The organism is Curvibacter microcysteis (assembly GCF_028649455.1).
GTDB classification, from domain to species: Bacteria; Pseudomonadota; Gammaproteobacteria; order Burkholderiales; family Burkholderiaceae_C; genus Curvibacter; species Curvibacter microcysteis.
The window spans coordinates 1-57049 of record NZ_JAQSIO010000007.1 but is presented as its reverse complement, the minus strand read 5'-3'; the positions used below and the strand labels follow the sequence as shown (position 1 = coordinate 57049).

The following is a 57049-nucleotide window of genomic DNA, read 5'->3' as shown; positions in this document are numbered from 1 at the left end:
CGTGCAAGGCGTCTTGACCGGCATGGCCGAACGGGGTGTGGCCCAGGTCATGGGCCAGGGCGATGGCCTCGACCAGGTCCTCATTGAGGCGCAGCGAACGCGCGATGGAACGCCCCAGTTGGGCCACCTCCAGCGAGTGCGTCATGCGGGTGCGAAACAGATCACCTTCGTGGTTCAAAAAAACCTGGGTCTTGTAGACCAAGCGGCGAAACGCGGTGCTGTGCACGATGCGGTCGCGGTCACGCTGGAACTCGCTGCGCGTCGGAGCAGCGGCCTCGGGGTGGCGCCGGCCACGGCTCTGGTCGGGGTCACAGGCGTAGGGCGCCAAGGCCCGGGTGCTCACAGCGTCGGGCAGCGCGCTCATGCTCAGGCCACCACAGTGCAGGCGTCGATGACCTCGCGCACCAACGCGTCGGGCGCGCCACGCACCACGGCACGGCCGGGGGCGTCGATCAGCACGAACTTGATCTCACCCGCCTCGGCCTTTTTGTCCACCCGCATCAGGCTCAGGTAGCGGCCTGCATTGTCCTGCGCGTCCAACACGGGCGCCTGAATGGGCAGGCCGGCAGCGGCGATCAGGCGGGTCAGGCGGGCCACCCAGGCGGCATCCACCAAACCCAGACGCCAGGACAACTGCGCGGCCATCACCATGCCGCAGCCCACGGCCTCGCCATGCAGCCACTGGCCGTAGCCCAGACCTGCCTCGATGGCGTGGCCAAAGGTGTGGCCGAAGTTGAGGATGGCGCGCAGACCGGACTCGCGCTCGTCCACGCCCACGACCTCGGCCTTGATTTCGCAGCTGCGCTGCACCGCGTGGGCCATCAAAGCCTGGTCACAGACGCGCAGGCCGTCAATGTGGGTCTCAATCCAGTCCAGGAAAGCGGTGTCGGCAATTGGGCCGTACTTGATGACTTCGGCCAGACCCGCGCTCAGCTCACGCGCTGGCAGGGTGCGCAGCACGTTCAAATCGCACAGCACTTTTTGCGGCTGGTAGAAGGCGCCAATCATGTTCTTGCCCAGCGGGTGGTTGATGGCGGTCTTGCCCCCCACCGAGGAGTCCACCTGGGCCAGCAAGGTCGTGGGCACCTGCACAAAGGGCACGCCACGCATGTAGGCCGCGGCGGCAAAACCCGTCATGTCGCCCACCACGCCGCCACCCAATGCGTAAAGCACGGTTTTGCGGTCGCAACCCTGGCCCAGCAAGGCATCAAACACAAGGTTCAGCGTGTCCCAGGTTTTGTAGGCTTCGCCGTCGGGCAGGATGACTTCGTGCAGCACTGCGTGACGCGTGGCCAAGGCCGCCTTGAGGCGCGCCAGGTAGAGCGGTGCCACCGTGGTGTTGGTGACGATGAGGGCGGATCGGCTGGCGGGCACGCCGTCAAAGGCCTGTGCCTGGTCCAGCAGGTCGGGGCCGATCAGGATGTCGTAACTGCGCTCCCCCAGGTCAATGGCAACTCGGGCGGCAGTGGAAAGCGAAGACATGGTGGCAGAGCTCGCAAGAAATCGTGGAACAAGAAGAGACAGCTCCCGCTCACGGCAGCCGGCCTCAGAGTTTAGGCGCTTCGCTGGTCGGGCTGCCGAGCCGGTTGGGCATGGCCAGGTCCAGTTGCATGGAAATCACATTGACCAGGGCCGCCACGGTGGGACGGCCCGTCTCCACCACATAGCCTGACGCTTCGCGGTACAACGGGTCGCGGTCGGCGTACAGCTCTTTGAGCTTGCGCAACGGGTCGGCCACTTGGAGCAGCGGTCGGCTGGTGTCGTGGCGCAGACGGCGGTAAATGTCCTCGGGGCTGGCCCGCAAGTAGATGACGCAGGGCGCAGCGCGCAAGCGCTCCCGGTTACCGGGGCGCAGCACGATGCCGCCCCCCGTCGAGATCACACCTTGCCCTTGGGCCAGGCAATCCGCCAGGGTCTGCTCTTCGTGGTCGCGAAAAGCCGACTCGCCCTGGGCCTCAAAAAACTCGCGGATCGAGCAGCCCAGGCGGCTTTCCAGGACCTGATCGGTGTCGGAAAAGGAAAGCCCCAGACGGCGCGCAAGCTGCCGCCCAACGGTCGATTTGCCGGAGCCAGGCATTCCGATCAGGACACAAAGCATGGAATTCGAAGTTTTGTCACGCCCCCGGGGGACGCCACCGCCAAAGTAAAACCGCCTGGCAACCGAGGTTGCCAGGCGGTTGGAGAGCCCCCGAGTTTAGGGCACCAAGAAGGATTGACGAGTCACAGAACCGGCCGGGGTGGTGACTGACATGGTCATGGTGCAGCCAGTGGCCGTGTCCGAGAACGTCACCGTCACGTCCACCGGTGTGATTGCATTCGGGGTCTTGGTGCGCGACTGGCCCGAGATGGTTGGCGGCGAAGACATGGTGGCAGGGCACACCAGCGTCGCCAGCAAGTCACTGTTACTGGGCATGGCGTTGCCCAAGTCATCGGTGATCCGCATGCTGATGGCCTTGGAACTGGCCCCCAAAGACGTGATGGTGGCAAAAGAACTGGCCCAGTTCATCGTGACCCCCAAACGGACCCGGATGGTACTGCTCCAGACCCCGTCACAGGATGTGGGCATCTGATAAGGGATGGAGGCAAAACTGTTGCAGGACAGTGCGCCCGTCATGCCACCCGCAATCGGTTGGTCAGTGACCGAGTTGAAGGCGGAAGCCTTGGCATCCTTGGGCAAAAAGGCTTGGCCCACGTCGTAAAAGGTTTCACCACCGTCGTACTGGTTGTTGCCGTTGGCATCAACAAAGTCTTCTTCCCCATCGAGGTAGGCCAGCACCGTGAACCAGCCATTGGTGGGTCGAGCCGAGACCGATGTCCAGACAGCAGAGCACTGTGAGGCACTGCTCACAATCGCCACCACGCAAGAGCCCGCAATCTGACCATGGGAGGTGATCAAGTTGACCACGGTCCCCGCAGGGATCGGGTTGCCCAATCGGTCGGACAAAAGCACGGTCAGCGTGGACTGAACGCCCTGGATGATGCTGGTACCGCCAGGTGAAGCTTCAACACTTAAGATGCTGGCGGCGATCGAAGAGCGCAGTTGGGTGGGGCGGCCATTGGTCACGGCCAGGCCGACGGACGTGGCGCTGATACTGCTGTTGGAGACCGCCGTGGCCGTCACCAGCACCGGTGTGGGCAAAGTACCCGAGGCCACACTGATGCTCACCAGGCCGTCTTGATCGGTCGTGAAGGTCTGGGTCGCCGAGGTGTTCACCCCGTTCACCAAGAAGGTGACGCCCGCGCTGATGGACTGGGCATTCAAGCTCAGAGACACCGGCTGGCCCGACACGCCGACGCCTTGGCTGTTGGCCAGCTTGAAGGACGCCGTGGCCAGCTTGTTGCCGGAGCTCGCGTTGCTGACGACCAAGGACACCGGGGTGCTGGGCTGCACGTAATTCATCGTGGCCGCCACACTGGTTGACGCGATTTGGTAAGACACACCTGCAGAGCTGTAGGTGGTGCCATTGACCACGCCCGACACCTTCACGCTGCCGGCACCTGTGGTGGTGCCCGGCACGATTTGGACCGTGGCGACACCATTGGCATCGGTCAGCGCGCTCGAAGGCGAAATCGTCGCCGCCACGCCTTCCGAGCTGAACTGCACCACCAGATTGGACACGGGTGCACTGGTGGCATCCAGCACGGTGACACGGGCTTTGTAAATCGAGCCGGTCAAAAAGGTGCGCGGCGTGCTCAGGGCAACGCCGGACGAATCCGTCAATGCCAAGGCCAGCGTGGGCGTCCCAGTCGCCGCAGCCGGCGTGACTTGGTAAGAGGCCGCTGTGCCCGTGATGGTGGTGGTGTTGTAGGTCATCACCGCGGCGACGGAACCCGCCCCAGCCGCAGACAAGGGCGTCATCTTCACCGAGGCAACGCCGTTGGCGTCGGTCAGTGCCGTCGGCGCCGCCAAGGTCACCAAGGTGCTGTCCGTGCTGAAAGTCACGACTTGGTTGGCAATGGGGTTGGCTGAGCCATCCAAAGCCTTGGCCTGGGCCAGGTAGAACAGGCCAGACTTGAGGGTGCGCGGGGTGCTCAGGGCCACACCCGAGGAATCCGCCAGCGACACCACCAGGGTGGGGGTGCTGACCACAGTGGTAGAGCCACTTCCGCTGCTGCTGCTACTGCTGCCGCCTGAGGTGGTTCCAGCACTGCCGCCGCCACCGCCGCAGGCCGTCAACAAGGCCGCCATCAACAAAACAAAAACGTATTTCAAATAATTCACAAACAAACCCTCCAGCCCCATTAACGATTGGTCGCGCGGTCAGACACCATCTTCGGCGTGATGAACACCAGCATTTCTTGCTTGTTGGTCGACTTGCTCTTGGTCTTGAACAGGTTACCCATGACCGGGATGTCACCCAGCAAAGGCACCTTGGCTTCGCTGTCAGACTCCGTCAGCTCAAAAATCCCGCCGATGACGACCGTGCCGCCATTCTCAACCAAGACTTGGGTCTTGATGTGCTTGGTATTGATTGCAATGCCTTGCGCGGTGGTCTCGCCCTTGCTGTCCTTGTTGATGTCCAATTCCAGAATGATGTTGCCCTCGGGCGTGATCTGTGGCGTCACCTCCAATTTGAGGTTGGCCTTGCGGAAGGCCACCGAGGTGGCGCCGCTGGACGTGGCCTGCTGGTAGGGGAACTCAGTGCCCTGCTCGATCAAGGCTTTGGTCTGGTCGGCCGTGATGACCCGGGGACTGGACACCACTTTGCCCTTGCCATCGGCTTCCAGCGCCGAAATTTCCAGATTCAAGAACCGATTGGCCGCCGAGTTGAAGATCGACAAAGCAAAAGACGACGCGGCATACCCGCCCTGCCCGGCTGCCGGCAGGTTGACAAAGCTGGTGTTGGTCGTGGTCATGACGTTGGCAGACTCTCCGGTGGTGGAAGACACCGCGTCATACGACCCACCAAACGCGACCCGATTACCGCCGCCGACGGAATAGCCAGCATTGCCACCATTGACTCCGCGCAGGTCACTGCCGCCCAAGCGCACGCCCAAGGAACGGCCAAAGGTGTCCGAAGCCTCGACGATGCGCGCCTCAATCAGCACCTGACGAACAGGGATGTCCAGTTTGGTCAACAGTTCTTGTACTTCGACCAATTTTTTAGCGGTGTCTGTCACAAACAACTGATTGGTGCGGGGCTCGGCAATCACACTGCCACGCTCGGACAGGAAGCGGGTCACGCCTGCGGTCGAACCGCCGGCAACGCCACCAGCGCCTCGCAGTTGGATCACCATTTCCGAGGCCTTGGCGTAGTTCAACTGGAAGGACTGGGTGCGCAAGGTTTCCAGTCGCTCAATGGCCTGCAAAGCCTCCAAGTCCTTCTTGGTGCGGGCGTCGAGTTCGTCGCGCGGAGCGATCCACAGCACATTGCCCGCCTTGCGCATGCCCAAACCCTTGGAGTCCATGATGATCTGCAAGGCTTGGTCCCAAGGCACGTCCTTGAGGCGCAAAGTCAAATTGCCCGACACCGTGTCCGAGGTCACGATGTTGAAGTTGGTGAAGTCAGCGATCACCTGCAGCAGCGATCGCACATCAATGCTCTGGAAGTTCAGCGAGAGCTTTTCCCCCACGTAACTGGGGGCTTGCAACAGCTTGCTGGTATCCACCTTCTTGGGCCGCACCTCGACCACAAATTGGTCGTCACTTTGGTAGGCCGAATGCTCCCATTCGCCCGTGGGCTCGATCAGCACCCGCACGCGGTCCCCCACTTGGTTGGAGGTGATGGTCTTCACCGGCGTGCCAAAGTCCGTCACATCGAGTCGACGACGCAAGCCCTCGGGCAAAGAGGTCTTGAGAAACTCGACGACCAAGCCTTGGCCCTGCGCCTTGAGGTCCACACCGGTCTGATTGTTGGGCAAACTCACCACCACGCGCCCCGAATTGTCGGAACCCCGGCGGAAATCCACATCCTTCAGGGGCAGCACATCCGAATTGCGCGACTCGGCGAAAGCACTTTGCAAAGAGGCCGCCACGGGGGTCCCACGGGCCTCCGGCTCGAAGGTGACCAAGAGCGACTTGCCGTCCACCTGGGTGGTGTACGCCGCGTATTTCTTCAGATTCAAGACCAAACGGGTGCGATCCGGGGCCTGAATCACATTCACCGACCGCGTGTTGCCCTGAGCAAACTCCACCGTATTCTTGGCCAAGGCGCTGGCCACCGTAGGCAAATCAATGGCAACCCGGGCAGGAGACTGGATCCCGAAACCCGTGGGTTTGAAATCCACGGCGCTTGAAAACTCAAAACGCACGATCTCAGCCCCCGACTGCGAGGCGATCGACACCGCTTGCAGGGTCTGAGGGCTCTGACCCCAGGCCAACGAAGCGCTCAGCGCCAGCAGCCCCCCCACGGATAGCCATTTGGTCATTGCAGTTCTCATCAGCTTCAACATATTTATTTACCCCGCTCCTGCAACTGCAGAGAAGCCGGCCGCTCAATCCAATCGCCCGACGAGTCCTGCACAACTTCTCGCAACTGGACCTCAGTTTCCGTGATCTTCAAGACACGCCCATAGTTTTGGCCCAGGTGGTTACCGGTTCTCACTTGGTACAACAGGTTGTCCACCCGTACCAAGGCCACCGGCTCATTGTTCTTCTGCAGGCTGCCCACCATGGCCATCGAGTCCAGCGGCATCATTTCCAGGGCTTCTTTGCGCCGAGCCATCTCGGGCGCAATGATCGCCATGTTGCCGGGCGAAGCCGAATCCCGCTTCAAAGCCTGCGTCAGCTTTTGGATGTTGAACGGGTCGGTGGCGGTGGCGCCTTCGTATTCTTGGGGCAGGAATTTCTTGGGCTCGACCAAGGGAGTCACCTTGGGCCGGCTTTGCGCCTTCTGGTCGGCAATCCAGGCGTGAATTTCATCACCTTCTGAAAAGCAGGCACTCAGCAACAAGGCCAATGAACAAGGCACCCACCAGAGCTGTCTTGTCATTTTGCGCCTCCGGCTTTGCGCTGGCTCGCAATTTCATCCGTGTCCAAATAACGGAAAGTGCGCGCCGTGGCATCCATGCTGAGCAAGCCTTCGCGCACTGGGGTAAGGGTCAAGTTATTCAGGGTCACGATGCGCGACAGGTGGGCGACATCCGAGGCGAAATACCCGATATCGTGGTACTTGCCCGTCACCCGAATCGATATAGGCAGCTCGGCATAGTATTCCTTCACCACCATTTGGCCAGGACGGAACAACTCAAACTGCAGACTGCGCCCCAAGCCAGCCTGGTTGATGTCCGACAGCAGCGCCGACATTTCCGCCTTGCCAGGCAGTTGCTTTTCCAACTGCGTCACATACTGTTGAATCTGTTCGCGCTGCTTTTTCAAGGCATCGAGGTTGACCGCCTTGGTGAGCTTTTTGCCAAAGTCTTCTTTGAGTGCCTGCTCGTTGACCACTTCAGCGTCCAGTTGAGTCTGAAAATCAGTCAACCAAGCAAACCAGGCCACGGCCACCACCCCGGCCATCACCACGACACACAAGAGGTGACGCGGAAAAGCGGGCCAGAGCGAAGGATCGCGCGGGTCGAGATCAGAGAACTGACGCTGGGCCTGTTGAAACAGCGCCTCAAAGTCAATGGACATGTTTTTGTTGATCGCCATCGGGAGACTCACTTCTTCGCAGCGGCCTCAGCCGCTTTACCCACCTCGGAGGCGCGCAAAAGCTGGAAGCGCATGCCGAAATTCGCCACTCGGCGCTGATCACGGGAACTCAAACTGACCGAACCTGCCTGAATTTCCAGCAACTCGGGCTTGGCAAACCACTGCGAGCCAGACGAAAAATTCTTCAGCACCTCGGACACCCGCTGATTGGATTGGGCCACGCCTTGAACCAAGACCGTGGCGCCGTCTTGTTTCATGCTGGTGATGTACACCCCATCAGGCAGTTGCCGCACCAACTCATTCATCAGGAATGTCTGTGCATTGCGGTCTGACTGTAAATCTTCCACGGCCTTTTGGCGGGCTTTCAAGGCCGCAATTTCCATCTCGATGTTGGAAATCTCTTTGATTTGGATTTCAAGAGTCCGAATCTCGGACTTCAACACCTCATTGCGCCCTTGCTGGTCTGCAATCCAAGATTGATAGGTCAGATAAACCATGGCCACCACCGCGCCACCCAACACGGCAGAACCCACCAGGGCCACCTGGAACGCTTCCTTGCGTTTGAGCCGAGCTGCCTCGCGGTGAGGCAAGAGGTTGATCAAAATCATGACAAGAACCTCCGCATGGCCAAGCCGCAGGAGGTCAAATAGGCCGGCGCTTCTCGCGCCATCTTCTTCAAACGCACCGAATCATTGATCACCATCCCCTCAAAGGGATTGACGATGCTGCAGGCAAAAGACGTTTGCTGGGTCACCGCCTCGGCCAGCCCCGGCAGCGCCGAAGAGCCGCCAGCCAGGAAAATGTGATCGACCCGGTTGAATGGGGTGCTGGTGAAAAAGAATTGCAAGGCCCGCCCGATTTCTTGGGAAACGCTTTCCACAAAGGGCCGCAGAACCGAGGCCGCGTAATCGTCAGGCAACTCACCGGAGCGCTTCTTGGTTTCTGCCTCTTCGGGTGAAAAGCCATATTGACGAACAATCAGCTGACTCAGTTGAGCCCCGCCAAAGGCCTGGTCACGTTCGTAAAGGACTTCTTGGTCCTTGATCACTTGCAAGCTGGTGGTCATGGACCCCACCTCGAACAGCGCCACCATCAAACCACCGCCCTGGCCTGGCAGGCTCTCGATCAAGCGCCCGGCCGCCAAGCGAGAAGCAAAGGACTCCACATCCAACACCACCGGCTTGAGGCCTGCGGCTTCGGCCAGACCTTGCCGGTCTTGGACTTTTTCTTTGCGCGACGCAGCGATCAGCACGTCCACATCGCCCGTCGAACTGAGGCTGGGGCCCACGACGCAAAAGTCCAGGCTCACTTCATCCAGCGAAAAAGGAATGTATTGATTGGCCTCGGACTCCACCTGAACTTCCAACTCTTGGTCGGACAAGCCCCCAGGCAGCACGATGCGCTTGGTGATCACGGCAGAGGCCGGCAAGGCCATGGCCACGTTCTTGGTGCGCGAACCGCTCTTTTTGACGACCCGTTTGACCGCCTCGGCGACCTCATCAAATTTCTCGATGTTGCCGTCAACGATCCAACCTTTTTCGAGCTGCTCCATGGCGCAGCGTTCGAGAACGTACCCTCCGGATTTATCGCGACCCAGCTCCACCAGCTTGACGCTGGACGAACTGATGTCGATGCCGAGCAGGGGCGCCACCTGCCGGCTGAACAATGATCCTAAAGAGATCAAGATGGTCCCCCGTAACACGCCCGGACGGACGCTTCAACTTCATGCTTTGCTTGAATGCTAGCAGCAAGGGTGTTGACCGGCAAAGAATTTCGGCCTAGGCACGGGCACCTCTCGTTGTCAAAAGCATACGATTTGGCGGTATTCTGCAACAAGTTTCATCCGTCTCAAGCCGGCCACTTGACGGCAAAAGATTGCACTTCGATCCGATTTCTATAATCCGCCATTCACTTCACATCGCAACATGGCAAGCCCCCCCTCCCCCACCTCATCGGCCCAGACTGCCGCCCCCCGCAGCGGCCTGAGCCGCTGGCTGCTTCGGGCGGCCGCCTGGTTGTTGGGTTTGGCGGTCGCCGGGGCGCTCTGCGTGGTGATGGTGGTGGCCGTTGCCATGGCGATGGCCTACCCCAACCTGCCGGACATTTCCGAGCTCTCTGACTACCAGCCCAAGCTGCCCTTGAGGGTGTATTCGGCCGAGGGCGCCTTGCTGGGCGAGTTCGGCGAAGAGCGACGCAACCTGACCCCCATCAAGGACGTGCCCCAGGTCATGAAAGACGCGGTGCTGGCGGTCGAAGACGCCCGCTTCTACCAGCACGGTGGCGTGGACTACATCGGCGTGTTCCGCGCCGGTCTGGCCAACCTGGGTCGGGCCAAGAGCCAGGGCGCGTCCACCATCACCATGCAGGTGGCGCGCAACGTTTATTTATCCTCGGAAAAGACATTCACCCGCAAAATCTATGAGATTTTGCTGACATTCAAACTCGAGCATTTACTCAGCAAAGATCAGATTCTCGAGATTTACATGAATCAGATTTTCCTGGGCAACCGTGCCTATGGATTTTCTGCAGCGGCCGATACTTATTTTGGCAAGCCTTTGAAAGACGTCACCGTGGCCGAAGCCGCCATGCTGGCGGGTCTGCCCAAAGCCCCATCGGCCTACAACCCGATCAGCAACCCCAAGCGGGCCCGGATCCGGCAGCTCTACATCATCGACCGCATGGAAGACAACGGCTTCATCACCGAAGCCCAGGCCGAGCAGGCGCGCAAAGAGCCCTTGAAGGTCAAGTTCGGCCCTGACAGCTCCCGCGTGCACGCCGAGTACGTGGCTGAAACCGTGCGCCAATTGGTCGTGGCCCAATATGGCACGGCGGCCTACACCCGTGGCCTGAACGTCTACACCACCATCGCGGCAGTCGATCAAGACGTGGCCTACAAAGCACTGCGCAAAGGCATCATGGACTTTGAGCGGCGCCAGGTGTACCGAGGCCCGGAGAAGTTCATCACCCTGCCCAGCACCCCCAAAGAGCAGGATGACGCACTCGATGACGTCTTTGGCGACCACCCCGACAACGGCGACGTGATGGCCGCCGTGGTGCTGGAGGCCACGCCCAAGAAGATCCACGCCATCCGCCCCAATGGCGACACCCTGGAAATCACCGGCGACGGCCTGAAGCCGGCCCAGTCCGGCCTGTCCGACAAGGCGCCCCCACACATCAAGCTGCGCCGGGGCGCCTTGATCCGCGTGGTCAAGACACCCAAAGACAGCTGGGAAATCACCCAACTGCCCGAAGTCGAAGGCGCTTTTGTGGCCCTGGACCCGCGCACCGGCGCCATCAAGGCCTTGGTGGGTGGCTTTGACTTCGAGAAAAACAAGTTCAACCATGTGACCCAGGCTTGGCGCCAGCCGGGCTCGAGCTTCAAGCCCTTCATCTACTCAGCGGCACTGGAAAAAGGCTTCGGACCGGCCACCGTGGTCAACGACGCGCCCCTGTTCTTTGACGCTGGCACCACCGGCGGCCAACCCTGGGAGCCCAAGAACTACGACGGCACGTTTGATGGCCCCATGTCCTTGCGCCGCGGCCTGGCCAAGTCCAAGAACATGATTTCGATCCGGGTGCTGCAATCCATTGGCGCACGCTATGCGCAGGACTGGGTCACGCACTTCGGCTTCGAAGCCGAAAAGCACCCGGCCTACCTGACCATGGCCTTGGGCGCGGGTTCGGTCACCCCCATGCAAATGGCCACCGGCTACTCGGTGTTCGCCAACGGGGGTTACCGCGTCAACCCCTGGGTGATTGACCGCATCACCGACCAAAAGGGCAAGCTGCTGGTGCAAAGCAAAGCCACCCCGCTGGACGACAGCACGCGCGCGATCTCGCCGCGCAATGCCTTCATGATGCAAAGCCTGTTGCAAGAAGTAGCCCGCTCCGGCACCGCCGCCAAGGCACAGGCCACGCTGAAGCGGCCGGACATCTACGGCAAGACCGGCACCACCAACGACTCCATGGACGCCTGGTTCGCAGGCTTCCAACCCACCTTGGCGGCCGTGACCTGGATCGGCTACGACACGCCACGCAAGCTGGGCGACCGCGAAACCGGGGGCGGCCTGAGCCTGCCGGTGTGGATCACCTTCATGGAACGCGCCCTCAAGGGCGTGCCCGTGATGGAGCCCAGCGTGCCCGAAGGCGTGGTCAATGTCGGTGGCGAGTGGTACTACGACGAGTTCTCCCGCAACAATGGCGTGAGCCACCTGGGCAATGACGAGCGCGGCGGCAGCGCCGGCACGGCGCCCCCCATGACGGCGCCGGCAACGGCCCCGGCCAGCGACGAACGCTCCAAGATCCTGGACCTGTTCCGCAACTGAGCCCCTACCAGCGGGTGGCTTCGCTGCCGGGCCGCCTGCTTCAGCGGGCCGCGAAACGCAGGGCCTGACCGGCTTGGGCGCTGGCGTCTTGGGTCAACTGTTCAAAAAACAGGGTGGGGCTCTTGGTGTCGCGCCAAGCGCCATCCACCCAGCGGTAGTGGTAGCCACCAGAGCGCGTCGCCAGCCAGACCTCGTGCAGCGGCTTTTGCAGGTTGATGACGATCTGGCTGCGGCTTGGAAAGCTCATCGTGATCATGCCGCCACTGCGCTGGGCGTCGATGTCGGCCTCGGTCGTGTCATTGATGGCATCGCAGGTCAATTCAACCGCTTTGAGCAGGGCTTCTGCGTGGTCCATGAATTCGAGGTCGGTCATTACTACAATTCGTTGATGTTGAGTCGAATCCAAATTCTAGTCAGGCCGATTGCCCTTACCGTGCTGACGGGTGCTCTGGGCCTGGTTCTGAGCGCCTGCGGGCAACGCGGCCCGCTGGTGTTTCCGCAAGAGCCTGCGGCCCAAGGGCGCGCCACCCTGCCCCAGACCCTGACGCCTGATTCACTGCGGCCGCAACGCAGTGCGCCCAACCCGGCCGCCAAGAACACCCCACCCGCGCCAACGACGCCGACCACCAACAGCCCCGCCTCGTATCCCGCCGACATCGCGCCGGCCCCATCCTCCCCCGCTGCCTCCACCCCATGACCCAAGCCCTGCTGCCCGGCCACCCTCACGTCCTGTACCGCGACGACCAACTGTTTGTCGATCAGGTGCCCGCTGCCCAACTGGCCGAGCAATTCGGCACGCCTTTGTTCGTCTACTCCAAGGCGGCCATGCTGGACGCGCTGGCCGCTTACCAGCGTGGCTTTGCCGGTCGCCGGGCCCAGATTTGCTACGCCATGAAGGCCAACTCCTCTTTGGCCATCCTGCAGGTCTTTGCCCAGGCCGGCTGTGGCTTTGACATTGTTTCGGCTGGCGAGCTGGCCCGCGTGCAGGCCGCTGGTGGCGACCTCAGCAAGGTGATCTTCTCCGGAGTGGGCAAGACCCGCGCAGAGATGCGCCAGGCGCTGCAGCTCGGCATTGGCTGCTTCAACGTCGAGAGCGAGTCCGAACTCGAGGTGCTCAACGAAGTGGCCCTGAGCCTGCAGGTCCAGGCCCCGGTCAGCATCCGCGTCAACCCCAACGTGGACCCCAAGACCCACCCCTACATCTCCACGGGCCTCAAGGGCAACAAGTTCGGCGTGGCTCATGACCGCGCAGTCCAGACCTACCAGCGTGCGGCTGGCCTGCCGGGCCTGCGCGTGGTGGGCATTGATTGCCACATCGGCTCGCAAATCACCCAGGTCGACCCCTACCTGGATGCCATGGACCGCATCCTGGACCTGGTCGAGGCGATCGAACAGGCCGGCGTGCCCATCCACCACATCGATTTTGGCGGTGGCCTGGGCATCAACTACAACGGCGACACGCCGCCCGAAGCCGATGCGCTGTGGGCACGCCTGCTGGCCAAGCTGGATGCGCGCGGCTTTGGCCAGCGCCAACTGATGATCGAGCCCGGCCGCTCCCTGGTGGGCAATGCCGGCATCTGCCTGACCGAGGTGCTCTACCTCAAGCCAGGCGAGCAAAAGAACTTCTGCATCGTCGACGCCGCCATGAACGACCTGCCCCGCCCCGCCATGTACGAAGCCTTCCATGGCATCGTGCCGGTGCAGGCCAGCCGCGCGCAAGCCACGCTGTACGACGTGGTGGGCCCGGTGTGTGAAAGCGGTGACTGGATCGGCCGGGAGCGCGCCCTGGCGGTGCAGCCTGGCGATCAACTGGCCGTGCTCTCGGCCGGCGCCTACTGCATGAGCATGTCCAGCAACTACAACACCCGGGGTCGCCTGGCAGAGGTGCTGGTCGACGAGGCCGGCGCCCACCTGATTCGCCGCCGCGAAACCGCGCAGGACACGTTCGCCCTGGAAAACCTGCTGCCCGCCTGAGGGTTGTTGACCTGAATCAAGGCCCTGCGCGCCAGGGCCTCTAGAGTGCCGGCTTTGCCATGGCTTTTTCAAGCTGGGAGGGCACATGCCGATCGAACTCTACCGTGATGCAGACCATGCCTGCTTCATGTTCACCGACCTCATTGAAGAAGGCGGCCAGGCCGTCCAGGCCAACCAATTCCTGATCGTGGACGATGGCACGGGGGCCATCATCGACCCGGGGGGCAACTTGGCTTTCAACGAGCTGTTCCTGGGCATGTCCAAGCACTTTCCGCCCAGCAAGCTCAGCTACTTGCTGGCCTCCCATGCCGACCCCGACATCATCGCCTCGCTGGACCGCTGGATGACCTCCACCCGGGCCAAGCTGGTGATCTCCCGCATCTGGGAGCGCTTTGCGCCGCATTTCGCCAAGGTCGGCAAGACCGAGGACCGCGTGATTGGCGTGCCCGACGCGGGCGGCAAATTGCGCGTGGGCCGCCACGACCTGTGGCTGCTGCCCGCGCACTTCATGCACTCCGAGGGGAATTTCCAGTTCTACGACCCGGTCAGCCGCATTCTGTTCACTGGGGATTTGGGCGTGTCCATGACCACCGGTGCGCAGGCACAAAAGCAGGTCACGGATCTCACCCCCCACATCCCGCTGATGGAGGGCTTTCACCGGCGCTACATGGTGTCCAACAAGGTCTTGCGCCTGTGGGTGCGCATGGCGCGCCAGCTCGACATCGCCATGTTGGTGCCCCAGCACGGCGCCCCGATCGTGGGGGACAAGGCCATCCAGCAGTTCTTTGACTGGCTGGACTCGCTGATGTGCGGCATCGACTTGTTTGACGACCGCGCCTACCAACTCCCCACCCTGCAGATCGACCCGCAGCGCGGTGCACAGCCTGCCCTGCGCGCCGTGGGCCGCTGAACGGACACGCTCACCGCCCGTTCAGGGCCGTCGCACCGCGCGCTGCAAGCGCCAGCCCAGCAAGGCCGCGATGATCAGGCCGTAGACCGCCACCTCGGTGAAGTTGTGCTTGCCCGCGCGCATCCAGAAAAAATGCAGCAGGCCCAGCAACACCACGCCGTACACCAAGCGATGCAGGCGCTGCCAGTTCTTGCCCCCCACCGCTTTGATGGCGCGGTTGAAGGAGGTCAATGCCAGCGGCAGCATCAGCAGCCAAGCACTGAAGCCCACCAGGATGAAGGGGCGTTTGCCTATGTCCATGGCGATGTCTGCCAAGTCCAAGCCCATGTCGAACGCGGCATAGCACAGCAGGTGCAAACCGGCGTAGAAGTAGGCCGCCAGGCCGAGCAATCGCCGCACCCGCGCCAGCGCAGGCAGGCCCAGGCTGACGCGCAAGGGGGTGACCGCCAAGGTCAGACACAGGGCACGCAGGGTCCAGTCACCGGTACTGCGAATCAAGGCCTCAGCCGGGTTGGCACCCAGGGTGTCAAACACCACCCCCGCCAACAGCCAAGCCAGCGGCAGCAGGCACAGCAAGGTCTGCACCCAAGGCCGCCAGGGGGACAGCAGCGCACGCTGCAAGCCCGCTTTGACACCCGCCCATGCCCCCCCGGTCGGATGCGCCCCGGCGGGCGCTGCAGGCCGGCTCATCAGTAGAACTTCTTCAAGTCCATGCCGGCGTAGAGCGAGGCCACCTGGGCCTCATAGCCGTTGAACTTCAGGGTCTTGCGCTTCTTGGCGAACAAGCCGTCCTCGCCAATGCGGCGCTCGGTGGCCTGGCTCCAACGGGGGTGGTCCACCTCGGGGTTCACGTTGGAGTAAAAACCGTACTCGTTGGCCGCGGCCTTGTTCCAGGCCGTGCCCGGCTCCTTGTCGGTGAAGCGGATGCGCACCAGGCTCTTGGCGCTCTTGAAGCCGTATTTCCAGGGCACCACCAAGCGCACCGGGGCACCGTTCTGGTTGGGCAGCACCTCGCCGTACATGCCAAAGGCCAGCAGGGTCAAGGGGTGCATCGCTTCATCCAGACGCAGCCCTTCGACATAGGGCCAGTCCAGCACGCGCGAACCCACAAACGGCATGGTCTTGGGGTCGGCCAGGGTGTGGAATTCAACGTACTTGGCGCTGCCCAGCGGCTCCACGCGGCGAATCAAATCGGCCAGCGAGTAGCCCACCCACGGAATCACCATGGACCAACCTTCCACGCAGCGCAGGCGGTAGACGCGCTCCTCCATGGGGCTGAGCTTGAGCAGGTCTTCCAGCGCCAGCTTGCCTGGCTTTTTGACCAGGCCATCGATCTCCACCGCCCAGGGGCTGGTCTTGAGTGTGTGGGCGTTTCGCGCCGGGTCGGCCTTGTCGGTGCCGAACTCGTAGAAGTTGTTGTAGCCCGCCGCATCCTTGTACTCGGTGAGCTTGTCCATGGACACCGCCCCCGCCACGGCGGAACGGCCACCCGCCAAGGTGGCCAGCTTGCCCGGCTTGGCATAGGGCGCTTGCTGCGCCAGCGCATCGCGCGCGGCCCAAGCCCCCAGGGTGGTGCCAGCGCCCGTCAGCGCCAGCTGCTGCAGCCAACGGCGGCGCCCAGCGTAAACCTCAGGCGGGGTGATTTCGCTGGGCAGGGGTGTCGCCAGCGACGGGTCTCGGGTGTGAATCAGCATGAAAGCTCCTTATCGTGGACATGGGTCGCAGCACGCGCCCGATTCTTTCAAGGATTCGAAAATTTCACAGGAGTTTCACAATGTCCCGTAGCTGTGCAGGCCACTCAAGAACATGTTGACACCGATGAACGCAAAGGTCGTGACCGCCAAACCAGCCAGCGCCCACCAGGCCGACAGCGTGCCGCGCAAGCCCTTCATGAGGCGCATGTGCAGCCAGGCCGCGTAGTTGAGCCAGACGATCAGGGCCCAGGTTTCCTTCGGGTCCCAGCTCCAGTAGCCACCCCAAGCTTCCGCCGCCCACAGCGCACCCAGCACCGTGGCGATGGTGAAGAAGGCGAAACCCACCGCGATGGACTTGTACATCACATCGTCCAGCACTTCGAGGCTGGGCAGGCGGCTGGCGATGCGCCGGCGCGCCCACAGAATGCCGCCCACGATCAGGGCAGAAATACCGAAGTACACCACCCAGTAGCTGCCACCGGCCTCGCTGCTGCTGCGGCGAAAGACGATGGGCTCAAAGCACAGCACGATGCCCAGCAGCCACAGCGGCGCCAGCTTGTACCAGCGGGCCTCATCGGCCTGTTGCTTGATCAGGTAGGCAAAAGCCACCATGGCTGACAGCGCGAAGGTGCCGTATCCAATGAAATTGGCCGGCACATGCAGCTTCATCCACCAGCTCTTGAGGGCCGGCACCAGGGGCTGAATCTCATGCGCCTCGCGCACCACGGTGTACCAGAGCAAAAAGCCGACCGCCGCGCTGACCACCAGCATCACAAACGCGCCCAGCGAACGGGTCTTGTACTGCGCCTCAAAGTACAGGTAGAAAACCGTGGTGATCCAGCAAAACAGCACGAACACTTCATACAGGTTGCTGACGGGGATGTGGCCGATGTCAGCGCCCAGCAGGTAGCTTTCGTACCAGCGCACCATGGTGCCCGTGAGCGCCATCACCACCGAGGCCCAGGCCAGGCGCGAGCCGGTGAGCTCCATGGTGGCCCCGTGCTGGCCACCGATCAGACCCAGCCAGTAAAACGCAGTGCTCATGAACACCAGCATGCACATCCACAAAATGGCCGACTGGCTGGACAAAAAGTATTTCAGCCAAAACACACTGTCCGCGCGCGCCAGCGTGGGCGCCTCGCCACCCCCTTGATAGGACGAGATGGCCAACAACGACAAACCCGCCACCCCCACCATCAGCCACGCCATGGGTCGCCACAACCAGCCCAGCCAGATCGCCGCCGGCACGGTGGCCAGCAGGATGCCGGTCTCATAGACATCGAGACTTTGGCCATAGCGCGCCAACACGGTCACGCCAGACAGCAGGACCAAGGCTGCAAACAGCCAGTCCAGCCAGGAACGGCGGGAGAAAAACCCCTCGCTGAGGGTGATGGTGGTCGTGGGGCTGGAAGCTGTGTTCATGGGGTCCACTCGGGGCTGGTCGTGATGGGGTGCGGGCGCTGTCGGCTCAACAATCAAAAAGCTCAGGGGGCACGGGGTGGCGTCGCTGGCAAGGGCTCCGTGGGGGCCAGGCCCAGCAGCTTGTCCTTCAACCGGTCAAACTCACGGTCGCCGTCCAGGGTCTTGCGGTTGGTCGACAACGCCAGCGTGGCCCAACTGCCCTCGCCCTGCGGACGCACCCAGACCCACACCCGGCGCTCGCGGATGTAGAGCATGGCAAAGACGCCCAGAATCAACAAGGCGCAGCCCAAATAAACAATGCTCTTGCCAGGGGCACGCGCTACCTGGAACACGCTGGCTTGCACCTGGGTGAAGTCCTTCAACATGAACACCATGGGCACCGGGTAGGCCTGGGCATCGCTGAGCGAGAGCACGGCCTGGGTCATGTAGGCCTGGGCTTTTTCATCGCTGGGCAGGGGTTTGAGGCCGGCCTGCTCTCGCGCCACTTGGTTGAGCTGGAACAGCACGCCATTCAGGATGCGGATCAGGACCTCACCCGCACGCGGGCGCTCCGCCTCGGGCACCTGGGCTTCGATGAAATCAGCCACCGCCTGCAAACCCGAAGAGGGACGCTGGCCCTCCCTGGTGGCGGGCGTGGCACCGGCAAACAAATCCAGCGCCCGGCCGGCAGAGGCCCGCAATTGCTCGGCCAACTCAGGACGCGATGCATCCAGGGCCAGATTCACGTACCGACGCACGGCCTGCTCACGCAACGCGGGCTGGCCCAGCGCGGCCCGAAGACGGATGAAGCCGTCGAGTCCGCCTTGCTCATCCACCGGCAGGCGCAGGTAGCGGAAGGGGTCGCCGGGGTTCTCGCGCAAGCCCAGCAACATGACGGGCACGCCGCCGTCGCCCATGTCGACAGGCAGCATGTAGTTGTGAAACTCACGCGCCTGGCCCGCCTCGTCGCGCAGCTTGTAGGTGACGCTGGGGCCAATGTTGCGCAGTTCTTTCTTGGTTTGCGTCTTGTTGGCCGCGCCCAGGCGCGATTCGACCGAATCCCGCAGGTCGACCTTGCGCACATCCACCGCCGAGCCCGAGCCGCCTGGGTTGCCGGAGAAGTTCTCCACATTGATGAGCCGCAGCGCCGTGAACTCCAGGCTGACCGGGGCCCCACCCTGTTCGCGCGTGAGCGGCGTAGCGCCGCCCACCACGCCCTTGACCTCAAAACGCCCCCCCAGCTGGCTCAGCGGCGTGGCCTGCAAGGTGACTTGGGAGCCGCCGTCATCAAAGCTGGATTGGTAGATCTCGATGCCACCGTAATTGACGGGGTGATTGACCTCCACCCGGGCTGGGGTCTGCGCGCCCGTGACTTTGTCGTGGATCACGATCTCACTGGCAAACAGCTTGGGCATGCCCGTCGAATAGTGCTCGACGATGAACTTCTTGAGTTCAACCGCAAAGGGCAACTCTTGCAGCAAGACGCCCTCGGACTGGTTGAGGATGGCGGTGCTGGACTGGGTCCCCTCGGCCACCATCAGGTTGCCGCGGAATGTGGGGTTGCGCACGCTCAGCCGGTGCTGCTCAGGCACGTCGGCAATCAGCCCCGCGCCGGTGTAAGGCACCTTGCCGTTGAACCAAGTCTGGGCGCGGACGATGAGGTCACCGTCGAGCAAGCCCCCCAGGCAGACCAGCACGATGGCCGAATGGGCCGCGATGTAGCCCAATTTGTTGGCCGCGCCCGTTTTGGCGGCCACCATCCAGCCCGCGCCAAGGGGCGTTTCGCGCTGCTGCAAGCGCACCTTCCAACCACCTTGCACCAAGCCCGCGCCCAAGCGACGGGCCACGGCTTCCGGCCCATCGCTGAAGCCGGCCTCGGCGTGCTGGCCGAAGGCTTTGAGGCTGGATTCGCGGATGTTTTCTTTGAATGTTTTGAGATCGATCAGGATTTTGGGTGTGTTTCGCGCCACACACAGCGAGGTGCTGAGCACCAAAAAGCCCAGGATCAGCAAAAACCACCAGGCGCTGTAGACCGAATAGAGGTGCAAAGCGCCAAAAAGCTGGGCCCAGAAGGGCCCAAACTGGTTCACGTAATTGACCGCCGGTTGGTTCTGCTGCAAGACCGTGCCGATCACCGAAGCGATGCAGATCACCGTCAACAGCGAGATGGCAAAGCGCATCGAGGCCAGCAAATCAAGCAAGGCCTGCAGGCGAGCCGCCCCCGGGACCGGTGGAGCGGCGCGGGACGCGGGATCAGTGGCGGAGGAAGACATGTCGAGGGGACTCTGACAAAAGAAAAAGGGCGGGCCCCGCACGAGGCCCGCCCTGCTTAGGGGGTGACAAAGGGGATTGGTTCAACGAACCATGACCCTCTTTCAGTGCAGGCCGGCGATGTAGTCGGACACAGCCTTGATTTCGCGGTCGTTGAGCTTGGCGGCCACACCGGTCATTTGCAGGCTGTTCTTGCGAACGCCGTCACGGAAGGCCGTCAGCTGTGCGGCCGTGTAGTCGGCATGTTGACCGCTCAGGCGGGGGTACTGCGACGGAATGCCGGCGCCGGTGGGGCTGTGGCAGCCCGCGCAAGCGGCGATCTGGCGGTCGGCAATGCCACCGCGGTAGATGCGCTCGCCCAGGGCGACCAGCTCTTTGTCCTTGGCGAAACCGGGCTTTTGCTTCTTGGAAGCCAGCCAGTAAGAGATGTTCTTCATGTCTTCGTCGCTCAGCGCGGCGGACATGCCGGTCATGACGGCGTTGGCGCGCTTGCCAGACTTGAACTCTTGCAATTGCTTGACCAGGTACTCGGGGTGTTGCTGGGCCAGCTTGGGGTAAGCCGGGGAACCCGCATTTCCGTCGGCGCCGTGGCAAGCCGCGCAAGCCGCGAAGCTGGCTTCGCCCTTGACCAAGTCAGGCTTGGCCACCTTGGGGGCCTCGGCAGGCTTTTCTGAAGCAGAGAAAGCCGGGAAAGCGGGGGCTGCCAGGAAGGCAGCGGTCAGCAGGGTGGCAAGCAACTTCATATCGAGGGGTCAATGATGTTTAGGGGCGCAAAACCACTCGATTCTACAATGACGCTTCAGGAATACTTCTACTTTGATGACAAACCACTCCACTCCAGCCTCAGGCCGCGCCGTTCCTCCCTCTGCGCCGTCTGCTGCCGGCGCCCAAGCGGACGCCAAAACGGCGCTCGGCTGGATGCACACCGCCCGTTTTCTGACCACCGCCGCGCAGTTGCACCACCTGCCGCCGATGGATCTGCCAGAAATCGCTTTCGTGGGCCGCTCCAACGCCGGCAAATCCACCTGCATCAACACGCTGACCCAGCAAAAGCAGCTGGCCTTTGCGTCCAAAAAGCCTGGCCGCACCCAACACATCAACTTGTTCTCGCTGGGTCGGCAAAACACCACCGACGCGGTGCTGGCCGACTTGCCTGGCTACGGCTATGCCGCCGTGCCCAAGGACGACAAGATCCGCTGGCAGCGCGTGATGGCCAATTACCTCGTCACGCGGGAAAACCTCACCGGCGTGGTGATGATGTGTGACCCGCGCCTGGGCCTGACCGAGTTGGACGAAACCCTGCTCGAAGTCATTCGCCCCCGCGTCGAACAAGGCTTGAAGTTCCTGGTCCTGCTGACCAAGGCGGACAAGCTCACCCGCTCCGAAGGCGCCAAGGCCCTGTCGATTGCGCGACTGAACGCCGGCGGTGGTGAGGTCAAACTCTTCTCCGCACTCAAACGCATCGGCATTGAGGACACGGCCCAACTGCTCTGGCAATGGGCCCACCCGCCCCAAGCCGAGGCTGCACCGGACGCACTGGGCAGCGACAGCGCCACCCCCAGCGACGCCGCTGCCGAGCCGCCTGAGGCCGACTGAACGCAGGGCCCGGGCCCAGGTTGACGCCAGCGCAGGGGTGCCACACCACGCCCCAACACCGCAGGAGACACCCACGCCATGGTCCACAGCTACCGCCAACCCCTGCCCCACGGCATCACGCTGAGCTGCCGCAGCACCGGACAAGCCGGTCGACCAGTCTTGCTCTTCGTGCACGGGTTCCCAGAGGCCGCCTTTGTGTGGGACGGCTTGATGGCGCATTTTTCGCGCCCTGAAAACGGTGGCTGGCGTTGTGTCGCCCCCAATTTGCGCGGTTTTGAGGCGTCCAGCAGCCCTTCGGAAGTGGCCGCCTACCGCGCCAAACACCTGGTGCAGGACTTGGCTGCGCTGATCGAGATCGAGTCCCCCGGCGCCCCGCTGGGCGCCCTGATCGCCCACGACTGGGGCGGCGCTGTGGCCTGGAACCTAGCCAACCAACAGCCCGCCCTGATGCAGCGGCTGGTGATTCTGAACTCCCCCCACCCCGGCACTTTTCTGCGCGAACTGCAGCACAGCCGCGCCCAACAAGACGCCAGCGCCTACATGAACTTCTTGGTGCGCCCTGACGCCGAGGCCTTGCTGGCCGAGAACGACTTCGCGCGCCTGTGGGGATTTTTCAAGCACTTCGGTGGTTCGGCCCAGCCCGACTGGCTGACGCCGGAGGTGCAAGACCAGTACCGGGCTGTGTGGCGCCAGGGTCTGCAAGGCGGCTGCCATTACTACCGCGCCTCACCCCTGCGCCCCGCCGACGAGCACCAGGCGGGCGCCGCAGCCATCGAACTGCCCGACGCCATGCTGCAGATTGCAGCGCCGACCCTGGTGCTGTGGGGCCTGGGTGACCACGCCTTGCTCCCGGGCTTGCTGGACGGTCTGGATCGCTGGGTGCCGACACTCACGGTGCAGCGCCACCCCAGCGCCAGCCACTGGATCGTGCACGAGGACCCCAGCTGGGTGGCTGGCCAGATCCAGGCCTTTTTGAGCCCGGATCAGTAAACCGAGGGCTCGCCCGGCGGGCGGGTCTTGAAGCGCTTGTGCACCCAGTAATACTGGTCTGGCATGGTGTTGATCCAGGCCTGCAAACGCTGGTTCATCAAGGCCGTGTCGGCCTCCACGTCCTCGGTGGGGAAACCGGTCCAGGCGGGCATGACCTCGACCTCGTAACCCGTGGGCGTGATGCGCGACACCACGGGCACCACCTTGGCCCGCCCCAGGCGCGCAAAGCGCGACAAGCTGGGCACGGTGGCCGCCAAGTGGCCATAAAAAGGCACAAAAATCGACTCTTCCGGTCCGAAATTCATGTCGGGCAGCAGGTACAGCGCGCCGCCCTGGCGCAGGTTGCTGAGGATGGGTTTGACACCGTTGGATCGGTTCAACATGGTGACCTCGCCAAAGCGCGAGCGTCCCGCCTTCATCCAGGCGTCCACAGCCGGGCTGGGTTGGGGGGTGAAGATCGAGGTGAAGACCCGGTTCACATTCATCGACAAGGCCATGCCCCCGGCCTCCAGGCCAAAAAAGTGGGGCGAAAAAATGATTGTTGGCGTGCTGCCTTCGAACTCCTGCCACGACCCCACCAACTGGATGCGTCGCGCCAACACCTCGCGCGGTGCATGCCACAGCCAGCCGCGGTCCAGCCAGGACTGGGCAAAGTGCACAAAGGCGCGCCGGCCCCATTGCCGCCGCTGGGCCGCGCTGGCCTCAGGGAAGCACAGGCGCAGATTGACCTCCACCACACGCCGGCGCGGCACCGCCAACGCATACAAAACCCAACCCAAGACCACGCCCAAGCCGCGCACCCAGGACAGGGGCAACCAGGCCATGACGCGCATGAAGGCAATGCCGATTCGACTCCACATGCTCACAACTCTCCACGCGGCGCCTTGTAGCGCGCATAACCCCAAAGGTACTGGGCCGGGCAAGCCCGGATCAACTGCTCCATCTCGGCATTGAGCTGAGCCAAGGCCGTGTCCATGTCGGCCGACAAAGGCTCACGCATCTCACGCACATGGACGGCCACGCCACGGCCCCAGGACAGGCGCTCACTCCAGGCCAGCAGCACCGTGGCCCCCGTCTGCTGCACCAGGCGTACAGCCAGGGTCATGGTGTAGGCCGGTCGCCCAAAAAAAGGCGCCCACGCCCCCATGCCTTCGGGCGGCACCTGGTCCGGCAACAAACCCACGGCTCGGCCCTGGCGCAAGGCTTTGATCAACTGCCGGACCCCGGCCATGGTGGTGGGCACAGCCTGCAGGCCTGGGCGCTCGCGCACCGAGGCCATGGCGCGCGCCAGCCAGGCTTGGCGCGCAGGTCGGTAAAGGATCGTCATCGGCCCCTGCCGATCGCTGTAGTCGGCGGCCAGGGCTTGGGGGGACAGCTCGAAGCAGCCCATGTGCGGGGTCAAAAAGACAATGCCTCGGCCCGCATCAAACGCACGTTGGATGCACCCTTGGTCGTCCCAGCGAAAAGGCAGCGGCCGGCCCAGCCACAGGCGCGGCAGCTCACCGACCATGCAACCGGCGTGGCCCACAGCCGCCGCGATTTGCGCGCGGGTGCACCCCGCCAGGCCAGCGTTCTCCAGAAAGCGACGGCGGTAGGTGGGCGAGGCCAGAAAGGCCAGCCAGCCCAGCCACCATCCGATGATCTGGAGCAAACCCAAGGGGAACAGGGACAAAGCCCTGAGCAAGAGGCGCATGAAGTGGTTAAAATTAAAAAGGTCGCCGAGTTAACTGAGCAACTTGCAGGGCGACTTTAAACAAAACTGCTAAAGCGTTCGCCAAAGCTCCCGAGCCCTAGGCAACGCCCCAGTAGCTATCACGAGGAGTTTATTCAAATGGCGAACGATTTTCTTTTCACCTCCGAATCCGTTTCGGAAGGCCACCCCGACAAAGTAGCAGACCAGATCTCGGATGCGATCCTGGACGCCATCTTCAAGCAAGACCCGCTGAGCCGCGTCGCCGCAGAAACCCTGACCAACACCGGCCTGGTCGTGTTGGCCGGTGAAATCACCACCAACGCCCACGTGGACTACATCCAGGTGGCGCGCGACACCATCAAGCGCATTGGCTACGACAACACCGAGTACGGCATCGACTACAAGGGCTGCGCCGTGCTGGTCGCGTACGACAAGCAAAGCAACGACATCGCCCAAGGCGTGGACCACGCTTCGGACGACCACCTGAACACCGGCGCCGGTGACCAAGGCCTGATGTTCGGTTACGCCTGCGACGAAACGCCTGAGCTGATGCCCGCGCCGATCTACTACGCACACCGCCTGGTGGAGCGCCAAGCCCAGCTGCGCAAGGACGGCCGCCTGCCCTTCCTGCGCCCGGACGCCAAGAGCCAGGTCACCATGCGATACGTGGACGGCAAGCCGCACAGCATCGACACCGTCGTGCTGTCGACCCAGCACAGCCCCGATCAAAGCGAAACCGCCAAGAAGATGAAGGCCAGCTTCACTGAAGCCATCATCGAAGAAATCATCAAGCCGGTGCTGCCCAAGGAATGGCTGCAGGACACCAAGTACCTGATCAACCCGACGGGCCGTTTTGTGATTGGCGGCCCGCAAGGGGATTGCGGCCTGACCGGCCGCAAGATCATCGTCGACACCTACGGCGGCGCCTGCCCGCACGGTGGTGGCGCGTTCTCGGGCAAGGACCCGACGAAGGTGGACCGCTCGGCTGCTTACGCTGCCCGTTATGTGGCCAAGAACATCGTGGCCGCTGGCCTGGCCAAGCAGTGCCAGATCCAGGTCGCTTACGCCATTGGCGTGGCCCGTCCCATGAACGTGACGGTCTACACCGAAGGCACGGGCGTGATCCCGGACGATCAAATCGCCAAGCTGGTCAACGAGCACTTCGACCTGCGCCCCAAGGGCATCATCCAGATGCTGGACCTGCTGCGCCCGATCTACGAAAAGACCGCCGCCTATGGCCACTTCGGCCGCGAAGAGCCCGAGTTCACTTGGGAGCGTACCGACAAGGCGGCCGCCTTGCGGGCAGCTGCCGGGCTGTAATTTCAGCCCACGCGCCGGCCCAGGGGGGAGCCTGTCCCCCCCCAAGCAGGTGGCTCCAGCCCACCTGCTTCTTCTCAGAAGGCTTGCGCCTCTTCGCAAGCCTCTGCCCCCGCAGGCCAACGCTCAGCTGAATTTTGTCAGCCATGCGACAATCCCGGCCGTCCGGAATACGAAGCGAACCGTTCAATCTGAATGATCGGCTTCCGCTCCTCGCGACCCCCTCGCCTGCCGCCTCCTCGCAGCGACCTGCCAGCCCAGTCGATGCAGCGCCCCGCACAGGCCTCACCGACCCCTTTACTGCATTTCACTGTGTCCGTTTCAGCCCCTTCTGCCCGCGCCAGCGTTTCCGCGTCATCCATGACGGGGCGCTTGATCGTGGCCTATTGCATCACCTGGGCCCTGGTGCACTGGTTCGCTTACCCGAACCTGGACCCCTACAACGACATGCTGGAGAACTTTGCCTGGGCGCAGACCTTCGAGTGGGGCACGTTCAAGCACCCGCCAGTGTTTGTCTGGGTGGTGCAGGGGTGGTTTGCGGTGATGCCCCACAACGCCTTGGCCTACAAGCTGCTCTCCTACCTGAATGTGGCGGTGGGCCTGTGGGGGGTGGCACAGCTGGCACGGCAACTGGGCTTGGGCCGCTACGCCCCAGCGGCCGTGCTGCTGCTGATGTGGACCCTGCCCTACACCACGTTGGCCGCCAAGTTCAATGCCAACGCCATCCTGTTGTCGGTGTGGCCTTGGACGGCCGTGGCCTGGCTGGCCAGCCTGCGCCAGACCGGACGCCCTGGCCTGGTGGCCTCGCTGTGGCTGGGCGGGTTGGGGGCGGTCTGCCTGCTCAGCAAGTACTACAGCGGTGTGTTTTTGCTGGCCTTGTTTTTGGCCGCGCTGTTGCGGCGCGATGGCTTGCAGTGGTTTCGCAGCCCCCGCCCCTACCTGGCCTTGCTGACCCTGTTCGTGGGTCTGTTGCCCCATGCTTGGTGGCTGTGGCACAACGACTTCCCCACCTTGCGCTACGCCATGGACCAAGGCGCCGGCCACATGGACTGGCGCGCCATCCTGCACTTTGCCATCACCCCGCTCACCTTTGGTCTCGTGGCCTGGATCAGCGTCGTCCTGGTGTTCACCTGGCAAGCCACGGGCGCCGTCCCGGGTCGATCTGGGCTACAGCGCCTGGGCTCGGGCCTGGTGCAGTGGCCGCGTCTGGCCTTGCTCAGCTGGCGACCACAAAGCTGGGATGACACCTTGTTCTGGCTCGCCATGCTGCCCGGCGGCCTGACCTTGCTGGCCGGGCTGGGCGAGCTGGCCGAACTGTCCAGCCCCTGGGCCATCCCGACGATTTTTGCCCTGCCTCTGCTTTGGTTGCGCAACCTGAGCCTGGCGACGGCGCCGCGCGCGGTGCGCCCAGCGCCAGCCGACGCCGGCGCCCGCCCGGCACCGGTGACCGCGCGCAGCCTGGGCGCGCTGGAATCCGCCGCCTGGCCCGTGCTGGTCGGGGTGGTGCTGGTGGGCCTGGCGCTGACGGTGGAGCAAGCCTACAAAGGCCGGCGCAGTTACTACGAAGCCAATGAGCCCGCCGCCGAATTGATGGCGGCCGACTGGCAGCGACGCCACCCCGACGTGCCGCTGGGCTGGACGGGGGGCGAATGGGCGGAGAACGCCATGATCGCGTTCTTCGTCTCCGACCGGGTGCGTGCCCTGCCTGGCATGCCCAATGAATGGCCCACCACGCTGGCCCCCCACCCCAACTGGGTGAACGAGGGTGGCCTGCTGATTTGCCCTCGCGGCCCCGTCAAAGGCCCCCAGCTGTACGAGGCGAGCAACTGCGAGGTGGACGCCCAGGAATGGCTGGAGCGCGCCGGCTTGCCCATCCAACCGCGCTGGGTGAGGGCCGCGCGCAGCGGCTGGCGCTTCCCTCAGCCCATGGAATTTGCCTGGGTGGTCTATGACGTGCTGCCGGGCGCTGCCACCACGCAGTTGTCCAGCTTGTCGCCGCGCGGCAAACGCATCAAGGGCTGACCCGCGCGCAGGCGCTGGCCGGGCGCAATGCCCTCGCACAGCGCAAAGCCCGGCGGGGCAAACACGATGATGGTGGAGCCGTGCTGGAACCAGCCCAGCTCCTGCCCTTTGTGCATCGGCGCGTCGCAGGGCAACTCATGCGGTCCCGGGTAACGCCCATGCAGCAACAGATCCAAAAAATGCAGGCGCAGGCTGGCCACCAAGATCGCCGCCACCGGCACCAGGGCAATGGGGTGGCCCCCGAGGTCCAGGCGCGCGTGCAGGGCGGCGCGTTCGTTGCGGCAAAACAGGCGCTCGACGCGCTTCAAGGCAATGGGGTTGACGTTCCAGGTGTCGCCAGCCAGGTGGGTCACATGCTGCAAGCGGCCGTCGTGCGGCGCGTGGAAGCGGTGGTACATGGCCGAGGTCAGGCGCAGCGTCACATAGGTGCCATTTCGAAACGGTGCCGCCCGCTCGGCGCTGCCAAACAGGTCTTCCACCCGGTACGGAAAGCCTTTGGCCTGAAACACCTCCAGACCCTGTGCGCTGCCACAGGCGCCAACGATGCCGTCGCAGGGGCTGGCCAGCACCTGCGGGTCGGGGTCAAAGGGGCGCGCGCCGGGGCGCAGCTCGCGCGTGAAACAGTCGTGCAGGCTGTCGAAGTGCGTCTTCTTGGCTTCACGGAGGTCCAACTCGGTGAACAAGCGCCAGACCCGGATCGAGGCCGCGCTCACCCAGGGCTGGCGAATTTGGCTGAACCAGCCCATGAAGCGGGTCAAGGCCAGGCGCGGCACGCGGTTGGTGAGCAAGAAATTGAGGTCTTCCTGCTGCAGCAGGCGGTCGCGCAAGTCGCGTAAATCGAGGCGTTTCATCAAGGTGTCAATCAGGCAAGTTACAGATGAGGTTTCCAATCACCAGACACCTCATCACATGGACGAAACACTGGCTCTCTGGACCCTGGGGGGCGCCGCCCTGGCGGCCGCTGTGCCCCGCTTGATGCGCCGCTTGGCGCTGTCGCGCGCCAAGCACCCGTCGTTGGGCGGTCACTCGCGCATGGCCAAACGCGTGGCCTCGTGGCTGCCCGGCTATGCCTACGACGAGGCGCGATTCTTCTCGGCCGATGGGGCACCGCCCGAACTGGCCGAGCGCCGGCGTCAGGCCTTGCATCGGCTGGGCCAGACCCTGGTGCAGCGCTGTCCCCAGACCCTGGCACTGACCGCCCAGGCGCGCGAAGGCCTGCCCGATCTGCAGTTCACCGGCGCCTACCGGGTGCCCTTTCAATTCAGCCCCTTGCTGCGCCAGCACCTGCAAGTCGGCGCCTTCCTGGAAGCGGCCGACGGCGTGTGCCTGAGCGACCTGGACGGCAACCGCTACTTCGACCTGACGGGCTCTTACGGCGTCAATGTGTTTGGCGTGGACGTGTACCGCCAGTGCATCGCAGAAGGCAGTGCCCGTGTGCAGACCATGGGGCCCGTGCTGGCGGGCCTGCACCCCTGCGTGGCTTCGAATGTGCAGCGCTTGCAGCGCTGGTCGGGGCTGGACCAGGTGTCGTTCCACATGTCGGGCACCGAAGCCGTCATGCAGGCCGTGCGCCTGGCCCGCTACCACACCGGCAAGCGCCACCTGGTGCGCTTTTGCGGGGCTTACCACGGCTGGTGGGAGGACGTGCAGCCCGGCCCCGGCAACCCGCTGCCACCGCGCGAAACCTACACCTTGCGCGACATGCACGAGAACAGCCTGCAGGTGCTGCGCACGCGCCGCGACATCGCTTGTGTGCTGATCAACCCGCTGCAGGCCCTGCACCCGAACAAGGCGGCGCCCGGCGACTCGACCCTGGTGGACAGCTCGCGCCAGGCCGGCTTTGACCGCGCGGCCTACACCGCCTGGCTGCAGCAGCTGCGCGAGGTCTGCACCGAGCGGGGCATCGTGCTGATCTTTGACGAGGTCTTTGTGGGCTTTCGCCTGGCGCCGGGCGGCGCCCAGGCGTACTTTGGTGTCCAAGCCGACATGGTCACCTACGGCAAGACCCTGGGCGGCGGCTTGCCGGTGGGCGTGGTCTGCGGCCGAAGCGAGCTGATGAAGCGCTACCGAGAGGACCGGCCCGCCGACCTGTGTTTTGCGCGCGGCACCTTCAATTCGCACCCCTATGTGATGGGGGCCATGCAGGCATTTTTGGACTACCTCGAAACCCCCGAGGCCCAGTTGATGTACCTGGACCTGGACACGCGCCAGAACCAGCGCGCCGCCCGGCTCAACCAGCGGCTGCGGGACGCGGGCCTGCCGGTGCAAGTGGCCAACCTGTCCAGCATCTGGACGGTGAACTACACCCAGCCCTCGCGCTACAACTGGATGCTTCAGTTCTACCTGCGTGAACAAGGCCTGGCGCTGAGCTGGGTGGGCACGGGGCGCCTGATCTTCAGCCTGAACTACACCGAAGCCGACTTCGAAGAGGTCTGCCAGCGCTTTGTGGCGGCGGCCCAGGCCATGGCGGCCGACGGCTGGTGGTGGCAGGATGCGGCGCTGACCAACCGAGGGATCAAGCGCAGCATCCTGCGGGAGATGCTGGCGCACCGGCGCTGATCCGGCTCAGTGCTCGCGAGCGTGGACCATGGGGTCCACCAGCTCGCCGCGCAGCAGGTACAGCGGCGCCTTGTGGTACAGGATGACGTCGTGGAACGGGTCGGTGATGATCTTGCACATCCAGACCAGCCCGGTCTGCACCCCTTGCAAAAAGAACAGGTGCACGGTGCGGAACAGCAAGCCACCCACACCCACCACCAGCCAGGCCCAGCCCACCTGGTGCCAGAAAGCGCTCATGGAGTCCGCGGGCGCGATCAGGCCGCCCAAGCTGGGGCTGAACCACAGCGCCACGGGCGCGGCGACCCACAAGGCCATCAACACCACCTTGCGGCGCAGGTTGTAGCCCACCTTGATGGCCTCTTTGTGTTCGTGCGTGGCCTGGTTGACCTCGTCGTAGCCACGGGGCTCAAAGAAGAAATGGCCGGACTGCCGCGCCACCATGGACACCCCCCAAGCCAGCAAGGCGGCCGCGGGGGGATCGATGAACAGCAGGCCGTAGGCCACGAGGAAACTCAGCGCGCTGATCAGGTGCAGGGACTGATTGATGCGGCTGTGGTGGTAGTAGCGGTGGTCATCCCAACGCTGGGTTTTCAGGGCGCTCAGAAAATCTTTCACCTTCACTCCTTGCAACGGAACAAGCCGGGCGGGCCGGCGAACAGGGCACGACCCGGCTCAGCGGGTGCGTGACCAAATGGTGACGCGCCAATATGAAAACCCAGTGACGTGCGTTGTCACGCAACGGTTGCAATCGCGCCCCACCATGGCGCCATGACTGGCCTCCAATCCCCCCCCATCGTGGTCGACGACTTTCCGGCCCAGCGCCGCTCGCTGCGCGTTGCCGTGGTCACCGAAACCTACCCCCCAGAGGTCAACGGCGTGGCGCGCACCATCGCCTGCGTGGTGGAGGGGCTGCGCGAGCGTCAGCATGAAATCCAGCTGATCCGGCCCCAGCAAACCGCGGCGGAATCCCGCGGCGAACAGGCCAGCGACGACCTGCGCTTTCATGAGGTGCTGATGCGGGGTCTGCCCATCCCGCGCTACCCGCACCTGCGCATGGGGCTGACCTCCAAGAAAACACTGCTGAGCCTGTGGGCGCGGCGCCGTCCCGACGTGGTGCACATCGCCACCGAAGGCCCCATGGGCTGGTCGGCCTTGCAAGCAGCGGTGCAGCTCAAGCTGCCGGTGTGCTCGGACTTCCGCACCAACTTCCACGCCTACAGCCAGCACTACGGCATGGGCTGGCTGCACAAGCCCATCATGGCCTACCTGCGCAAGTTCCATAACCTGACCCAATGCACCATGACGCCGGACCCTGGCCTGCGCGACCAACTCAGCGCCTGCGGCTTTCGGGATGTGGTGCTGGTGTCACGCGGCGTGGACACCCAGCTGTTCGACCCGGCCAAGCGCAGCGAGGCCTTGCGCCAGTCCTGGGGGCTGGCGCCCGATGAGCTGGCCGTGCTGCATGTGGGCCGTCTGGCCCCGGAAAAAAACCTGGGCGCCCTGCTGATGGCTTTTGAGGCCATCCGCCGCGTGAGCCCGCGCGCACGCCTGGTGATGGTGGGCGACGGCCCCTCGCGCAAGGAAATGCAGGCCCGCTGCCCCGACGCCATCCTGGCCGGCATGCGCCATGGCGAGTCCCTGACCCAGCACTACGCCAGCGGGGATTTGTTTGTCTTCCCCAGCCTGACCGAGACCTTTGGCAACGTGACCCTGGAAGCCCTGGCCAGCGGCCTGCCCGTGCTGGCCTACGACTACGCAGCCGCCGGCCAATGGGTGCAGGACGGCCGCACCGGCGGCCTCGCGCCACTGGGTGACCTGGCCGCCCTGGTCAGCCGCGCCAGTGCGCTGGCGGCGGACCTGCCAGCCCTGCGGGCCATGCGCGGGCCCGCACGCGAGACGGCCCTGCGTGCCGGCTGGAGCCAAGTCATCGATGCCATCGAGACCATCTACCAAGGCCTGGACCCGCACCTGGCCACCACCCAGCCGCGCAACACGCCGGCCAGCCGCACCCGGCTGGCCACCTAAGGCCCGGCGGCATCCAGTCAAGCCGGTGCCCAGCGGCGTCCGGCCCGCGCCCACAAGGCGGTCATGCACAGCGAAATGGCCAGACCAAAACCAGCCATCAGCGGCAGCACGGGCAGTTCCCAGGCCAGCAGGCCGGCATAGGCCGCCAACATCAACAAGATGCTGAGGTTTTCGTTGTAGCCCTGCACGGCGATCGATCGCCCTGCCGTCAGCAGCGCGTGGCCACGGTGCTGCAGCAAGGCGTTCATGGGCACCACCAGCAATCCGCCCACGGCGCCCACCAAGGCCAGCAAGCCCAAGGCCACGCCAAACTGGTCGGTGCAGGCGATGAGCGCGATCAAGCCCCCGAGCACGATGCCCAAGGGCAGCACGCGGCGCGCCTGGTGCAAGGCAATTCGGTGGCCGGCCAGGCCCGCGCCCAACACCACGCCCACCGCCACCACGGCCTGCAAATAGGCCGCCTGGCTCAGGGGCAGGGCCAGGGCCTCCTGGGCCCAACGCAGCACCGCAAACTGCAAAGTGGCCCCCACGCCCCAGAACAAGGTGGTCACGGCCAACGACAGGCCGCCTTCGGGGTCTCGCCACAGCAGCCGGTTGCTGTGCACGAAATCGCGCAGCAAAGCCACAGGGTGAATCGAGCGCCGCGCATAGCGCGCGCCGCTGTCGGGCACGCCGCACTGCAAGGCCGCCGCCACGCCATACACCGCCCACAGCAGCAGCAAAGACAGGCTCAGCGCCGACTCAAAAGGCAGGCCCAGCCCGCGCAGGCTGTCGCGCACCGCCTGGGCCCAGGCCGCGTCACACCACATGGGGCTGACGAGCAAGCCGCCCCCCACGGCGCCCAGCAGGGCGGCGCAGACAATGGAAATCTCGATCCAGCTGTTGGCCAGGACCAGTTTGGGCCCGGGCACCAGCTCGGTCACCAGACCGTATTTGGCCGGGGCGTAGCCTGCCGCCCCCAGGCCCACCACGGCAAACGCCAGCAGCGGATGCACGCCCATCAACAAGCCCAGCACGCCCAAGAGTTTGAGGGCGTTCATCCAGGCCATGAGCCGGGCCTTGGGCATGGCGTCGGCCAGGGGCCCCGCCACGGGCGCCAGCAACACATAGGACAGGGTGAAGGCGAACTTCAGCAAAGGCGCCCACCAGGCTGGCCAGCCCTGCTCTTGCAGCAAAGCCATGGTGACCAGAAGCAAGGCGTTGTCGGCCCAGGCCGAGGTGAATTGGGCGGCCATCAAGAGCGAGAAACCGGTGGGCATGGGACGGCCGGGGCACGGCAAAAAAAACGGACGAGGCCCCATTGGGAGCGTCGTCCGTGTCGGCCTCATGACCGTGCCATGACGGTCAGGGCCCTGGGCCGGGCCGTGCTGTGCGCGCTCAGCGATCCAGTGCCGGGCGCTTGGGGTTGAACTGCCAGCCCGGGATCAGGTACTGCATGGCCATGGCGTCATCGCGCGAGCCCAGCCCATGCTGCAGGTAGAGCTGGTGGGCTTTTTCCACTTCGACCATGTCCAATTCCACTCCCAGGCCTGGCTTCTTGGGCACTTGCACATGGCCGTTGACGATTTGCAGCGGGTCCTTGGTCAGGCGCTGGCCGTCCTGCCAGATCCAGTGCGTGTCGATGGCCGTGACCTTGCCCGGGGCGGCGGCGCCCACATGGGTGAACATGGCCAGGGACACGTCGAAGTGGTTGTTCGAGTGCGAGCCCCAGGTGAGCCCCCAGTCGCGGCAGGTCTGGGCCACACGCACCGAGCCGGCCATGGTCCAGAAGTGCGGGTCGGCCAGCGGGATGTCGACCGACTGCAGCGCCAGGGCATGGCTCATTTGGCGCCAGTCGGTGGCGATCATGTTGGTGGCCGTGGGCAGCCCGGTGGCGCGGCGGAACTCGGCCATCACTTCGCGACCCGAGAAGCCGTCTTCGGCACCGCAGGGGTCTTCGGCATAGGCCACCACCCCACGCAGGTCGCGCATCAGGCGCACCGCGTCTTTGAGCAGCCAGCCACCGTTCGGGTCCAGCGTGACGCGGGCCTGCGGAAAGCGCTCGTGCAAGGCCTGCACGGCCTCGATCTCGGCCTCGCCGCGCAGCACACCGCCCTTGAGCTTGAAGTCGTTGAAGCCATACCGTTCGCGCGCTGCCTCGGCCAGGCGCACGATGGCCTCGGGCGTCAAAGCGGCCTCGTGGCGCAGGCGCGACCAAGCGTTGTCGGCGTCCGGCTCGCTGGCATAGGGCAGGTCGGTCTGGCGGCGCTCGCCCACGTAGAACAGGTAGCCCAGCATCTCCACCGAGTCACGCTGCTGGCCTTCGCCCAACAAGGCGGCCACCGGCACTTCGAGGAACTGGCCCAGCAAGTCCAGCAAGGCCGACTCGATGGCGGTCACCGCGTGGATGGTGGTGCGCAGGTCGAAGGTCTGCAGACCCCGGCCGCCCGTGTCGCGGTCCGCAAACTGCTGCTGCACCTGCTGCAGGATGCGCTGGTGCGAGCCCAGCGGTTGGCCCAGCACCAGGGGACGTGCGTCTTCCAGGGTCTGGCGGATCTTCTCGCCACCAGGCACCTCGCCCACGCCCGTGCGGCCGGCGCTGTCGGTCAGCAGCAGCAGGTTGCGCGTGAAAAAGGGGCCGTGAGCGCCACTCAGGTTGAGCAGCATGCTGTCTCGGCCGGCAACGGGAATCACGCGCAGTTCGGTGATGACGGGGGTGGAATAGGCCATGGGTGTCTCGTCTCTCAAATCTGGAACAGGTCAAATGGTAGCGCTACCAAATCACGCTGTCAAACCCGGCACACCCTGCTGACGCGGCCAGCGCCTCAGGTGCTGCCGCGTTCGATCAAAGAAAAGCCCAAGTCCACCACCCGCTCGGGGATGTCGCGCCCCTCAGCCCGGTCGACCACAAACTGTGCGGCCTGGCGGCCCATGGCCTGGCCGTCAATGCGCACCGAGCTCAAGGCGGGGTTCAGGTCGGCGGCAAAGTCCTGGTCGCCAAAGCCCACCACCGCCAACGCGGCGGGCACGGCCAGGCCGCGCGCCTGGGCCTCGGTCAGCACGCCCAAGGCCAGCAAGTCGGAGCTGCAAAACACCGCCTCCACGGCAGGGCCTGACTCGCACAGCTGGCACAAGGCTTGGCGGCCACGCTTGAGGGTGGTGGGCGCGGGCACGCGGATCACCCGCACAGCGGGCAGGCCAGCCTCGGCCGCGGCCTGGCAAAAAGCGCGCTCCCGGCGACGCGAACGCTCGTCATCACCGGCCACGACGGCCAATTGGCGCCGACCACGCTGCACCAAAAACTGGGCCACCGCGTGGCCCACATCGGCATGCGAAAAACCCACCAGCAAGTCCAGCGGCGCCGGTGTCAGGTCCCAGGTTTCCACCACCGGGATGCCGCTGGCCAACAGAAGGCGACGCGCTTCGGGCGAACGCTCCACGCCCGTGAGCACAATGCCATCCGGACGGCGACCAATGATGGCGTCGAGCAAAGCGTCCTCGCGCGAGTCGACGTAGCCGCTTTGCCCCAGCATGAGCTGGTAACCACGCTCGGCCAAAGCCTCGGTCAAGGCCTGCAGCATGGGCCCGAACACCGGCCCTGACAGGGTGGGGACCACCGCCGCCACCAAGCGGCTGCGTGCGGAGGCCAGGGCGCCGGCCTGGTGGTTGCGCACATAACCCAAAGCGGCGACCGCCTCCGTCACGCGCTGCCGCACCTCGGGGGACACCTGCTCGGGGGTGTTCAAGGCGCGCGAGGCCGTGATGGGGGCCACCGCCGCCAGGCGTGCCACGTCGTGCAGGGTCACCGCCCCGCTGCCTCGGCGGGCGCGCTTGGGGGCTGGAGCGGGGTTCGGGGGTGCAGTCGTGGCCATGGCGTGATTCTAGGAGCCTGCCACCCAAGCCAAAACGCACCAAATCAATGCATTAAGCACCAAAAGTGCCGCCCAGAATGCACCAAAACAATTCACCAGGCTGACAAGCGGCCCTTGGTGCACTGGGCTGGGGCAGGACCGAGCGCTTGAAATTTATCAATTTGAACTATCGGCATGAAACCTGCTCAACTCTGGCCCGCCTGATGCCATGAAGAAGTCGAACCCGCCTCGCCTCACCAGCTCTCGCTCCCCCACGCTGGTGTCAGGGGAGGCTGCGCCGTGGGCGCATGACGCCGCCCTGGAAGAGGCGGCCGGCTTTGGCCTTTGGCAGTACGACGTGCCCAGCGGACGGCTGAGCCTCAGCGCCATGGCGGCGCGCTATCTGGACGTGCCGGAAGGCCCCGCAAAAAGCCTGGATGAGCAACTGGTGCATGTGGTGGCGGGTGACCTGGCGCAGCTGCTGCCCTGCAGCAAGGTCTTGCCCAGCACGCCGGTGCAGGCCGAGTTGCGGGTGATCAGCGAAACCCAGGGCATGCGCTGGCTGCGCTGGGCCACCCTGCCCCTCGACCCAGGCACCCCAGGCCAGCTGCGCGGGGTGGTGCAGGACATCACCGAACTCAAACACGCCCAGGTGCGCGAGCGCCTGGGCTTCGAGCTGACCGAGTTTTTGATCGGCTCCCACTCCTTGGGCAGCGCCATCCTCAGCGTGATCCAGTTGGTCTGCCGCAACCTGGGTTGGGAATGGGGGGCCTACTGGGCACTGGAGCCCGGCAGCGAGGGCGAGCCCCAGCTGGCCTGCCACCAGTTCTGGCACCACCCCGAGCACGACATGCAGGCCTTCACCCAGGCCAGTCAAGCCCTGAAGATGCACCCTGGCGAAGGCCTGGTGGGCCAAGTGTGGCAAAGCGGCCAAGGCCGCTGGATCGACGACATGGCGGGCGACCCGCGCTTTTTGCGCCGCGCCAGCGCGCGGGAAAACCGGCTCTGGTCCGGCTATGTGTTCCCCGTCACCTATGTCACGGGCGATGGCTCGGAGCACCGCCCCGGGGTGCTGGAGTTCTTCAGCAGCCTGTCGCGCCAGCCTGACGCCCTGCTGCCCAAACTGGCGACCACCATCGGCGCCCTGCTGGCCCAGACCGCCCAAAAGCTGGAGCAACAAGCCACCGTGCTGCTGCTGTCCCAAGTGGACGGACTGACGGGCCTGACCAACCGGCGCCACTTTTACGAGGTGCTGGGCGCCACCTGCCGCCATGCCGAGGCGCAAGGCCAGGGCTTTGCGCTGATGTTCATCGACCTGGACCGTTTCAAGCCCATCAACGACGCCTTCGGTCACGACGCTGGCAACACGGTGCTGCGTGAGTTTGGGCACCGACTGCAGCAACTGGCCCCGGTCGGCGCCGTGGCGGGGCGCCTGGGGGGAGACGAATTTGCCCTGCTGCTGCCTGCAGCCCCCAGCCAGCATTACGCCGAAGTGGCCGAACTGGTGCGGCAGGCCGCGCGTCGGCCCATGCTGCACGAGGGCGTGGAACTGAGCCTGACCGCCAGCGTCGGCATCAGTCTGTTCCCAGAGAACGGCAGCACACCGCCCGAGTTGCTGCGCAGCGCGGACGCGGCCATGTACCGCATCAAGCAAAACGGCCGCGATGGTTGCGACTTCTTCTCTGAAGCCAACCCGCACGCCCTGGCCGAGCAGCAAACCCATTTGATGCAACGCCTGCAAATGGCCCAGGACCTGCACCAGGCGCTGCGGCGCCAGGAGCTGTTCTTGGTGTACCAGCCGATCTTTGACCTGGCGCACGGCGGCGCGCACGCCATTGAGGCTTTGATCCGCTGGCGCCGCCCCGACGGTCAACTGGTGCCACCCGATGTGTTCATCGCCCTGGCCGAGGAAACCCACCTCATCGTGCAGATTGGCCAATGGGTGGTGGCCCAGGCCTGCCGCGACCTGGCCAGCCTGTGCGCGGCCGGCCTGCCGGATCTGAAAGTGCACGTCAACATGGCCGCGCCCGAGTTCACCCGCGAAGCCTTGCCTCAAGAGCTGACGACCCTGGTCCAAGCCCACGGCCTGCGCCCGGAGCAGCTCTCGCTGGAACTGACCGAGAGCCTGCTGATGAAGCAACCCGAACAGGTCATGGCCGTGATGGCCCGGCTGCGCCAGCGCGGCTTTGACATCAGCCTGGACGACTTTGGCAAAGGGCACTCGGCCCTGTCCCTGCTCAAAGACCTGCCGATTTCCACCCTGAAGATCGACCGCGCCTTTGTGCGCGGCCTGGGCCAGCGGGACAGCGAGCGCGCGATCCTGGCCACCATCATGGACCTGGGGCGCCACCTGGGCTTGCAGGTCATCACCGAAGGCGTGGAGACCGACACCCAGTTGGCCTGCGTCCGCGGCTGTGGCGGTCAACTGATCCAGGGCTTCTTGCTCAGCCGGCCGCTGCCACTGGACGCGCTGCGCCAGCGCTTGCTGCCCGACGCTGCGGGGTGAGCCCCCCACCGCGAAGGACGCTGGCACCGTCCCTCAGGGTTCGACCGCCATGCCCACAATGGGGCCGCCCTGGGCCAGGGTGCCGATCAGGCGGGCCTGGCCGCTGGACAAGTCAATCTCATAAAGGCGCGTGCGTGCATCGGCCTGGGTGCTGAGGGCCGCAAACGCCGCCCCACTGACATCGGCAATGTCAAAAGCAGCGTCGCGCAGCGGACCGGTGCCCAAAGCCCCCACGGTTTGCAGCAGCCCCGTGTTGGGTGACACCACCGGCTGCACCCCCTCCACGGAGCCCTGGGACACCAGCGTGCCCTGGCGGCGGTCCAGGGCGTAGTTGGTGGTCAGGCGATCGTCTTTCTTGTTGTAGGTGTATGCCGCGCCCACCAACTCGGGGGCCTGGCCGGCTTGTGCGTCGCCCGGCGCAAAACGCAAGGCAGGGTCGACCACGCCCACAGCGCCCGTGTCGGGCAGCAAGCGCAGGTTCTGCCCGGTGTTGCTGACCACCCGCAAGCGGTCGGCCGTGGGGTTGAAGTCCACCCCAAAGGTGGTGCCCTCCAGCGCGGGGCTGATGGGGTTGGCCCCCACGGGCTTCAACTGGCCCGTGGCCACGTCCAGCGTGTACAAGCGCCCCGACCGCGACAGCGTGAACAGCACGCCGCGCGCAACCCGGTAATCCATGCCCACCAGGCTGTCGCCTGCGGGCAAGCCCTTCACGGCTTGGCGCGCCAACACCCGCCCCGGCTGCCCCGCGTTGACGGTCAGCAGTTGCAGGTCCTGGGTCAACACATGCAGGGTTTCAGCGCGCTTGGCGCCTTCGGGTTCGGCAAGGGGGCTGGCACAGGCGGCCAAGGTCAGGACAGCACACGCAAGAGCCCACGAGGGCAGCGTTCGGGCATCGAGATCGGGCATGGGGAAAGGCTCCGCAGGGTCAAAACACGGTCGATGGTGCCATGTTGAAAGCCCTGCCTGGGTCAATTTTCAATGCCCCTGATCCCCGAAGGGCTGCACTGACCAACCCTCGGAGGGTGGCCTGCATCGGCCTGAAAACACCCCCCGCCAAAGCCGAGTCCCCCCCAAGGCAGGGCTGGACCGGCGCATCGAGGGGGCCACGCAGCGCCGCAGAGGGTCCACAGCGGAGAGTCTTTCACGCAGGGGCCACCTCATGCGGCGCAAGGCCTCAGATGCTGTCGAGGCGGATCTTGACGGTGTTGCCCTGGTACAGCGGCGTGACCTGGCTGAAGCCAGCCACGTTCACGCTGTTGAACTGCCCGGAGCGGGCACCGGCCGTGAGCACGGTCAGCGTCGTGCCCACCGCCGGGGTGTAGCCCGAGAAGCTGATCTTCAGATCGCCGCCCTTGATCACCGCATTGCCCTGCACCGCCAGCACCCCTTGCGAGGCCGACTTCATCACCAGGCTCAGCGTGCCAGCGGACTGGCTGTAAGCCCCCCCGATGGCCAGCGCCCCAGCTGCCGTGCATTCCAAGGTGCCGCCCTTCACGAACACGTCGCCAGTGCCCAGCGCGGTGGTCGAAGCGGCCCCCAGGGTGCCCGCGCTCAACACCGTGCCACCGCTGTAGCTGTTGGCCCCCGTCAAGCGCAAATGGCCACTGCCGAGCTTGCTGAGCAGGCCCTTGCCCGCGATGTTGTTGCGCCAGCTGTCCAGGGCGTTGAAGCCGCCAAGGCTGGCATTCATGGTCACGGCCACGTCGCCATTGAAGTTGCCGTAACCATCGGCGGCAGCAAACAGATTCAGACGGCCCCAGCCTTCACCGTCATTGCCCAGGGGGTAGCCCGAGTCCATGGCCGTGCTTTTCAGCACCACGCGGCGCTGGTCAGCCGAGAGGTAAGGCAAGCGGGTCTCCAGCAACACTTCAGCGCCCTTGGGTACCGTGCTGGTCTGGCCGGCCGCATTGATCTGGCTGAAGCCGTAGGTCAGGCGCTGCAGATAGGTCGTGCGGTTGCTGCTGTCGCTGGCAAAGCGGTCGTAGTCCGGACTGCTGCTGTCACTGGTCTTGGCGGTGTGGGCGTAAGTGTTGAGCGCATTGAAGTCGGCGCTGCCCGTCTTGCTTTGCAGGTAGGCCTGGGCCTGGTTGTAGGCGGCGCTTTTCACGGCGTTGGTGTAGTAAGCCACGCTGGACAGGTTGTAGGCCACCACGGCAGTGGCATGGATCCGGCCCCCCATCACATCCAGCGGCGAATGCATGCCGGAGAGGATTCGGTTCTCGCCCATCTCCATGGCGCGGCTGACCAGCTCCTGGTAGCGCTGCGGCACCAGGTAGGCCATGGCCAGGGTGTTGCGCCAAGCTTCCGCGGTGTGGCCACTGGGAAAGCCCCCATCGGTGGCCGGGGTGCTGCTCTTGGCCGACTCCAGTGCCGGCACGACCTTCACATCAGGGCTCCAGCGCCAGGGGCGGGCGTATTTGTAAAAGCGCTTGGGGGGCTCCGTGGAGCCATCGGCCAGGCCGCCGATGAAGTCCACTGCCAGGCCCAGGTCGGCATTGGCGCTGGCACCGACACCTAGGTTGTTGCCGCCGTCGTTCACGGCCGGACTCACCGCCTTGGTCGGATCCACGCTGACGATGGTGGTGGTCTGCTGGGCGCCCTGACGCCACAGGCTGGTCAGCGGGCCCATGCCATCGCTCACGCTGTAGCCCTTGTTGCGGCGGTCGTCCAGGTAGGCGGCCAGGGCCTGCGCAGTGCTGCGGTTCTGGGTGACGGTTTTGACGTAGTTGATGTTGCCGGCATGCACCGCGCTGTTCTTGACCGTGCCGTCGCTGCTGTCGCCGGGGATGCCGGTCCAGCTTGAGGCCGTGACAGCAGGGCAGCCATTGGCTGCCGCCAGGCTCACGCCGGCGTCGACGAGCAAGGTGGTGGGCGTCCACAGGTCCAGAAAGCCTTGCAGCACCCGCGCGCCCGCATTGGTGGCCAGCGTCACGTTGCAGGGGTTGCTGCGGCTGTTGGTGACCCCCGTGTCGACAAAGGCCGTGGCGGCAGGCACCGGGGCCGTGTCTGCGGCGCCCACCCCAACCGGTTCGACCGGCAGGGGAAGGTTCAACTCGGAGTCACCTCCGCCGCAAGCCATCAGCAAGGTGGTCGTGGACAGGGCAAGGATCAGGGGGCGCAATGCCCAGGTCGGTTTCAGGCTCATGGGTCGCCAGCAGGCAGGGTGTTAAGACGCCCGAGATTCTTCAAAATTTGTATGACAACCTGAAGACTCTCTTGGCGGATCACCCCGCCAACCGGGACCTCATCTGGCCGCCCTGCGCCGCTCAGGTCGCATTCATTCGCAGCCAGGGGCTCCGGGGCGGCCACCATCGCGGTGCGCCAGACGTCGAACTGCGGGAGAGGTGAAGCAGGCACTGCGGGCCTGGGGGACCCCAAAACCATGACCGCTTTGTCACGAACTTGTCTATTGAGAGCGGCCCGGGGGGCTTGGTGACGCGCTGGACGCGTTCAAAGTGCGGTTGAACGCTACCATCTGCGCCATGCAACGCAGACACTTTTTGGCACTGCAAGTAGGCGCCTTATCAGGAATGGCCATGGCAAACAACTCCATCACCAAAGTTCAATCGCTCGACGACGCCCTGCGCTGGCTCGATCAGGTGGACCGGGCCGGCAGCGTGCGCAGCGGCACCGACTGGAAGATGCTGGCGGTGTTTGAGCACCTGGCTCAAAGCATCGAAATGAGCCTGGATGGCTTCCCACAGCCCAAGAGTGCGGTGTTTCAACAGACGGCCGGCGCGCTGGCCTTTTCCTTTTTCAAGTGGCGGGGCCAGATGAGTCACGGCCTCACCGAACCCATCCCCGGCGCACCCGCGCTCAACCAGCAAGAGGCCTGGCAACCCGGCGCCCTGCGCCTGCGTGCGGCCATCGCCCGCTTTCAGGCCCACACCGGCCCGCTGCAACCCCACTTTGCCTACGGCGCCCTGAGCCGGGCCGACTATGGCCTGGCCCACACCTTCCACATTGCCAACCACCAGGACGCGATCGTGGTGGCGTGAGGGGAGTCCAGGGGCCGTGGAGGCCAGCCCGACGTTGATTCAGGCCCCTGACTCCGATAAATAAAGTGCGTCGAGATCATCGCTCATAAGCTATTGATTTTTCGACACTTGCGCATTGCGCGAAAGTTCGTCGGAGATTCCCAAACAGCAGGGAGACCTCGTGCCGTCCCAAATATAGTCCGTCGGAAGTTCAAGTCAGATCCGAGACGCCGTGCATGCGAAGCGGCTCAGTACAAATTCACGACTGACCGCCGCGCCGAATTTTTCCCGAGCTGAAGAACGCTAGCGGCTCCGAAACCGACCCTACACAGAACTGCGCGATGCCAGTTTCCGCCTATCGACGATAGCCAAACGAAGCGACTGAGCAGGCCTTCCGAGAAGGGCTCCTAGGCTGCCCAGCAAAGTGCTCAGGAAATGCGAGGCTAGGTCTTTGCAGACGGATCTTTTGCCAGCGATGCCAAGAAATCTTGAGCCGCCTCCTGCATGCCCTCGAGCGTACGAGGTTTACGCCTCTTTGGCATCTTGATGATTTGCGCTGGCGATGCTCGCGAGGGCTCGGCGGCTTTCTCAATGTTCTCGATAGCCTCTCGCTCTTGTCGGTTCATAGACGCTTTCACAGTGGCGATTGCCACCTTTTCAGCACGTGCCTCGCGGAGCTTTTCTGAATACGTGCAGATGGCGGCCTGGATCTCGGGACCATTGAATGGGCACCGTAAACCCTTCTTGAGTTTGCCTCCCTGCCCAGCATGTGAGATCAAGGCGTTTATGTCGGCACGCGCAACACTAAAAGAGGCAGAGGCGAAAGCTAGGCGTACGTGTGACCAGGAAATCTGTGAGTCCCCCCCATGCCGAGATATGCGGTAACTGATCACGAGAAGGCTGACGAGCTCGCGCTTTAGGCCTGCGCTGAGATTCCAGAGTTCAACTTGATAGGTCAACAACTCAAAGTCCAGCACCTCCGCTAACACGACCTGGTACTCCGCCAAAAGACTTACCCAATCTACGGAATCGGGCGGATCGGGCATCATGATCACAGGGTCATGGACAAGACGCTGCGTCGCCTCGGGATCGCGTTCACATAGCTTCCATCCCAAAGAGTAATTTCCGATCACGAACCAGGGAACCTGGAGGTCCGCGAGACTCAGCAAGGTGCGAGTTATCAGTGTTGCCGCAGAGGCTGACTGCGCCATGAACTGCGTTTCATCCGCACCGAGGAGGCACGCTGAATCGCCCCGGGTTTCGCGGAGGCTCAACACTCTGAGAGGATTGAGCTATGAAGAAGATGAACAAGTTCTCGCCCGCGGTGCGTGAGCGCGCAGTGAGAATGGTGCAGGAGCAGCGCGGGCAGTACCCATCCCTGTGGGCTGCCATCGAATCCATTGCCCCCAAGATTGGCTGCGTGCCGCAGACCCTGAACGAGTGGGTCAAGCGTGCCGAAGTTGATGCAGGCACGCGAGAAGGCGTCACCACAGCCGAAGCCCAGCGGGTCAAGGAGCTGGAGCGCGAGGTCAAAGAATTGCGCCGAGCCAACGAGATTTTGAAGCTGGCCAGCGCGTTTTTCGCCCAGGCGGAGCTCGACCGCCGGCTCAAGTCTTGAGGGCCTTTATCGACCAGCAGCGCAATGCTTTCGGGGTCGAGCCGCTCTGCAAGGTCTTGCAGGTTGCCCCGTCAGCGTATTGGCGCCACGCCGCGCTGGTGCGCGAGCCTCACAAACGCTGCGCCAGAGCGAAACGCGACGAATTGCTGATGCCGCAGATTCAACGAGTCTGGCAGGCCAACATGCAGGTTTATGGCGCCGACAAGGTATGGCGACAACTAGCGCGCGAAGGCGTGACCGTGGCCCGCTGCACGGTAGAGCGTCTGATGCGCAGCATGGGCCTGCGCGGTGTGATGCGTGGAAGGGTGGTGCGCACTACGGTCGGCGATGCAAAAGCGCTATGCCCCCTGGACCGGGTCAACCGGCAGTTCCGGGCCGAGAGGCCGAACCAGTTGTGGGTGAGCGACTTCACTTACGTTTCGACTTGGCAAGGCTGGCTGTACGTAGCCTTCGTCATCGACGTGTTTGCCAGGCGCATCGTTGGGTGGCGGGTGAGCAGTTCAATGCGCACGGACTTTGTTCTCGACGCCCTGGAGCAAGCCCTGTATGACCGCCAACCCGAACGCGACGGCAGTCTGGTCTGTCACTCCGATAGAGGCTCGCAGTACGTCAGTATCCGGTACACCGAGCGACTGGCGGAAGCTGGCATCGAGCCTTCGGTAGGCAGCAAGGGCGACAGCTACGACAACGCCCTGGCCGAGACCATCAACGGCCTGTACAAGGCCGAACTGATTCACCGCAGGGCTCCATGGAAAACCAAGGAAGCAGTCGAGTTCGCCACGCTCGAATGGGTATCGTGGTTCAACCACCATCGCCTGCTCGAACCCATCGGGTACATCCCGCCTGCTGAGGCTGAGGCAAACTACTATCGGCAACTCGCCAGTCAGGGCGCCGACGTGGTGGTCTGACTTAAACCAAACAGCCTCCGCAGAAACCGGGGCGATTCAGGTGATGTAAAGCACAAACACCAGAGCCCATAGGGTAGCGAGCGGATTTTCCAGAAACACTGCCCAGGCCAACAGGGTTAGCAAGAAACCGACGTACATGGGATTGCGCGTGTATCTGTAGACGCCTTGGACAACCAAAGAAGACGCCGAGCTTGCCCTCGTCGGACTCACTGTGGTCTTGGCGCGCCGAAACGCAACGACTCCGGCAAAGCTGATGCCCAGGCCAACGCACACCAAGACAACAGCAAAGAGCACGCTGACCGGATGGGGCAACTGCAAGAGGCCTCCGGCGGACGGCGTCGTCATCCACATGAGAAGCGCTAGGACAAGCGCAACGATGGGAGGCGGAACCTTCAGTTCAAGCAAGCTCATATCTCCGTATCACTCCATGACGAGGTCGTGCCCGGCATGCACAGCCACACACTCACCGGATCGACGGCAAGTGTTGCGGCTCGCTTCGTCGCCACGACCGTGTTTCTCGCAATAGCCCACAGCAACCCCAAAAGAGTACTCGGCGTCCTCAAACCACCATTGACTGCTGGGCAAAGATGCCCGCCATCGCACCCTGCCATGTTGACTGGGTGACCGAGGGCAAGAAGGGCGTCGCGAGGTCGCCAGCTGCGTAGATGCCGGGCACACTGGTTTGACGGCGCTCATCAACCTTGAGGACGATGCCGTTGGGCGTATCGACCGTGGCGAGGCCCAGTGATGCATGCAGGCTTGCGGACGGCTTGTTGCGCGGCTGGGCGAACAGGATATCGACCGCAACGTTGCGACCGGTATCGAGATTGACGGTGGCGATGTGGCCCTGCTGGTGGGCGATCTCGACGATCCGGCCATCGGCAACTGGGATGTTGCGGCGCGCCAGATCGGCCAGGACATCTGGCGCAATGTCATGGCCATCGGCAAAGACCGTCAGCTTGTCAGTCCAATCGCGGAACAGCCTGACAGACTGGAACGACTGCGGGCCCGACCAGACGACGCCCCAATGCTGGTCGGCGACTTCAAAGCCGTCGCAATAGGGGCAAGGCACGATGGACCTGCCCCAGCTTTCGGCGAAGCCTGGAACATTGGGCATCTGGTCGGCGACGCCATAGCTCAGGATCAGGCGACGCGCCCTGAGGCTTTCGTTATCGTCAGTGACGACGCAGAAATCGTCGATGGCGCCAGACACGCTCTCGGCCCGGGCACTGACCAGCCTGATCGCGGGATAACGCGCCAGCTGCTGCCGCGCCTCGGCCAGGATATCCAGCGGTGGCTTGTGATCGTGGCCGAGCAGGCCATGCGAGTGATGACCGAAGCGGTTGCGCGGCCGACCCGTATCGAGAACAGTGACTTTGCGGCGGGCACGGCCGAGTTGCAGGGCGGCGGCGAGGCCAGCAAAGCTGCCGCCGATGATGATGACGTCATCCATGGTGATGGGCTCCATGTAGATTGATTGATTATTGGACTTTCAAGTACAGCAATGTAAGATTTATATAATGGACCGTCAAGTCCACTATATAAACCATGTCAACCTCCCTATCGCCCTCGCCCAAGTCCCAACGCGGCCGACCACGCGATCCTGAGCGTGTGCGGCGCATCCTGGAGGCGGCACAAAAACACTTCAATGAGCATGGCCTGGAGCGTGCCAGCGTGGATGCCATCGCAGCGGATGCTGGTGTGTCCAAGATGACCGTTTACAACAACTTCGGGTCCAAGGAGGGACTTTTCCACGCGGTCGTGCGCGACAGGACAGCGGTGGTGGTAGCGGACGTCCCGGGCGCCGAGGCGCTGGACCCGACCGAGCCGGAGAAGGCGCTGCTGGTGATCGGCACCCGGTTCCTTGCATTGACACGTGGGGACGACGCGCTTGGCGCGTTGCGCTCCGTCTACGGAGTCGCGGGGGCGCAACCGGAAGTCTGCCGCGAGTTTTACAAGGTAGGCCCGGAGCGTGCAACCAGCGAACTGGCGGCGTACCTGCGGCGCGCCCACTTGGCGGGCACGCTGAAGGTGCGGAACCCGCTTCAGGCTGCGGACCTTTTCCTGTCCATGTTTCTGGGTTCCGGACACTTCCGCGGGTTGTTGATGCTCGAGCGGCCAGATCCCCGGGAAAACAACGCCCTGCTGCGCGAGGCCGTACGGGTCTTCATGGCGGCGTACAGATCGTAGTCAGTCGCCCCTAGGGGCGAGCAAAACAACAAGCTCTAAGTTCTCTAAGCTGCACGCGCAGCGGATGCACGTCGGGTATTGGCAAACAATCGATTGATCTGTCTCTGCTGCCAGGTGCCAACCTGAGACAGCTGGCCATCTGTATGAAATTCCCAATAGCGGATGCTGATCGTGCGACTTCATTGACCCGAAAAAATGCAATTGCTCATTGGGAGCGCTATCCCGAGTGATACCTGCTGAGTGTCCTAGGCGATCGAAAATGATCGGGTGAGCGCTAGTCATGGCCCCATGCGATATCGAGATCTACGTGAGAAAACACACAGACTGCATCAGATCAAAGATCGAGAATTTTCTCAGCGCCAGGAGGTAGACAACGCCCCAAGACAGGCCATGCGCATGACGCGATGGACTTGCTTGTGGGTAGCGGGATGCTTTCGAAGCGCACATTCAATGAGGAACCATCATGAACACGACTTTTCGCATTCTTTCTATCTCTGCCATGGCGGTATTTGCGTCCTTCGGTGCGCAGGCTGACGAAGCAGACGCTTCCCAGTACGCACTGAAATTCGAGACCCAACGCACACGCGCCGAAGTGGCTGCTGAAGCCGCTACTGCGGTCAAGACGCGCAGCGTGCATCCTGCGGGCTCGCAGGCTCTGGCATATCAATCAAAGGCTGATCGCACGGCAGTCAGCGCCGCCGCCGCCGAGGCTCTGCGCAAGGGCCAGATTTCGTCCGGCGAACTTTGACGGGCCACGAGAGGCGGGCTTCGGACCGCCTCTCAAAGTGGTCATTCAGGTGAGCCTGTACACCATCAGCTCCATTCAAAGGTTCTGAAGTCGCAGCTCCAGTGCCGCTACATCGTTCAGCACGATTCTTTGGCGTGTGGAAGTGATGAGCCCCAGCTTGCGCAGCCGTGCCAGTTCCCGACTGACTTCTTCGCGTGAGGCCGCAATCCGTGTCGCCAACTCGGCACGAAGTGGCGCTGGCGTGATGACGGCACGGTTGTCCACAACGCCGGCTTGTCGGGCCATCTCCAGCAAGCAACTGTAGAGTCGTCCCGCAATGTTTAGAACGCCCAGCTCGACCAGGCGGCTCATCAATTGTTCTGCCGCGATCTGGAGCGATTCGCGCACCAGTCCAGCCAGAGGGACATTCTCGTGAACCAGCCGCATGAAATCTGCACGTTGCAGGCAGGCCAGTAACGACGGTTCCAGCGCATGCGCCTGCAAGGACGCGGCACTCGCCCCCAGCACGCCGATGACCCCAAAATGCCCGCCTTGTTCAAAGTCCGCAATGAGTAGCTCGCGCCCATTCGGAGACAAGGCCGACACGCGCATCTTGCCTTGGCAGACGATAAAGAAGGTGTCTTGGGATCTGCCTGTCGCAATGTGCCCTGTGTGTAGTTGTTGCCAACTGCACTGGCGAGCTACCTCGGAGAGCTTCGATTCATCCATTCCGGCGAAGAGGCGGCACACCTTGAGCCTGCGTACCGCCACCTCCGACGGACTGTCCTTCACGAATAGCATGGCGGTCTCTTGCCTGCCGCATGAAATCTGGCTTGGCGCATGGGGCTATTCGGGCACGAACGTGACGGCGGCTGAATCAACCGAGTGCAAACTGCGCTACGCATCGCGTCTCGACAAGTCAAAGACCAGGCATGTCGTGGTGGCGTGGGCATACAGCTTGCCGTGCTCATCCTCAACGCGGGCCTCGGCGGTTGCGAGCCGATCACCGCCATGAATCAGTCTGCCCGTGGCCCGCAGCGGGCCGGTTTTGTGGGACGCAGACCGCACGATCTTGATGCTGAGTTCGGCTGTGGTGTAGGACCGCCCCGCAGGCAGCGCGGACTGAATTGCGCAACCCAGTGCAGAGTCCAGGAGCGACGCAAACCAGCCCCCATGCACGCTGCCCAGCGGGTTGTAGTGCGCTAGCAGCGGGATGCCCTGGAACACGGCGCGGCCATCGCCCACCTCCAGCAACGCGAGGTTCATGGTGTCGTTCATCGGCGGGTAGGGCAGCTCGCCAGACACCATGGCTTCGAGGATCTGGCGGCCGCTCTTTCCTGCGATCTGCTCTGCGCGGGCTAAGCCCGGCAGGCCACCGCCTTCGCGCATGCGGTGTACAGCGTCAGTCTGCTGCGCAGCCCAGTCCGTGGGTTTGTTTTCTTTCATCACGATGCTCTCCAGTGGAGTCACAAGGCAGTGCACTTGCCACAGGCCACGGTGGGCTTGCCGCCAGCGGCTGCGCGGGGGATCGTTGCCAGCGCGTTACGCCAGTCCGAACGATTTGCGCAGGCCCTTGCCCACCGGGCCTGCAGGCATGAAACGGCGCAGCTTGGCCAGCAGCGATGCCTCTCCCTTGGGCGTGTGGCGCATCTTCCAGGCCCCGAGTGCGGCACGGACGATGGTGTCGGCCACGCCCTGGGGCGGGGGGGCCTTCTGCACGTTGCCCTGGATCGCTTTCGACACGATCTCCAGCTCCTGGCTGTAGTCAGCGATCTGGGCCACCGTTTGGGGCGCATTCAAATCCAGGTTGGTCTTGGTGAAGGAGGGCTCGACCAGTGAGACGCGAATGCCGAACTGGCGCACCTCGTGGTCCAGCGTCTCGGCCAGCCCTTCAACCGCATGCTTGGACGCCGAATAGAGCGCCATGTAGGGCGCAGGCAGAAAGCCGAGCACCGAGCTCACATTGACGATGCGGCCGGAGCGCTGCGCGCGCATGTGGGGCAGTACCGCCTTGGTCACGCGCAAGACGCCGAAGAGGTTGGTGTCAAACAGCGTCTGTGCCTCCTCCACAGAGGTTTCTTCGGCCGCACCCAGCAAGGTCACGCCCGCGCTGTTGACCAGTACGTCGATGCGCTGGGCCTGCCCGATGATGGTCTGGATGCCACGCTCCACCGACACCTCGTCGCGGATGTCCATCTCAATGAGCGTCACGTTGGGAATGGCGTGCGCTTTGGCGGTGTTGCGCACGGTGCCGAAGACCCGGCAGCCCTGCTGGGCAAACTGTATGGCCGCAGCACGGCCGATGCCCGAGGACACGCCGGTGACAACGACAACTTTGGATTTCGACATGGCAGTTCCTTTTTTTGGTAGGAGGGATGTGCAGTGGGGGAGTCAGACAGACGCTGGGGATGCGGCGGAAGAACGAGCGGGCCGAATACCGAACCAGATCGAATACATCGCAGGCAGGAACACGAGCGTGAGCACCGTGCCAGCCAGCGTGCCGCCGATCAAGGTGTAGGCCAGCGTTCCCCAGAACACGGAGTGCGTGAGCGGGATGAACGCCAGGATGGCAGCCAGGGCGGTGAGGATCACCGGGCGGGCACGTTGCACAGTGGCCTCGACCACGGCGCGGAAGGGGTCCAGACCGGCATCTTCGTTCTCGCGGATCTGCCCGATCAGGATCAGCGTGTTGCGCATCAAGATGCCCGACAGCGCAATCAAACCCACCAGCGCATTGATGCCGAAAGGCTGCTGGAACAGGAGCAGCGTGGGCACAACACCGATCAGGCCCAACGGGCTGGTCAGGAAGACCATCACCATGCCCGAAATGGAGCGGACCTGCAGGATGATGATGAGCAGGGTGGCCGCCAGCATGATGGGGAAGATCGGCAGCATGGCGACAGTGGCCTTGCCCGCCTCTTCGATGGAGCCTGCCTCGACGATGCGGTAGCCGCCCGGCAACTTGTCCATGATGGGCTGGAGCTGCTGGGTGATGGCGGTGGACACATCCGGCGGCTGCAGGCCTTCGGCAATGTCGCCACGCACCGTGATGGTCGGCGTGCGGTCGCGTCGGCGCAGGATGGGGTCTTCCATGCGCACATCGACCTTGCCCACCTGCGACAGCGGGATGCGCTGCCCGCCCGATCCCACCAGCGACAGGCCAGAAATCTTCGCAGGGTCCAGGCGGACATCGCCAGCGGCCCGGCCCATGACCTGCACCGAGCGGATGTCCTCGCGCACCTCCGTGAGCGGCGCGCCGCTCAGCAAGAACTGCAGCTGCTGGGCCACCGCGCTGGAGCTGAGGCCCACGGCCGTCAGGCGGTCCTGTTCGAGTGTGAAGTGCAGGGTCGGGACGCGCGGGCCCCAGTCTGTGTTGACGGTGCGCATCATCGGGCTGGCCTGCAGCACGGCCTCGACCTCGGCGGCGATTGCGCGCAGCTTGTTGGTGTCGGGGCCCATGACACGGTAAGCCACCGGGAAGGGCGAGGGTGGGCCGAACACGATTTGCGTGACCCGCACCTGCGCTTCTGGCGCCAGGCCATCGGCCACGGCATGGCGCAGCCTGAACTTGAGGGCCTCCCGCTCCTTGTCGTTGCCCGTGAGCACCACGACCTTGGCGAACGATGGGTCCGGCAGCTCGGGCGACATGGCCAGGAAGAAGCGCGGTGCGCCCTGGCCGATGTAGGCGGTCACCACCTTGGCCTCGTCCTGCTTCGCCAGCCAGGCTTCGACCTTGGCCGTGGCGGCGCTGGTTTGTTCGATGGACGTGCCATAGGGCATCTGCACCTCGACCAGCACTTCCGGCCGGTCAGACGTGGGGAAGAACTGCTTCTTGACCACGGCCATGCCCAGCAACGACACCACAAAGAGCGTGACGACGGAGGCCGCCACGATCCACTTGCGCGCAATGACGCGGCCGAGCAACTGGCGAAACCGGTTGTAGCGCGGCGTGTCGTAGATGGCGCCGTGCCCGCCCTCGACCTTTTTGAGGTCGGGCAACAGCTTGACGCCCAGGTACGGCGTGAACACCACGGCCACCACCCACGACGCAATCAATGCAATGCCGACGATCCAGAACATGTTGCTGGTGTATTCACCTGCTGTGGAGCGTGCAAAGCCATTGGGCATGAAGCCAATGGCTGTGACCAGCGTGCCCGAAAGCATGGGCGCCGCCGTGTGGCTCCAGGCGTAGGCAGAGGCGGCCACACGGTCGTAACCCTCTTCCATCTTCACCACCATCATTTCGATGGCGATGATGGCGTCGTCCACCAGCAAGCCCAGCGCCAGGATGAGTGAGCCCAGCGTGATGCGGTCAAAGTTCTTGCCCGAGGCGGCCATGACCACAAACACCGCCGCCAGCGTCAGCGGCACAGCGGCTGCCACCACGATGCCCACACGCCAGCCCATGCTGACAAAACACACCACCATCACCACCAGCAGGGCGACGAAAAACTTGACCATGAACTCGTCCACCGCCGAGGCGATGTTGACAGCCTGGTCGGTCACCTTGGTCAGCGTCATGCCCATGGGGAGTTGGGAGTTGATTTGGGTGACCTCGGCCTCCAGCGCCTTGCCCAGATCGAGCCCGTTCCAGTCGTCGCGCATCACCACGCCCAGCAGCAGCGCTGGCTCGCCACCGTTGCGCACGAGGAACGTGGCAGGGTCTTCGTAGCCGCGTTCGACGGTCGCCACGTCCGACAGCTTGAGCGTCCGCCCCTGCGCGACGATGGGGGTCTGCCGGATCTTCTCCAGCGTGTTGAGCGCGCCGTCCACACGCAGGAAGACCTGCGGCCCCTGGGTTTCGATGGAGCCTGCAGGGGTCAGCACGTTCTGGCTGTTGAGGGCGACAAAAATGTCCTGGGGTGAAACGCCCAGCGTGGCCAGCCGGTCGTGAGAGAAGGAGACAAAGATCCGATCGGACTGCTCCCCGATGATGTTGACCTTCTTGACACCCGCCACGTGCAGCAGTTGCTGGCGCAGCACCTCGGCATCGCGCACCAGTTGCCTTTGGGGCTCGCCCTTGGCCTTGAGGGCGAACAGCGCAAAGGTCACATCGGCATATTCGTCATTGACCATGGGACCGATGACGCCTGCAGGCAGCCTTCGGGCCTCATCGCTGATCTTCTTGCGGGCCTGGTAGAACTCTTCCTGCACCTGCGACGGCGGTGCGCTGTCGAGCAGCGACACCATGGTGAACGCCAAGCCAGGGCGGGTGAAGGTTTCAGAGCGGTCGTACCAGCGCAACTCCTGCATGCGCTTTTCCAGGGGCTCTGCGACTTGGTCCTGCATCTCCTGCGCGGTGGCGCCGGGCCAGGCCGTGACGATCGTCATCTGCTTGATCGTGAAAGGCGGGTCTTCCGCGCGCCCGAGCTTGGCGAACGCCAGAATGCCTGCCGCAGAGATCAGGAAAATCAGGAACAGGGTGATGGCGCGCTCGCGCACTGCCAGCGCCGACAGGTTGAAACGGCCTTGGCTCACGGACGTGCTCCTTCGGTCACGGCGGCGGAAGCCGCCATATCGGCCAGCCGGACCGCATCGCCTTCACGCAGCAAGTGCGCACCCAGCGCAACAACCCGCTCCCCAGGCTTGATTTGGCCCGTCACATAGGCCCCCGAATCGTCCAGGCGCTGGACGGCCACCGGCTGCCAGGCCACCTGGGCCGGTTCACCGCGAATCACCCACACGCCGGGGCCCTTGCCCGCGTCGAACAAGGCGCCGATGGGCACTTGCAGGCCCGCCGCCACAGAGGTTTTGTCGTCTGCGATGCGCACCACCACCGTGGTGCCCAGGGGCGCGTTGGCCAAGTCGCCTTCCAGCACATAACGGGCCTCGAAGGTGCGCGTCACCCGGTCTGCCGCGCTGGACAGCTGCCGCAGCTTGGCCGGGACGGCGAGGCCCTCTTTGCCGAACAAGGTGGCTTGCGCCTGCGACCCGATGGCGGGGCGCAGAGTCTCAGGCAACTGGATGAGCGCCTCGCGGCGGCCTGCGTGGGCCAGGCGGACCACAGGTTGACCGGCACTCACCACTTGGCCGGGCTCAGCCAGTGTTTCCACCACAACGCCGTCGCCATCGGCCACCAGCTCAGCGTAGCGGCTGGCATTGCGGGAGACATCGGCCTGGGCTTCAGCAGCGCTGAGCTGCGCCTGGGCGGCGTCTGCCGCTGCCTTCGCCTGGTCGTAGGCAGTGGCAGAAATGGCACCTGTGCCGCGCAGGTCGCGGTAGCGCGCTTCATCGTCTGCCGCCTGGCGTGCACGGGCACGTGCAGCGGCCACAGCCTCTTGCTGCGCATGGGCGGCCAGCTTCAAGTCCACCGCATCGATGCGCATGAGCGGCTGGCCGCGTTGGACGGTCTGCCCCGCATCCACCAGCCGCTCCAGCACCTTGCCCGGGACACGAAAGCCCAGGTCGCTCTGCACCCGCGCCGCTACGGTGCCGGTGAACGCCCGGGTCGAAGCCGAGGCCTCCTGGACAACGGCGGCGCGCACCAGCGGCGCCTGGGTGCGGGGGTCGGAAGAAGCCTTTTCGCCGCAAGCGACCAGCGCCAACGGCAAGGCAGAAACGAGAAACAGGGTGGCAAGGCGAGGCCGGAGCATGAAAGTCCCTTGTGCGAATGGATCGGGACTTTCATTGTGATTCTTGTGACCAAATTAGTCAATGGTCACAAATCTTTTTTGGATCAAGGAGACAGGCTGCGCAGAACCAGGCTGGACAGCTGGGCGGGCGCCTCATTGGCGTAGTCCAGGCTGTGCTGGAGGATCAGGGGGTTGAGGTAGGGGCGCATCACCAGATGGATAGCGGCGGTGGTTTCATCCAGCGGCGTCTTGCGCTCGAAGTCACCGGTTTGCCGGCCTTCCTGCAACACATCCCGCAGCAGCGCCTGCAGGCGCTCTTCATAAACAATGGTGGACTGCCAGCGCTCAGTCGCCGCCGAGGTGGCAATCTCGTAGAGCTTTCTGTCCTGAAAAAAGAGCCGCAGGCTCGACTCCACAATGGCTTTGAACATGCGCCGCAGCTTCTCGGGCGGCCGATCGGCCTGGGCCACGGCGGCACGGACCTCGCTCTCGATATCGCTCAGGCAGTTGGTGCAAATCATCTCGCCAATGGCCTGCTTGGACTCGAAGAACTTGTAGATATAGGCCTTGGAAAAACCGATTTCCTTGGCCAGGTCGGACACAGTGGTTTTTTCGTAGCCGTAACGGCTGAAGTGCTCGGTGGCGGCGGTCACGATCTGGTTTCGCACCTCGTGGTCCGCAGGGCCCCGGCCTGCGGCGGTGGGATGGCTGGTTTTGGTCATGGGTGCAGCTTACGACAGTCTCGCACACTAGACAACCAGTGACCATTTGGTATTATGGTCACAACCCAATGCCCTGACGATCGGAAAACACCATGCTGCCCAAACACACCCTCGCCGCCCTTCTTGTGGCCAGCCTGTCCGCTGGCTGTGCCGTGGGGCCGGACTATGTTCGCCCCCCTGTCGCCCTGCCTGAACAGTTCCAGGAGCGGACCCTGAGAGAGCAACCGCTGGAGAAGGTGCCCCCAAATCTGGCCCACTGGTGGTCCAGCTTTGGCGACCCACAGTTGACGCAGTTCGTGTCGCTGGCGCTGCAGCAGAACCTGGACCTGGCGCAAGCCGCTGCCCGTGTGGCCCAGGCGCGTGCGGGGCTGGGCGCTGCCGACGCCGCACTGCTGCCGTCTGCCGCCGTGTCAGGCCAGGCAGCACGGGCCTACCAGTCCACGCAAACGCCTTTGGGGCAGGTTCTGAGTTCGACGCCCGGCTTTGACCGGTATGGCAGCGCTTACGAGGCCAACCTGGGCGCCAGTTGGGAGCTGGATGTGTTTGGCGGCCTGCGCCGGGGGCGGGAGGCGGACACGGCCGAATATCAGTCCTCGGAAGCAGGCGCGGTGGCCACCCGGCTGGCCGTGGCGGCGCAGACGGCAGACATCTACATCACCGTGCGTGGCCTGCAGGCCCGCCGGGACGTGGCCCGCCAGCAGGTACAGACCCAGCAGGATTTACTTTCCAAAATCCGGCTGCTGCACGGCAAAGGCCTCGCGGCAGAACTCCAGGTGCGGCAGGCAGAAGGCGCGCTGTCGCAGGCGCAAGCGGTCATCCCCATGCTGGATGCGTCCCTGGACACGGCGATGAACGCGATGGATGTGATCCTGGGAACCCTCCCAGGCACCCACCGCGCAGAACTCATTGCACCGGGCCACATCCCCAGCACGCCCCAGGGCATCGCGACGGGCTCGCCCAGCGACCTGCTCAGGCGCAGGCCAGACCTCATCGTTGCCGAGCGCCGCCTGGCCGCATCGAATGCGCGCATTGGCGCTGCCATCTCGGAGTACTACCCCAAGCTCTCCCTCAGCGGTTTGGTGGGGAGCGCGACCTCTGTCTCCAGCGGCAACCTGTTCTCAGGCGGCGCCAGCCAGGCCGCGGGCGTGCTCGGGCTGCGCTGGCGCCTTTTCGACTTTGCACGCATCAATGCGCAGATTGAACAAGCCAAGGGCCAAGAGGCAGAGATGCTGGCCGCCTACCGGCTGGCAGCCTTCAAGGCCACGGAGGATGTGGAAAACGCGCTCTCGGCCCTCGACCGCCGACAGGAGGAGGTGGCGGTGTTGACGGGCGGCGTTGACTCGCTGGGCCGCGCGCGCGCCGCATCGTTCTCTGCCTACCAAAAGGGTGTTGTCAGCTTGATCGAAGTACTGCACGCTGACGAGGCGCTGCTCCGGGCGACCGAGGCGCGTGTACAAGCGCAGACGGAGTCGGCCCGCTCGGCCGTAGCCATCTTCAAGGCGTTGGGCGGCGGGTGGGAGGCAAATCTGCACACAACAACGCATCCCACGGACGAGGCGCCCAACTATTCGAGCGTCAAAATCCGCTCGTGAGCAGGCGTTCGTAGTCCGTCTTGCGAACGGCGGCAATCA

Annotated in this window: 49 protein-coding genes and 1 other annotated feature (1 of these 50 cut by a window edge); of the genes, 16 read left to right on the top strand and 33 right to left on the bottom strand. The window is 64.1% G+C overall.

Annotation, left to right across the window (positions count from 1 at the left end; genetic code table 11):
- From PSQ39_RS16725 to PSQ39_RS16685, 9 genes are all read right to left on the bottom strand, one after another.
- Nucleotides 1–364: the 5' portion of a deoxyguanosinetriphosphate triphosphohydrolase gene (locus tag PSQ39_RS16725; RefSeq protein ID WP_273927984.1), read on the bottom strand. 821 nt of this gene lie to the left of the window's left edge; 364 of the gene's 1185 nt are visible here — the first part of the coding sequence; the start codon lies at nt 362–364; its stop codon lies beyond the left edge, outside the window.
- Between the two features lie 2 nt (nt 365–366).
- Nucleotides 367–1482, bottom strand: coding sequence for a 3-dehydroquinate synthase (gene aroB / locus PSQ39_RS16720; protein WP_273927983.1), 1116 nt, complete (start codon nt 1480–1482; stop codon nt 367–369).
- Between the two features lie 64 nt (nt 1483–1546).
- A complete protein-coding gene (locus tag PSQ39_RS16715) occupies nt 1547–2098 on the bottom strand; it encodes a shikimate kinase (protein ID WP_273927982.1) in 552 nt (183 codons plus the stop codon).
- Between the two features lie 96 nt (nt 2099–2194).
- A complete protein-coding gene (locus tag PSQ39_RS16710; RefSeq protein WP_273927981.1) occupies nt 2195–4222 on the bottom strand; it encodes an Ig-like domain-containing protein in 2028 nt (675 codons plus the stop codon).
- 20 nt (nt 4223–4242) lie between these two features.
- Complete coding sequence (pilQ, locus tag PSQ39_RS16705; protein WP_273927980.1) at nt 4243–6369, bottom strand: type IV pilus secretin PilQ; 2127 nt, start codon at nt 6367–6369, stop codon at nt 4243–4245.
- A gap of 26 nt (nt 6370–6395) precedes the next feature.
- The gene (locus PSQ39_RS16700; RefSeq protein ID WP_273927979.1) at nt 6396–6932 is read right to left on the bottom strand and encodes a pilus assembly protein PilP; all 537 of its coding nucleotides are present in this window, start codon (nt 6930–6932) and stop codon (nt 6396–6398) included.
- Nucleotides 6929–7591 (bottom strand): type IV pilus inner membrane component PilO, encoded by a 663-nt coding sequence (locus tag PSQ39_RS16695; protein WP_273927978.1) that lies wholly within the window; start codon nt 7589–7591, stop codon nt 6929–6931. Before PSQ39_RS16695 ends, PSQ39_RS16700 begins: the two co-directional genes overlap by 4 nt.
- 8 nt (nt 7592–7599) lie before the next feature.
- Entirely contained in the window at nt 7600–8199 is a 600-nt protein-coding gene (locus tag PSQ39_RS16690) for a PilN domain-containing protein (RefSeq protein WP_273927977.1), read from the bottom strand.
- On the bottom strand, nt 8196–9275 hold the full coding sequence (locus tag PSQ39_RS16685; protein WP_273927976.1) for a pilus assembly protein PilM: 1080 nt from the start codon (nt 9273–9275) through the stop codon (nt 8196–8198). Before PSQ39_RS16685 ends, PSQ39_RS16690 begins: the two co-directional genes overlap by 4 nt.
- A gap of 241 nt (nt 9276–9516) precedes the next feature.
- Here PSQ39_RS16685 and PSQ39_RS16680 point away from each other — a divergent pair, with 241 nt between their 5' ends.
- Nucleotides 9517–11916 carry a penicillin-binding protein 1A gene (locus tag PSQ39_RS16680; protein ID WP_273927975.1) on the top strand — a complete coding sequence of 800 codons (2400 nt, stop codon included), beginning with the start codon at nt 9517–9519 and terminating at the stop codon, nt 11914–11916.
- Nucleotides 11917–11956: 40 nt separating this feature from the next.
- Here the strand turns inward: PSQ39_RS16680 and cyaY are convergent, their stop codons facing one another.
- Nucleotides 11957–12289 (bottom strand): iron donor protein CyaY, encoded by a 333-nt coding sequence (gene cyaY / locus PSQ39_RS16675; RefSeq protein ID WP_273927974.1) that lies wholly within the window; start codon nt 12287–12289, stop codon nt 11957–11959.
- A 60-nt stretch (nt 12290–12349) separates the two neighbouring features.
- Between cyaY and lptM the strand changes: the two genes are divergently transcribed.
- The 3 genes from lptM (at nt 12350) to PSQ39_RS16660 (ending at nt 14800) form a co-directional block, all read left to right on the top strand.
- A complete protein-coding gene (gene lptM / locus PSQ39_RS16670; protein WP_337961941.1) occupies nt 12350–12613 on the top strand; it encodes an LPS translocon maturation chaperone LptM in 264 nt (87 codons plus the stop codon).
- Nucleotides 12610–13890, top strand: coding sequence for a diaminopimelate decarboxylase (lysA, locus tag PSQ39_RS16665; protein WP_273927972.1), 1281 nt, complete (start codon nt 12610–12612; stop codon nt 13888–13890). The genes lptM and lysA overlap by 4 nt, the downstream gene beginning before the upstream one ends.
- A gap of 85 nt (nt 13891–13975) precedes the next feature.
- The gene (locus PSQ39_RS16660; protein WP_273927971.1) at nt 13976–14800 is read left to right on the top strand and encodes an oxygen-binding di-iron domain-containing protein; all 825 of its coding nucleotides are present in this window, start codon (nt 13976–13978) and stop codon (nt 14798–14800) included.
- Nucleotides 14801–14821: 21 nt separating this feature from the next.
- Here the strand turns inward: PSQ39_RS16660 and PSQ39_RS16655 are convergent, their stop codons facing one another.
- The 5 genes from PSQ39_RS16655 to PSQ39_RS16635 form a co-directional block, all read right to left on the bottom strand.
- Nucleotides 14822–15490: a protein-methionine-sulfoxide reductase heme-binding subunit MsrQ gene (locus tag PSQ39_RS16655; protein WP_273927970.1), complete on the bottom strand. Its 669-nt coding sequence runs from the start codon at nt 15488–15490 to the stop codon at nt 14822–14824.
- The gene (gene msrP, locus PSQ39_RS16650) at nt 15490–16494 is read right to left on the bottom strand and encodes a protein-methionine-sulfoxide reductase catalytic subunit MsrP (protein ID WP_273927969.1); all 1005 of its coding nucleotides are present in this window, start codon (nt 16492–16494) and stop codon (nt 15490–15492) included. Before msrP ends, PSQ39_RS16655 begins: the two co-directional genes overlap by 1 nt.
- Nucleotides 16495–16569: 75 nt before the next feature.
- On the bottom strand, nt 16570–17916 hold the full coding sequence (ccsB, locus tag PSQ39_RS16645) for a c-type cytochrome biogenesis protein CcsB (RefSeq protein ID WP_273927968.1): 1347 nt from the start codon (nt 17914–17916) through the stop codon (nt 16570–16572).
- 62 nt (nt 17917–17978) lie between these two features.
- Nucleotides 17979–20168, bottom strand: coding sequence for a cytochrome c biogenesis protein ResB (locus PSQ39_RS16640; RefSeq protein ID WP_273927967.1), 2190 nt, complete (start codon nt 20166–20168; stop codon nt 17979–17981).
- A gap of 102 nt (nt 20169–20270) precedes the next feature.
- Nucleotides 20271–20909: a c-type cytochrome gene (locus PSQ39_RS16635; protein ID WP_273927966.1), complete on the bottom strand. Its 639-nt coding sequence runs from the start codon at nt 20907–20909 to the stop codon at nt 20271–20273.
- A gap of 76 nt (nt 20910–20985) precedes the next feature.
- On the opposite strand from PSQ39_RS16635, the gene yihA reads away from it, so the two are divergent.
- A complete protein-coding gene (yihA, locus tag PSQ39_RS16630) occupies nt 20986–21762 on the top strand; it encodes a ribosome biogenesis GTP-binding protein YihA/YsxC (RefSeq protein ID WP_273927965.1) in 777 nt (258 codons plus the stop codon).
- Between the two features lie 78 nt (nt 21763–21840).
- A complete protein-coding gene (locus PSQ39_RS16625) occupies nt 21841–22752 on the top strand; it encodes an alpha/beta fold hydrolase (RefSeq protein ID WP_273927964.1) in 912 nt (303 codons plus the stop codon).
- Here the strand turns inward: PSQ39_RS16625 and PSQ39_RS16620 are convergent.
- Both PSQ39_RS16620 and PSQ39_RS16615 read right to left on the bottom strand, forming a co-directional pair.
- Complete coding sequence (locus tag PSQ39_RS16620) at nt 22746–23612, bottom strand: LpxL/LpxP family acyltransferase (RefSeq protein ID WP_273927963.1); 867 nt, start codon at nt 23610–23612, stop codon at nt 22746–22748. The genes PSQ39_RS16625 and PSQ39_RS16620 overlap by 7 nt on opposite strands.
- Nucleotides 23613–23614: 2 nt before the next feature.
- The gene (locus tag PSQ39_RS16615; RefSeq protein WP_273927962.1) at nt 23615–24445 is read right to left on the bottom strand and encodes a lysophospholipid acyltransferase family protein; all 831 of its coding nucleotides are present in this window, start codon (nt 24443–24445) and stop codon (nt 23615–23617) included.
- A gap of 138 nt (nt 24446–24583) precedes the next feature.
- On the opposite strand from PSQ39_RS16615, the gene metK reads away from it, so the two are divergent.
- A complete protein-coding gene (gene metK / locus PSQ39_RS16610) occupies nt 24584–25765 on the top strand; it encodes a methionine adenosyltransferase (RefSeq protein ID WP_273927961.1) in 1182 nt (393 codons plus the stop codon).
- Nucleotides 25766–26122: 357 nt separating this feature from the next.
- Nucleotides 26123–27784 (top strand): glycosyltransferase family 39 protein, encoded by a 1662-nt coding sequence (locus tag PSQ39_RS16605; protein WP_273927960.1) that lies wholly within the window; start codon nt 26123–26125, stop codon nt 27782–27784.
- On the opposite strand, the gene asd is transcribed toward PSQ39_RS16605, so the two are convergent.
- On the bottom strand, nt 27709–28635 hold the full coding sequence (gene asd, locus PSQ39_RS16600; protein ID WP_273927959.1) for an archaetidylserine decarboxylase: 927 nt from the start codon (nt 28633–28635) through the stop codon (nt 27709–27711). The genes PSQ39_RS16605 and asd overlap by 76 nt on opposite strands.
- Before the next feature lie 58 nt (nt 28636–28693).
- Here asd and PSQ39_RS16595 point away from each other — a divergent pair, with 58 nt between their 5' ends.
- A complete protein-coding gene (locus tag PSQ39_RS16595; RefSeq protein ID WP_273927958.1) occupies nt 28694–30343 on the top strand; it encodes an aminotransferase class III-fold pyridoxal phosphate-dependent enzyme in 1650 nt (549 codons plus the stop codon).
- 6 nt (nt 30344–30349) lie between these two features.
- Here PSQ39_RS16595 and PSQ39_RS16590 read toward each other — a convergent pair whose 3' ends face one another.
- A complete protein-coding gene (locus PSQ39_RS16590; protein ID WP_273927957.1) occupies nt 30350–30958 on the bottom strand; it encodes a hypothetical protein in 609 nt (202 codons plus the stop codon).
- Nucleotides 30959–31111: 153 nt separating this feature from the next.
- Here PSQ39_RS16590 and PSQ39_RS16585 point away from each other — a divergent pair, with 153 nt between their 5' ends.
- Nucleotides 31112–32368: a glycosyltransferase family 4 protein gene (locus PSQ39_RS16585; protein WP_273927956.1), complete on the top strand. Its 1257-nt coding sequence runs from the start codon at nt 31112–31114 to the stop codon at nt 32366–32368.
- 17 nt (nt 32369–32385) lie between these two features.
- Here PSQ39_RS16585 and lplT read toward each other — a convergent pair whose 3' ends face one another.
- The 3 genes from lplT to PSQ39_RS16570 form a co-directional block, all read right to left on the bottom strand.
- On the bottom strand, nt 32386–33627 hold the full coding sequence (lplT, locus tag PSQ39_RS16580; RefSeq protein WP_273927955.1) for a lysophospholipid transporter LplT: 1242 nt from the start codon (nt 33625–33627) through the stop codon (nt 32386–32388).
- Nucleotides 33628–33745: 118 nt separating this feature from the next.
- A complete protein-coding gene (gudD, locus tag PSQ39_RS16575) occupies nt 33746–35077 on the bottom strand; it encodes a glucarate dehydratase (RefSeq protein ID WP_273927954.1) in 1332 nt (443 codons plus the stop codon).
- A 95-nt stretch (nt 35078–35172) separates the two neighbouring features.
- Entirely contained in the window at nt 35173–36219 is a 1047-nt protein-coding gene (locus tag PSQ39_RS16570) for a LacI family DNA-binding transcriptional regulator (RefSeq protein WP_273927953.1), read from the bottom strand.
- A gap of 208 nt (nt 36220–36427) precedes the next feature.
- Here PSQ39_RS16570 and PSQ39_RS16565 point away from each other — a divergent pair, with 208 nt between their 5' ends.
- On the top strand, nt 36428–38704 hold the full coding sequence (locus PSQ39_RS16565) for a putative bifunctional diguanylate cyclase/phosphodiesterase (RefSeq protein ID WP_273927952.1): 2277 nt from the start codon (nt 36428–36430) through the stop codon (nt 38702–38704).
- 33 nt (nt 38705–38737) lie between these two features.
- Here the strand turns inward: PSQ39_RS16565 and PSQ39_RS16560 are convergent, their stop codons facing one another.
- Together PSQ39_RS16560 and PSQ39_RS16555 are read right to left on the bottom strand one after the other, a co-directional pair.
- Nucleotides 38738–39610, bottom strand: a complete 873-nt coding sequence (locus PSQ39_RS16560) for a DUF4394 domain-containing protein (protein ID WP_273927951.1) — start codon at nt 39608–39610, stop codon at nt 38738–38740.
- A gap of 268 nt (nt 39611–39878) precedes the next feature.
- Nucleotides 39879–41849 carry an acid phosphatase gene (locus PSQ39_RS16555; RefSeq protein ID WP_273927950.1) on the bottom strand — a complete coding sequence of 657 codons (1971 nt, stop codon included), beginning with the start codon at nt 41847–41849 and terminating at the stop codon, nt 39879–39881.
- Nucleotides 41850–42240: 391 nt separating this feature from the next.
- Between PSQ39_RS16555 and PSQ39_RS16550 the strand changes: the two genes are divergently transcribed.
- Nucleotides 42241–42702 (top strand): DUF1569 domain-containing protein, encoded by a 462-nt coding sequence (locus PSQ39_RS16550; RefSeq protein WP_273927949.1) that lies wholly within the window; start codon nt 42241–42243, stop codon nt 42700–42702.
- Between the two features lie 422 nt (nt 42703–43124).
- Here the strand turns inward: PSQ39_RS16550 and PSQ39_RS16545 are convergent, their stop codons facing one another.
- Nucleotides 43125–43892, bottom strand: coding sequence for a hypothetical protein (locus tag PSQ39_RS16545; RefSeq protein ID WP_273927948.1), 768 nt, complete (start codon nt 43890–43892; stop codon nt 43125–43127).
- 83 nt (nt 43893–43975) lie between these two features.
- Between PSQ39_RS16545 and PSQ39_RS16540 the strand changes: the two genes are divergently transcribed.
- A protein-coding gene (locus PSQ39_RS16540) for an IS3 family transposase (RefSeq protein ID WP_273927947.1) occupies nt 43976–45207 on the top strand; the annotation gives its coding sequence in 2 pieces (ribosomal slippage) (nt 43976–44264 and nt 44264–45207; 1233 coding nt in all).
- Nucleotides 44254–44370 (top strand) — a sequence feature (AL1L pseudoknot). Its footprint overlaps the gene before it by 117 nt.
- Nucleotides 45208–45243: 36 nt before the next feature.
- Here PSQ39_RS16540 and PSQ39_RS16535 read toward each other — a convergent pair.
- Both PSQ39_RS16535 and PSQ39_RS16530 read right to left on the bottom strand, forming a co-directional pair.
- A complete protein-coding gene (locus PSQ39_RS16535; protein WP_273927946.1) occupies nt 45244–45618 on the bottom strand; it encodes a methyltransferase family protein in 375 nt (124 codons plus the stop codon).
- A gap of 148 nt (nt 45619–45766) precedes the next feature.
- The gene (locus PSQ39_RS16530) at nt 45767–46660 is read right to left on the bottom strand and encodes an NAD(P)/FAD-dependent oxidoreductase (RefSeq protein WP_273927945.1); all 894 of its coding nucleotides are present in this window, start codon (nt 46658–46660) and stop codon (nt 45767–45769) included.
- Between the two features lie 158 nt (nt 46661–46818).
- Here PSQ39_RS16530 and PSQ39_RS16525 point away from each other — a divergent pair, with 158 nt between their 5' ends.
- Both PSQ39_RS16525 and PSQ39_RS16520 read left to right on the top strand, forming a co-directional pair.
- The gene (locus PSQ39_RS16525; protein WP_273927944.1) at nt 46819–47397 is read left to right on the top strand and encodes a TetR/AcrR family transcriptional regulator; all 579 of its coding nucleotides are present in this window, start codon (nt 46819–46821) and stop codon (nt 47395–47397) included.
- Between the two features lie 463 nt (nt 47398–47860).
- Entirely contained in the window at nt 47861–48145 is a 285-nt protein-coding gene (locus PSQ39_RS16520) for a DUF4148 domain-containing protein (RefSeq protein ID WP_273927943.1), read from the top strand.
- Between the two features lie 75 nt (nt 48146–48220).
- On the opposite strand, the gene PSQ39_RS16515 is transcribed toward PSQ39_RS16520, so the two are convergent.
- The 6 genes from PSQ39_RS16515 to PSQ39_RS16490 all read right to left on the bottom strand — a co-directional run bounded on the left by PSQ39_RS16515 (nt 48221) and on the right by PSQ39_RS16490 (nt 55418).
- The gene (locus PSQ39_RS16515; protein ID WP_273927942.1) at nt 48221–48925 is read right to left on the bottom strand and encodes a Crp/Fnr family transcriptional regulator; all 705 of its coding nucleotides are present in this window, start codon (nt 48923–48925) and stop codon (nt 48221–48223) included.
- A gap of 96 nt (nt 48926–49021) precedes the next feature.
- Nucleotides 49022–49570, bottom strand: a complete 549-nt coding sequence (locus tag PSQ39_RS16510) for a PaaI family thioesterase (RefSeq protein WP_273927941.1) — start codon at nt 49568–49570, stop codon at nt 49022–49024.
- Between the two features lie 96 nt (nt 49571–49666).
- Nucleotides 49667–50473, bottom strand: coding sequence for an oxidoreductase (locus tag PSQ39_RS16505; protein WP_273927940.1), 807 nt, complete (start codon nt 50471–50473; stop codon nt 49667–49669).
- A gap of 42 nt (nt 50474–50515) precedes the next feature.
- Nucleotides 50516–53602: an efflux RND transporter permease subunit gene (locus PSQ39_RS16500; protein ID WP_273927939.1), complete on the bottom strand. Its 3087-nt coding sequence runs from the start codon at nt 53600–53602 to the stop codon at nt 50516–50518.
- The gene (locus tag PSQ39_RS16495) at nt 53599–54717 is read right to left on the bottom strand and encodes an efflux RND transporter periplasmic adaptor subunit (protein ID WP_273927938.1); all 1119 of its coding nucleotides are present in this window, start codon (nt 54715–54717) and stop codon (nt 53599–53601) included. The genes PSQ39_RS16500 and PSQ39_RS16495 overlap by 4 nt, the downstream gene beginning before the upstream one ends.
- Before the next feature lie 83 nt (nt 54718–54800).
- Nucleotides 54801–55418 (bottom strand): TetR/AcrR family transcriptional regulator, encoded by a 618-nt coding sequence (locus PSQ39_RS16490; protein WP_273927937.1) that lies wholly within the window; start codon nt 55416–55418, stop codon nt 54801–54803.
- A 92-nt stretch (nt 55419–55510) separates the two neighbouring features.
- Between PSQ39_RS16490 and PSQ39_RS16485 the strand changes: the two genes are divergently transcribed.
- On the top strand, nt 55511–57010 hold the full coding sequence (locus PSQ39_RS16485; RefSeq protein WP_273927936.1) for an efflux transporter outer membrane subunit: 1500 nt from the start codon (nt 55511–55513) through the stop codon (nt 57008–57010).
- Nucleotides 57011–57049 lie beyond the last annotated feature (39 nt).

Excerpts from the sequence above, each read along its gene's own strand:
- PSQ39_RS16560 (WP_273927951.1), bottom strand. The coding sequence starts at position 39,610 with ATGCCCGATCTCGATGCCCGAACGCTGCCCTCGTGGGCTCTTGCGTGT.
- gudD (WP_273927954.1), bottom strand. The coding sequence starts at position 35,077 with ATGGCCTATTCCACCCCCGTCATCACCGAACTGCGCGTGATTCCCGTT.
- PSQ39_RS16625 (WP_273927964.1), top strand. The coding sequence starts at position 21,841 with ATGGTCCACAGCTACCGCCAACCCCTGCCCCACGGCATCACGCTGAGC.
- PSQ39_RS16640 (WP_273927967.1), bottom strand. The coding sequence starts at position 20,168 with ATGTCTTCCTCCGCCACTGATCCCGCGTCCCGCGCCGCTCCACCGGTC.
- PSQ39_RS16505 (WP_273927940.1), bottom strand. The coding sequence starts at position 50,473 with ATGTCGAAATCCAAAGTTGTCGTTGTCACCGGCGTGTCCTCGGGCATC.
- PSQ39_RS16615 (WP_273927962.1), bottom strand. The coding sequence starts at position 24,445 with ATGCGCCTCTTGCTCAGGGCTTTGTCCCTGTTCCCCTTGGGTTTGCTC.
- PSQ39_RS16585 (WP_273927956.1), top strand. The coding sequence starts at position 31,112 with ATGACTGGCCTCCAATCCCCCCCCATCGTGGTCGACGACTTTCCGGCC.
- PSQ39_RS16715 (WP_273927982.1), bottom strand. The coding sequence starts at position 2,098 with ATGCTTTGTGTCCTGATCGGAATGCCTGGCTCCGGCAAATCGACCGTT.
- PSQ39_RS16510 (WP_273927941.1), bottom strand. The coding sequence starts at position 49,570 with ATGAAAGAAAACAAACCCACGGACTGGGCTGCGCAGCAGACTGACGCT.
- asd (WP_273927959.1), bottom strand. The coding sequence starts at position 28,635 with ATGAAACGCCTCGATTTACGCGACTTGCGCGACCGCCTGCTGCAGCAG.
- cyaY (WP_273927974.1), bottom strand. The coding sequence starts at position 12,289 with ATGACCGACCTCGAATTCATGGACCACGCAGAAGCCCTGCTCAAAGCG.
- PSQ39_RS16570 (WP_273927953.1), bottom strand. The coding sequence starts at position 36,219 with ATGGCCACGACTGCACCCCCGAACCCCGCTCCAGCCCCCAAGCGCGCC.
- lysA (WP_273927972.1), top strand. The coding sequence starts at position 12,610 with ATGACCCAAGCCCTGCTGCCCGGCCACCCTCACGTCCTGTACCGCGAC.
- msrP (WP_273927969.1), bottom strand. The coding sequence starts at position 16,494 with ATGCTGATTCACACCCGAGACCCGTCGCTGGCGACACCCCTGCCCAGC.
- PSQ39_RS16660 (WP_273927971.1), top strand. The coding sequence starts at position 13,976 with ATGCCGATCGAACTCTACCGTGATGCAGACCATGCCTGCTTCATGTTC.
- PSQ39_RS16495 (WP_273927938.1), bottom strand. The coding sequence starts at position 54,717 with ATGCTCCGGCCTCGCCTTGCCACCCTGTTTCTCGTTTCTGCCTTGCCG.
- PSQ39_RS16535 (WP_273927946.1), bottom strand. The coding sequence starts at position 45,618 with ATGAGCTTGCTTGAACTGAAGGTTCCGCCTCCCATCGTTGCGCTTGTC.
- PSQ39_RS16545 (WP_273927948.1), bottom strand. The coding sequence starts at position 43,892 with ATGGCGCAGTCAGCCTCTGCGGCAACACTGATAACTCGCACCTTGCTG.
- PSQ39_RS16680 (WP_273927975.1), top strand. The coding sequence starts at position 9,517 with ATGGCAAGCCCCCCCTCCCCCACCTCATCGGCCCAGACTGCCGCCCCC.
- PSQ39_RS16605 (WP_273927960.1), top strand. The coding sequence starts at position 26,123 with ATGACGGGGCGCTTGATCGTGGCCTATTGCATCACCTGGGCCCTGGTG.
- PSQ39_RS16530 (WP_273927945.1), bottom strand. The coding sequence starts at position 46,660 with ATGGATGACGTCATCATCATCGGCGGCAGCTTTGCTGGCCTCGCCGCC.
- metK (WP_273927961.1), top strand. The coding sequence starts at position 24,584 with ATGGCGAACGATTTTCTTTTCACCTCCGAATCCGTTTCGGAAGGCCAC.
- PSQ39_RS16700 (WP_273927979.1), bottom strand. The coding sequence starts at position 6,932 with ATGACAAGACAGCTCTGGTGGGTGCCTTGTTCATTGGCCTTGTTGCTG.
- PSQ39_RS16485 (WP_273927936.1), top strand. The coding sequence starts at position 55,511 with ATGCTGCCCAAACACACCCTCGCCGCCCTTCTTGTGGCCAGCCTGTCC.
- PSQ39_RS16690 (WP_273927977.1), bottom strand. The coding sequence starts at position 8,199 with ATGATTTTGATCAACCTCTTGCCTCACCGCGAGGCAGCTCGGCTCAAA.
- PSQ39_RS16695 (WP_273927978.1), bottom strand. The coding sequence starts at position 7,591 with ATGGCGATCAACAAAAACATGTCCATTGACTTTGAGGCGCTGTTTCAA.
- pilQ (WP_273927980.1), bottom strand. The coding sequence starts at position 6,369 with ATGACCAAATGGCTATCCGTGGGGGGGCTGCTGGCGCTGAGCGCTTCG.
- PSQ39_RS16655 (WP_273927970.1), bottom strand. The coding sequence starts at position 15,490 with ATGAGCCGGCCTGCAGCGCCCGCCGGGGCGCATCCGACCGGGGGGGCA.
- PSQ39_RS16595 (WP_273927958.1), top strand. The coding sequence starts at position 28,694 with ATGGACGAAACACTGGCTCTCTGGACCCTGGGGGGCGCCGCCCTGGCG.
- PSQ39_RS16620 (WP_273927963.1), bottom strand. The coding sequence starts at position 23,612 with ATGTGGAGTCGAATCGGCATTGCCTTCATGCGCGTCATGGCCTGGTTG.
- yihA (WP_273927965.1), top strand. The coding sequence starts at position 20,986 with ATGACAAACCACTCCACTCCAGCCTCAGGCCGCGCCGTTCCTCCCTCT.
- PSQ39_RS16635 (WP_273927966.1), bottom strand. The coding sequence starts at position 20,909 with ATGAAGTTGCTTGCCACCCTGCTGACCGCTGCCTTCCTGGCAGCCCCC.
- PSQ39_RS16490 (WP_273927937.1), bottom strand. The coding sequence starts at position 55,418 with ATGACCAAAACCAGCCATCCCACCGCCGCAGGCCGGGGCCCTGCGGAC.
- aroB (WP_273927983.1), bottom strand. The coding sequence starts at position 1,482 with ATGTCTTCGCTTTCCACTGCCGCCCGAGTTGCCATTGACCTGGGGGAG.
- PSQ39_RS16520 (WP_273927943.1), top strand. The coding sequence starts at position 47,861 with ATGAACACGACTTTTCGCATTCTTTCTATCTCTGCCATGGCGGTATTT.
- PSQ39_RS16550 (WP_273927949.1), top strand. The coding sequence starts at position 42,241 with ATGGCAAACAACTCCATCACCAAAGTTCAATCGCTCGACGACGCCCTG.
- PSQ39_RS16515 (WP_273927942.1), bottom strand. The coding sequence starts at position 48,925 with ATGCTATTCGTGAAGGACAGTCCGTCGGAGGTGGCGGTACGCAGGCTC.
- ccsB (WP_273927968.1), bottom strand. The coding sequence starts at position 17,916 with ATGAACACAGCTTCCAGCCCCACGACCACCATCACCCTCAGCGAGGGG.
- PSQ39_RS16555 (WP_273927950.1), bottom strand. The coding sequence starts at position 41,849 with ATGAGCCTGAAACCGACCTGGGCATTGCGCCCCCTGATCCTTGCCCTG.
- lplT (WP_273927955.1), bottom strand. The coding sequence starts at position 33,627 with ATGCCCACCGGTTTCTCGCTCTTGATGGCCGCCCAATTCACCTCGGCC.
- PSQ39_RS16565 (WP_273927952.1), top strand. The coding sequence starts at position 36,428 with ATGAAGAAGTCGAACCCGCCTCGCCTCACCAGCTCTCGCTCCCCCACG.